Origin of the sequence: Corynebacterium sp. MSK073, from assembly GCF_030232085.1 — a bacterium.
Taxonomy (GTDB): domain Bacteria; phylum Actinomycetota; class Actinomycetes; order Mycobacteriales; family Mycobacteriaceae; genus Corynebacterium.
The window spans coordinates 57,672-108,811 of the sequence record NZ_JASPIY010000002.1 but is presented as its reverse complement, the minus strand read 5'-3'; the positions used below and the strand labels follow the sequence as shown (position 1 = coordinate 108,811).

General features: G+C 59.7%; 41 protein-coding genes and 1 pseudogene (1 of these 42 only partly in view). 18 read left to right on the top strand and 24 right to left on the bottom strand.

The window, feature by feature from the left end; translation table 11 throughout:
* The coding region (locus tag QP970_RS01745; protein ID WP_502870057.1) for a VaFE repeat-containing surface-anchored protein at positions 1 to 1,358 on the bottom strand (1,358 nt) is incomplete at its 3' end.
* A 1,839-nt stretch (positions 1,359 to 3,197) separates the two neighbouring features.
* Here QP970_RS01745 and QP970_RS01740 point away from each other — a divergent pair.
* Positions 3,198 to 3,644 carry a hypothetical protein gene (locus QP970_RS01740; protein ID WP_284869414.1) on the top strand — a complete coding sequence of 149 codons (447 nt, stop codon included), beginning with the start codon at positions 3,198 to 3,200 and terminating at the stop codon, positions 3,642 to 3,644.
* 131 nt (positions 3,645 to 3,775) lie between these two features.
* On the opposite strand, the gene QP970_RS01735 is transcribed toward QP970_RS01740, so the two are convergent.
* Positions 3,776 to 5,068: an adenylosuccinate synthase gene (locus QP970_RS01735; RefSeq protein WP_284869413.1), complete on the bottom strand. Its 1,293-nt coding sequence runs from the start codon at positions 5,066 to 5,068 to the stop codon at positions 3,776 to 3,778.
* 88 nt (positions 5,069 to 5,156) lie between these two features.
* Between QP970_RS01735 and QP970_RS01730 the strand changes: the two genes are divergently transcribed.
* Positions 5,157 to 5,972, top strand: a complete 816-nt coding sequence (locus QP970_RS01730; RefSeq protein ID WP_284869412.1) for a diacylglycerol kinase family protein — start codon at positions 5,157 to 5,159, stop codon at positions 5,970 to 5,972.
* A 92-nt stretch (positions 5,973 to 6,064) separates the two neighbouring features.
* On the opposite strand, the gene QP970_RS01725 is transcribed toward QP970_RS01730, so the two are convergent.
* On the bottom strand, positions 6,065 to 7,279 hold the full coding sequence (locus tag QP970_RS01725) for an FUSC family protein (protein WP_034659557.1): 1,215 nt from the start codon (positions 7,277 to 7,279) through the stop codon (positions 6,065 to 6,067).
* Positions 7,280 to 7,458: 179 nt separating this feature from the next.
* On the opposite strand from QP970_RS01725, the gene QP970_RS01720 reads away from it, so the two are divergent.
* On the top strand, positions 7,459 to 8,517 hold the full coding sequence (locus QP970_RS01720) for an HNH endonuclease signature motif containing protein (RefSeq protein ID WP_284869411.1): 1,059 nt from the start codon (positions 7,459 to 7,461) through the stop codon (positions 8,515 to 8,517).
* A gap of 348 nt (positions 8,518 to 8,865) precedes the next feature.
* Here the strand turns inward: QP970_RS01720 and fbaA are convergent, their stop codons facing one another.
* The 8 genes from fbaA to QP970_RS01680 all read right to left on the bottom strand — a co-directional run bounded on the left by fbaA (position 8,866) and on the right by QP970_RS01680 (position 19,704).
* Positions 8,866 to 9,900 (bottom strand): class II fructose-bisphosphate aldolase, encoded by a 1,035-nt coding sequence (fbaA, locus tag QP970_RS01715; RefSeq protein ID WP_023024081.1) that lies wholly within the window; start codon positions 9,898 to 9,900, stop codon positions 8,866 to 8,868.
* A gap of 184 nt (positions 9,901 to 10,084) precedes the next feature.
* Positions 10,085 to 11,290: a glycoside hydrolase family 76 protein gene (locus QP970_RS01710; RefSeq protein WP_284869410.1), complete on the bottom strand. Its 1,206-nt coding sequence runs from the start codon at positions 11,288 to 11,290 to the stop codon at positions 10,085 to 10,087.
* Positions 11,291 to 11,343: 53 nt separating this feature from the next.
* The gene (locus tag QP970_RS01705; RefSeq protein WP_284869490.1) at positions 11,344 to 12,105 is read right to left on the bottom strand and encodes a TrmH family RNA methyltransferase; all 762 of its coding nucleotides are present in this window, start codon (positions 12,103 to 12,105) and stop codon (positions 11,344 to 11,346) included.
* Positions 12,086 to 12,640 carry an orotate phosphoribosyltransferase gene (gene pyrE / locus QP970_RS01700; RefSeq protein WP_284644211.1) on the bottom strand — a complete coding sequence of 185 codons (555 nt, stop codon included), beginning with the start codon at positions 12,638 to 12,640 and terminating at the stop codon, positions 12,086 to 12,088. Before pyrE ends, QP970_RS01705 begins: the two co-directional genes overlap by 20 nt.
* An 85-nt stretch (positions 12,641 to 12,725) precedes the next feature.
* Positions 12,726 to 14,423, bottom strand: a complete 1,698-nt coding sequence (locus QP970_RS01695; protein WP_284869409.1) for a TtfA family protein — start codon at positions 14,421 to 14,423, stop codon at positions 12,726 to 12,728.
* A gap of 73 nt (positions 14,424 to 14,496) precedes the next feature.
* Entirely contained in the window at positions 14,497 to 15,354 is an 858-nt protein-coding gene (locus QP970_RS01690) for a sulfurtransferase (RefSeq protein WP_284869408.1), read from the bottom strand.
* 44 nt (positions 15,355 to 15,398) lie between these two features.
* Positions 15,399 to 17,954 carry an ATP-dependent chaperone ClpB gene (gene clpB / locus QP970_RS01685; RefSeq protein WP_284869407.1) on the bottom strand — a complete coding sequence of 852 codons (2,556 nt, stop codon included), beginning with the start codon at positions 17,952 to 17,954 and terminating at the stop codon, positions 15,399 to 15,401.
* 373 nt (positions 17,955 to 18,327) lie between these two features.
* Entirely contained in the window at positions 18,328 to 19,704 is a 1,377-nt protein-coding gene (locus QP970_RS01680) for a sodium/glutamate symporter (protein ID WP_239270000.1), read from the bottom strand.
* Positions 19,705 to 19,836: 132 nt separating this feature from the next.
* Between QP970_RS01680 and QP970_RS01675 the strand changes: the two genes are divergently transcribed.
* Both QP970_RS01675 and QP970_RS01670 read left to right on the top strand, forming a co-directional pair.
* Positions 19,837 to 21,087, top strand: coding sequence for an NAD(P)-binding domain-containing protein (locus QP970_RS01675; RefSeq protein WP_284869406.1), 1,251 nt, complete (start codon positions 19,837 to 19,839; stop codon positions 21,085 to 21,087).
* A gap of 57 nt (positions 21,088 to 21,144) precedes the next feature.
* Entirely contained in the window at positions 21,145 to 22,377 is a 1,233-nt protein-coding gene (locus tag QP970_RS01670; protein ID WP_284869405.1) for an FAD-binding oxidoreductase, read from the top strand.
* Here the strand turns inward: QP970_RS01670 and QP970_RS01665 are convergent.
* Positions 22,374 to 23,189 (bottom strand): carbon-nitrogen hydrolase family protein, encoded by an 816-nt coding sequence (locus tag QP970_RS01665; protein ID WP_284869404.1) that lies wholly within the window; start codon positions 23,187 to 23,189, stop codon positions 22,374 to 22,376. The two genes, QP970_RS01670 and QP970_RS01665, sit on opposite strands and share 4 nt — an antisense overlap.
* A 92-nt stretch (positions 23,190 to 23,281) precedes the next feature.
* Here QP970_RS01665 and QP970_RS01660 point away from each other — a divergent pair, with 92 nt between their 5' ends.
* Positions 23,282 to 23,545 (top strand): hypothetical protein, encoded by a 264-nt coding sequence (locus QP970_RS01660; RefSeq protein ID WP_284849529.1) that lies wholly within the window; start codon positions 23,282 to 23,284, stop codon positions 23,543 to 23,545.
* Positions 23,542 to 24,720 (top strand): alpha/beta hydrolase, encoded by a 1,179-nt coding sequence (locus tag QP970_RS01655; RefSeq protein WP_284771671.1) that lies wholly within the window; start codon positions 23,542 to 23,544, stop codon positions 24,718 to 24,720. Before QP970_RS01660 ends, QP970_RS01655 begins: the two co-directional genes overlap by 4 nt.
* A gap of 14 nt (positions 24,721 to 24,734) precedes the next feature.
* On the opposite strand, the gene exaC is transcribed toward QP970_RS01655, so the two are convergent.
* The 5 genes from exaC to dnaK all read right to left on the bottom strand — a co-directional run bounded on the left by exaC (position 24,735) and on the right by dnaK (position 31,035).
* Entirely contained in the window at positions 24,735 to 26,255 is a 1,521-nt protein-coding gene (gene exaC, locus QP970_RS01650; protein WP_284771670.1) for an acetaldehyde dehydrogenase ExaC, read from the bottom strand.
* A 333-nt stretch (positions 26,256 to 26,588) separates the two neighbouring features.
* A complete protein-coding gene (locus QP970_RS01645) occupies positions 26,589 to 27,125 on the bottom strand; it encodes a heat shock protein transcriptional repressor HspR (protein WP_284869403.1) in 537 nt (178 codons plus the stop codon).
* Positions 27,126 to 27,145: 20 nt separating this feature from the next.
* Positions 27,146 to 28,351 (bottom strand): molecular chaperone DnaJ, encoded by a 1,206-nt coding sequence (gene dnaJ / locus QP970_RS01640; RefSeq protein ID WP_284869402.1) that lies wholly within the window; start codon positions 28,349 to 28,351, stop codon positions 27,146 to 27,148.
* A 99-nt stretch (positions 28,352 to 28,450) separates the two neighbouring features.
* Positions 28,451 to 29,173: a nucleotide exchange factor GrpE gene (gene grpE / locus QP970_RS01635; protein WP_284849531.1), complete on the bottom strand. Its 723-nt coding sequence runs from the start codon at positions 29,171 to 29,173 to the stop codon at positions 28,451 to 28,453.
* Positions 29,173 to 31,035, bottom strand: coding sequence for a molecular chaperone DnaK (gene dnaK / locus QP970_RS01630; protein ID WP_284849532.1), 1,863 nt, complete (start codon positions 31,033 to 31,035; stop codon positions 29,173 to 29,175). The genes grpE and dnaK overlap by 1 nt, the downstream gene beginning before the upstream one ends.
* 460 nt (positions 31,036 to 31,495) lie before the next feature.
* On the opposite strand from dnaK, the gene QP970_RS01625 reads away from it, so the two are divergent.
* The 6 genes and pseudogenes from QP970_RS01625 (at position 31,496) to QP970_RS01600 (ending at position 39,623) form a co-directional block, all read left to right on the top strand.
* Positions 31,496 to 31,681 (top strand): hypothetical protein, encoded by a 186-nt coding sequence (locus QP970_RS01625; protein ID WP_023024121.1) that lies wholly within the window; start codon positions 31,496 to 31,498, stop codon positions 31,679 to 31,681.
* Between the two features lie 205 nt (positions 31,682 to 31,886).
* Entirely contained in the window at positions 31,887 to 33,065 is a 1,179-nt protein-coding gene (locus QP970_RS01620; RefSeq protein WP_284771665.1) for a sensor histidine kinase, read from the top strand.
* 91 nt (positions 33,066 to 33,156) lie between these two features.
* The gene (locus QP970_RS01615) at positions 33,157 to 33,312 is read left to right on the top strand and encodes a hypothetical protein (protein WP_284771664.1); all 156 of its coding nucleotides are present in this window, start codon (positions 33,157 to 33,159) and stop codon (positions 33,310 to 33,312) included.
* Positions 33,297 to 33,971, top strand: a complete 675-nt coding sequence (locus tag QP970_RS01610) for a response regulator transcription factor (RefSeq protein WP_284771663.1) — start codon at positions 33,297 to 33,299, stop codon at positions 33,969 to 33,971. Before QP970_RS01615 ends, QP970_RS01610 begins: the two co-directional genes overlap by 16 nt.
* A gap of 607 nt (positions 33,972 to 34,578) precedes the next feature.
* Positions 34,579 to 38,019: pseudogene (locus QP970_RS01605) on the top strand (bifunctional proline dehydrogenase/L-glutamate gamma-semialdehyde dehydrogenase).
* Between the two features lie 143 nt (positions 38,020 to 38,162).
* Positions 38,163 to 39,623, top strand: a complete 1,461-nt coding sequence (locus QP970_RS01600) for an AI-2E family transporter (protein ID WP_284869401.1) — start codon at positions 38,163 to 38,165, stop codon at positions 39,621 to 39,623.
* 67 nt (positions 39,624 to 39,690) lie between these two features.
* Here the strand turns inward: QP970_RS01600 and QP970_RS01595 are convergent, their stop codons facing one another.
* Complete coding sequence (locus QP970_RS01595; RefSeq protein ID WP_284771660.1) at positions 39,691 to 40,281, bottom strand: nucleosidase; 591 nt, start codon at positions 40,279 to 40,281, stop codon at positions 39,691 to 39,693.
* Between the two features lie 216 nt (positions 40,282 to 40,497).
* Between QP970_RS01595 and QP970_RS01590 the strand changes: the two genes are divergently transcribed.
* A complete protein-coding gene (locus tag QP970_RS01590; RefSeq protein ID WP_284869400.1) occupies positions 40,498 to 41,136 on the top strand; it encodes a hypothetical protein in 639 nt (212 codons plus the stop codon).
* Positions 41,137 to 41,342: 206 nt separating this feature from the next.
* Positions 41,343 to 41,972 carry a hypothetical protein gene (locus QP970_RS01585; protein WP_284771658.1) on the top strand — a complete coding sequence of 210 codons (630 nt, stop codon included), beginning with the start codon at positions 41,343 to 41,345 and terminating at the stop codon, positions 41,970 to 41,972.
* Positions 41,973 to 42,112: 140 nt separating this feature from the next.
* Here QP970_RS01585 and QP970_RS01580 read toward each other — a convergent pair whose 3' ends face one another.
* From QP970_RS01580 to QP970_RS01570, 3 genes are read right to left on the bottom strand one after another with little or no spacing between them, the layout of a single operon-like run.
* Entirely contained in the window at positions 42,113 to 43,396 is a 1,284-nt protein-coding gene (locus QP970_RS01580) for a sulfate adenylyltransferase subunit 1 (protein ID WP_284849534.1), read from the bottom strand.
* Positions 43,396 to 44,295, bottom strand: coding sequence for a sulfate adenylyltransferase subunit CysD (gene cysD / locus QP970_RS01575; RefSeq protein ID WP_284771656.1), 900 nt, complete (start codon positions 44,293 to 44,295; stop codon positions 43,396 to 43,398). The genes QP970_RS01580 and cysD overlap by 1 nt, the downstream gene beginning before the upstream one ends.
* Positions 44,295 to 45,080: a phosphoadenylyl-sulfate reductase gene (locus QP970_RS01570; RefSeq protein WP_284771655.1), complete on the bottom strand. Its 786-nt coding sequence runs from the start codon at positions 45,078 to 45,080 to the stop codon at positions 44,295 to 44,297. The genes cysD and QP970_RS01570 overlap by 1 nt, the downstream gene beginning before the upstream one ends.
* A 173-nt stretch (positions 45,081 to 45,253) precedes the next feature.
* Between QP970_RS01570 and QP970_RS01565 the strand changes: the two genes are divergently transcribed.
* The 3 genes from QP970_RS01565 to QP970_RS01555 all read left to right on the top strand — a co-directional run bounded on the left by QP970_RS01565 (position 45,254) and on the right by QP970_RS01555 (position 49,487).
* Positions 45,254 to 45,670 carry a methylenetetrahydrofolate--tRNA-(uracil-5-)-methyltransferase gene (locus tag QP970_RS01565; RefSeq protein ID WP_239269254.1) on the top strand — a complete coding sequence of 139 codons (417 nt, stop codon included), beginning with the start codon at positions 45,254 to 45,256 and terminating at the stop codon, positions 45,668 to 45,670.
* Between the two features lie 110 nt (positions 45,671 to 45,780).
* A complete protein-coding gene (locus QP970_RS01560; protein ID WP_239269255.1) occupies positions 45,781 to 47,523 on the top strand; it encodes an ABC transporter ATP-binding protein in 1,743 nt (580 codons plus the stop codon).
* Positions 47,523 to 49,487, top strand: coding sequence for an ABC transporter ATP-binding protein (locus QP970_RS01555; RefSeq protein WP_239269256.1), 1,965 nt, complete (start codon positions 47,523 to 47,525; stop codon positions 49,485 to 49,487). Before QP970_RS01560 ends, QP970_RS01555 begins: the two co-directional genes overlap by 1 nt.
* 20 nt (positions 49,488 to 49,507) lie before the next feature.
* On the opposite strand, the gene QP970_RS01550 is transcribed toward QP970_RS01555, so the two are convergent.
* The 3 genes from QP970_RS01550 to QP970_RS01540 all read right to left on the bottom strand — a co-directional run.
* Positions 49,508 to 50,035, bottom strand: coding sequence for a hypothetical protein (locus tag QP970_RS01550; protein ID WP_239269257.1), 528 nt, complete (start codon positions 50,033 to 50,035; stop codon positions 49,508 to 49,510).
* A gap of 98 nt (positions 50,036 to 50,133) precedes the next feature.
* Positions 50,134 to 50,901, bottom strand: coding sequence for a DUF6114 domain-containing protein (locus tag QP970_RS01545; protein ID WP_239269258.1), 768 nt, complete (start codon positions 50,899 to 50,901; stop codon positions 50,134 to 50,136).
* A protein-coding gene (locus tag QP970_RS01540) for a DUF6230 family protein (RefSeq protein WP_200288567.1) crosses the window boundary here: on the bottom strand, positions 50,891 to 51,140 show its 3' portion. It continues 329 nt past the right edge of the window; the window shows 250 of its 579 coding nt (coding positions 330–579); its start codon lies off the right edge, out of view; its stop codon occupies positions 50,891 to 50,893. Before QP970_RS01540 ends, QP970_RS01545 begins: the two co-directional genes overlap by 11 nt.

Here is a 51,140-nt window from a genome sequence, read left to right as displayed (position 1 = left end):
TCATCAACAATCTCAGCACCAGCAACAACCTCATGCGAACCCTGAGCAAAATCAGCATCCGTCGAAATCTCCGGCTTTTCAGAAGTATCAGCAGGCTCCTCCGGCTTTTCCGAAGAGGTCGTGCTTGAAGGCTCAGTACTGGTCGTGGTCTTCGAAGAGGAGGTCTCCGAGTCCGATGGCTCGGAGGTCTCAGATTCCGAGCTGTTCTCCGTCGATGGTTCAGAGCTGTTGGACTCCGAGGTGCTTGGCTTCGAGCTACTCGTCGAGGTCTCCGTCGTAGACGTCTCCGAAGGATTGTTGTCCTTCTTAGAGTTTACGGTTTGGTCTTTGTCATTAATGTCCTTGTGCTCAGCAACTTTATTCGGCTTCTCAGCATCCGGAGTGTCCTCACCCTCAGCGTTAACTTCAGTAGAGGTCAACTCCTCAAAGGCAACCGCAGCCTTGACCGGGTTCTTGACGTCACTGTCAACAGTAATTTCCACGTCAACGTTGCCAGCGGACTTCTTCGGAGTAAAGGTCTTTTCACCCTTACCAATTACAGACTCGTCTGCCTTATTAACCAATTCCGCATTCAGGGTGTATTTCTTCCCTGGGACCAAGTCCTTGTACTTAACGGTATCGGTTACCTTAGCGCCGGACTCAACCGTTTCACCCTTGGCAAGCTTGGCCTTGGTGGAAATCTCTGGGTTCCAGACGGAATGTACGGTCTGTGCCTCGTCGCTCAAGTCCTTGTGCTCAGCGATGACATTCTTCTTGTCAGAATCAGAGGTGGACTTTCCTTCCGCATCAACCTCAGTAGAGGTCAAGGTCTCAAAGGCAACTGCCGCGTCAATAGGCTTCTTAAGATCACTGTCAACAGTGATCTCCACGTCCACGTCACCGGAGGACTGCTCTGGAGTAAAGGTCTTCTTGCCCTTGCCGACGACCTGGTTGTCCCCAGCCTTATCCTTTAGCTCCGCCTCAAGGGTGTATTTCTTGTGCGGGACCAGATCCTCATAGTGAACCGTGTCCTTTACCTTTGCGCCAGCAACAACCTGATCAGCATCGTCGGCAAACTCTGCCTTGGTGCCAATCTTTGGCTGCAGCTTCTTCTCAGAAGCACTAGTAGTTGGAGTCGATTCGCTAGGCTCAGTGCTTGGCTGAGTAGTGGATTGCTCCGTCGAAGGTTCCTCAGAGGAAGTGGTCTCCTCAGTCGAGGTCTCCTCATCGGAAGGTTGCTCTTCGGTGGAATTCGGAGTGGACTCTTCCTCCGTAGGCTCGTCTTCCGTGGTTTCTTCCTCAGAAGGTTGCTCGGGAGTCGTAGATTCTTCCGGCTGCTCCTCTTCGGTATCGGGCAGGCCCGGCTGATCCGGCGGCATCAAACGTTGAAACCTACCGGTAGCGCCTAATGAACCTTGCCCTGTTAAGCGCCCGTCAGGTCCCACTACGGTGATATAGGCATCTTCAGGAGCTTTGGGAACATCCACCCCAGACACAGGGACCAAAGGCCAACCCGCTGAATCTTCAACCGTGAAACCGGTGAGCTGGGTAAATTCTTCGAGACTACCATGGTAGAACCCCATGGTCTGTGCAAAAATATCGTTTAACTGTTCGTCAGCGGTTGGGGCAGTCATATACTCGTGCACGCGTTCTTGAACAGACGGATCACCAATTAAGGCACTCAAGTAAACTGAGTAGGTAGCTACCGTTGCCTTATCGCCTTGTTTATAGGCCTGTATCATCTTCGTGGCCACATTAATTGCAGCGTCACGACGCTCTTCGGGGATCTCAACCTTGCCAGCCTGATCAATATCATAAAGTGCCCCATTTGTCCGATGCATCGGATGATATTTACCGATGTCGATACACCACGCCCAACCGGCATTGTTTTTCGGATTAGCCCAATTACGATATTTTCTAGCTTCCTTCGGCGGTTTTCCCGCCCAGACGAGCGAACCCCATTCAGGGTCTCCGCCGTTAATCTTTCCACTAGGGTTACCCAAATCATCATTAGCGGTGATATCAACCTGACCGCCCGATTCTTGAGCATTAGCCCCTGGAACTGTGACCATGGCAGCGATAACCGCAATAACAGCAAGCACTGCGGTTAAAACCGACCACCTTCCACGAGGGAAATCTCTCACTCCGCTCATTTTTCCCCTTTTCGAAAGGACGAATTCTTACAACTTCCGACTGCACAACGGCTTTTTATCCGTGCAGAGTTTTAATATGAATTTGAACACACAGCAAGGAATCTCGGTTTACCAACCATTCAGATTGCCGCCATTTGTGCCTTTTAGAGAGTACCAATCCCTGACATTTAATGAAACAGATCCACACTATTAACGTTGATACATCCACTAATAGTTTTTATCGATCTATGGATGGAACATAAGGAACGCCTGAAGGAAAAACCTTCGAAAAATAAACCTATGTTCGATATTCAATGCAGAGCGATTCGCCGCCCGAAGGAATATACACTGCGTGTTTTAACACATTTACAGTATTTATTAACACTGTTAACACCAATATCCACGTTCAGCCTTTACACTATTAAGATTAAACGTGCAGCTTTTTAAAACCTCCGCCATCAGGGAATTTGTAAATCACATCTTCACACTTCCCAGTCCTCTGAGGTAATAGGAACATACTTCAGACGTCCATACGTTCGATTTTTCTACACTTCAGTCAGCCCGCAGCATAATCCAACCTTTCCCCAAGCACTGATCGAAGAAACTGATTTAAAGTTAAGAAAAATTTCATTTTGTTCAACACATCACACTCAAGGTATACACCCGTTCAATAAAATTGCACTTTATAAAACCACGGTGCAGCGATAAAATGCGCCCAATACGGGTTCTCGAAAACCGCAAAGCAGAGTTATTTTCCAGCGTTCGATAGAAGAGTGGAGGTATCCCGATAGCTTACATTTAGATAATCTTAAGTTAATAAAAGTGAAGGATCTTGACCCAACACCGTCAGTCACGCTAGCTATGTTTCAAATCATCCGATCAAAGATCATTGATGCTTCTCACAGTTTGGTTCAGTTAATGCAGGTCGAATAGGCAGATCTCACTCAGAGATATTCCCCTTTAGTAATTGTGATTAAATTTTCTATTAATGGCATTGTCAACAAGTTGAATTCCATATAGTTACCCACCTTTTACGGTGCTAGTATTTTTATCGGTTTAAAACACTAACCCCAGAAAGGATCGGAAATGTCTATTCCTTCTTTTATTGCTAGCGCCATTGCTGCTGTATTGCCTCTAACCGGCAGCACCGGCCCAGTTGACGCCCAAGACCAGCTTGCTGAGCCAGAAGTAACCCAGACCGCTGACGCTGAGCAGTCCACCGACCAGTCCGATGAGCCCGGCGCTCACGCCGAAAAGGGCCGCATCACCGGTGACAAGGAAGATGTAATCAACGGAAACCAGGACTACTCTGCACCTATCCTGCAGAGCGGTAAGTTGGCTGTGCAGCGCGAACTCGCGCTCGCTACTGACGAGCTGGGCCACGAGTTCATGAACATCGACTTCAAGGACAGCCACAGCGCACACCTGACCTTCCCGGAAACCTATAACCCGGATACTGACCAGGCAGCCGTGGACCGCGTGATGGAAGCACTCAAGATCAATGGCTACGACAACCTGACCGCTGCTTACTAAAGCTGAACGGGCATAGCCTCGGGGAGCTCCGAGGATCCTAAATAAGGGGCGAGGTACCTCACCGGTACCTCGCCCCTTCTTGCTTTTATGAGCTCGTAGCTAGGCCGAGCTCATCAACGCAACTGCGTCCGTTACTGGTCTTCCATGACATCGTGGCGCACGATGGTCTGGTCGCGGCCAGGGCCGACACCGATATAAGAGATGCGGCAGCCAGACAGCTCTTCCAAGCGCAGCACGTAATCCTGTGCCTTCTGCGGCAGCTCATCGAAGGTAGTGCACTCGGAGATGTCCTCGTCCCACGCCGGCATGGTTTCAAAAATCGGTTCGGCGTGATGGAACTCGGACTGGGTAACCGGCATCTCGTCATAGCGCTTGCCGTCAACGTCATAAGCCACGCAGATAGGAATCTCCCCAATGCCGGTGAGCACATCGAGCTTGGTCAAGAAGTAATCTGTAAAGCCATTCACGCGCGTGGCGTAGCGCGCAATCACGGAATCGTACCAACCGCAGCGGCGCGTACGGCCGGTGTTCACGCCGACCTCGCCGCCGGTGGTCTGCAGGTACTCGCCCCACTTATCAAACAGCTCCGTGGGGAACGGGCCGGCGCCAACACGGGTGGTATAGGCCTTGATAATGCCCAGCGAGGTCTTAATCCGCGTCGGTCCAATGCCAGAGCCAACCGATGCCCCACCCGCAGTCGGGTTCGAGGAAGTCACGAACGGGTAGGTGCCGTGGTCAACGTCCAACATGGTGGCCTGGCCGCCCTCCATGAGCACATTTTGGCCATTAGCAAGCGCCTGGTTCAGCTCCAACTCGGCGTCGATGACCATGGGGCGCAGGCGGTCGCGGTAGCTGAGGAAGTACTCCACAATCTGCTCGGCCTCGATGGCCTTGCGGTTGTACATCTTCACCAGCATCTGGTTCTTAATCTCCAGCGCGGACTCGACCTTCTGGCGCAGGATGGATTCGTCGAAAATATCCTGCACGCGGATGCCAATGCGCGCGACCTTATCGGCGTAGGTCGGCCCGATGCCGCGGCCTGTGGTACCGATGGCGCGCTTGCCCAGGAAGCGCTCCTGCACGCGGTCGAGGGTCTGGTGGTACGGCGCCACGAGGTGCGCGTTCGCGGAAATCTTCAGCCGGGAGGCATTCGCCCCGCGCGCTTCCAGGCCATCGATCTCATCAAAGAGCGCCTCGAGGTTAATCACCACGCCATTGCCCAGCACGGGGGTGGCGTTTTCAGAAAGAATCCCGGCGGGCAGGAGCTTCAGCTCGTATTTTTCACCGCCGACCACGACGGTGTGCCCGGCGTTATTGCCGCCGTTCGGCTTGACTACGTAGTCAACTTTCCCGCCGAGGATATCGGTAGCCTTGCCCTTGCCTTCGTCGCCCCATTGGGCGCCGACAATGACGATTGCTGCCATCTTTTAAGTCACTTCCTCATTATTGAAGCCAAAATACGCATTTACCTTACACTTTTCTGGCCGCAATAGCCCACGTAGCATGATGTGCATGCGTTTTTTGTTCCTCCGCTGCGGCGCCCCCGGCGTTGATTTGCCCGCAGAGGCCTATGATCTTTCGGCCGTTCCTTCCCGCAAGGAGCTCGCGCTTATCGATGCCGCCGCCACCGATCTCCTCCCCCACGACCCCACGCCTTCGCTGGACGAGATCGCCGCGCAGCCCGATGTCCGCCACCTCGGCGCCCCTGCCGCCGCCCCGCAGGAGCCTTACCTGGAGGACCGCCTGCGCATCGTCGTCGCCGGCTCGGACTCGGCGCTCAATGCCGTCATCACCCGGCTGATGCGCGCCGATAACCTGTGGGCCGAGGTAGCGTTCATCCCCACGGGCGAGTCGGCCGCCGCCGCCAATTGGGGCCTGCCCGGCGCGCCGCAAGAGGCCCTCGAGCTCGCCCGCACCGCCCCGGTTCGCCCGGTGCCGCTCATCCGCAACGATTCCGGCCAGGCCGTCGCCGGCTCGGCAACCATCTCGGATTGGTCCAATGGCCCGCTTACCGGTGAAATCATCATCGATGATGACACCCTCGCCGCCTCCGGCCGCCGCACTTTCGGCGCGCGGCTGGTCCCCATGACCGACGCCCCGGGCATCCTGGCGGCCCGCGCAACCTCTCCAGTCGAGCCCGAAGGTCGCCTGCGCTCCCTGCTGCGCAAGCCCGGCCGCCTCGACCCGGATTCCGTCCACACCGGCCGCGCGGTCCAGGCGGGCGGCCCCCAGCTGCGCGTGCTTGTCGATGCCATCCCCCACAAACGCCCCCTCACCCGCGTCACCTTCTACCGCCACCTGCGCGACCTCCAAGTCGTGCGCCCCTAATCCACCCTTCACAGCTAACGCCGACTTCCCTTGGCTCTTAGCGCTGCCCCCGCACCGGCGCCCCGCTCGGCGGATATGCGAGCGGGGTCCTGCTAATTCTGCCCCTTCTGCTTATCTTTGCGTTCCCAAACCTCTGGCGGGAACGCCGGGTGCGTAGAGGTAGGAACCAGGTGCGCGACGGCAGACTCGCGCGAGAGTCCGCACACCATCAGCATGTCCACAACAATGGATCTCGTCTGCGCGAGAATCGTATACGCAGAAAGCGTCGCATCTTCTTCGATAAGATCCATACCTGCTTGACCGCCCACGTAGCGCAGCCGCTGCACCAGCTCGGGTATCTCTATCGCCTCATCGTGGTCCCGCTTTTGCCGGCCGTACAGCTCTCCCACCGCGAGGATAATTTCTGATAGTTCCTCCAAGAGCTCTAACTGCTTCTCGGACACGGTATCGCCGTCTTCAGTAAGCACGAGCGCGCGGCGCGATAGCACCCGCACCCCACGCACCGCATTATCTACCGGCAACAAGATGCGCTCTAGGGACCGAATGCTCCTGCGCGAGGTCCACAAAAGCGGCGATACTTCCGATGCCTCCCTCCCCGATTGCGCCGCACTCAACAGCGTATTCACGTCATTTTGCGTGCCGCGCACCGCATCGCGGGCATCGCGAATAATCTCAGGATTGGTATCGCGGATGCCATGCGTGACGTCATTGAGAATGCTGGATGCAATCCGCAGCACCTTCGACACCTCGCGCCGAGCTTCCTTCAACGGCGAATTCGGGATCAGCGCAATCGTGATAAGCCCAATGCCGGAACCAATCATCGCGTCGATGGCCCGGTGCAGGCCACCCGGCCCCTCGGTCGGCGGAAAAATCGTGGCGATAAGGATGGAACCAAAAACAATCTGGTTGGACACCAGCGGCGATTTCGTAATAAAGGACCCCACCACCAGGCCGGCTCCCACGATAAACAGGATCTGGAACGGGCCCTGCCCCACCACTTGGAAGAGCAAATCGCCCACAGCCACGCCGACGATGCCGCCTAGCGACATCTCCAATGCCTTCTTCATCCTGTCCCCGCCCGAAAGCCCCAGAATGATGACGGCCGAGATGGGCGCGAAGAACGGCTGCGGATGCCCAAAGAGAGAGCTAGCCACCCAATACGCCAATGCGGCACCGACGGTGGCCTGGATTATATAAACGAAGCGCGAACGGATGCGTTGCAGACGCGATAATACTGAGCGGTCCACCACCCGCAGCATTTGCCTCGTTGAGACTCTTTGTTTCGCTTCCGACATGTCCTCCAGCATAGAAGACCGCTCTCTACCACCGCCCCCCGAATACCCGCATCCCGGCCCGCGCCAGGTTGTGGATAACCCCGCTATATCTGCGCGACGGCGGCCCCCGCAGCGCAAGAATTCCACAGATTCGCCGTTTCGCCTTACCCATCCATTGCCGCGTACCCGTTCCACTTTTACGGTCAGGAGCCGTGAACACAGAATTTTTGCAACTTTGCCGTCGCGGTGTGGATCTCGTCGCCGAGTTTCAGGGATGCTCCGAACAGCAGCTCATCGAGGCCGGCGCCAGCCAGCTCCTCGCCGCGCAACTCGCCCGCCTGCAACACACCTATTTCGGCCGCACCTCCAATAGCCGCAAGCAGCGCCTCGCCTGCGAGGCAGCTCGTTCACGCGGCCACGACCTCGCTGTGCTTGAAAGCATCGAGTCTTTCGCCCACCGCGTGAAAGACACCAACCGCAGTTGGGATCTTCGCCTAGAGCTCTGCCGCGCAGAAGCCCACCTGATTCCGGCGATCGCGAAAAAGCGCCTAAAGCAGCTCACCCCCGCCAAGCGTCCCTCCCATGGCGTCCGCTATACCCGACGCCCCAATGGCCCCCACACCATCTCCATCACCGCGGACCCCACGGATATCGCAGATATCAAGGGCGTTCTCGCTTCCGTGGATAAGGAAAACCCGCTTGCGGCGGCCAAGCAGGTCATCCTCGAGGGCAATCCCGGCGCGCTCCCCGCGGTCCATACCAATGTGATCATTACCCTCGACCAACTAGATCACATCACTGCTGGCCAGGGCGATGACATCATGCTTCAGCTTTCCAACGGCGCGCGCATGTCCGGCGCCCAGCTCGTTGCCCGCACCCTCGCCCAACGTGGTTACGTCAGCTTGGTTCACCCCGAGCACGGCGCGGTAAACCTGTATCGCACCGAGCGCATGGCCAGCTGGAAGCAGCGCATGCTAGCCCGCGCGGAACATCCTATTTGCGCTTGGCCCGGCTGCTCCACGCCTGCCGATGACGCCCAAGTCCACCACCTCACCGCCTGGGCCGCCGGCGGCCCCACGAACCAAGAAAACCTCGTAACGCTCTGTGCCCATCACAATGCGGTGAACCAAGATGATGATTCCCGCCCCACCGCACGCGGGCGCATGGTTCGCATCAAGGGCCGCATCGCTTGGATCCCGCCGTGGAGCGGTAACCCGCGGTTCATCCCCTCACCCGCCCATTCACCACGACCAACAAGGAGTTACGCCTAATCCTCACCCCACCCAGTCCGTCTGGTCCGTCTAATCCACTCGGGTCGCTGGGCCTGCCGTTCCCGCCTGGCCTTGCCAGCCTATATTTCTGTCCAATCTCGCTGGCATAGCTGGTCGGGCCGGCATAGCTTGTCTGGCTAATCTGGCATACTTGCCTGCTCTGTCTCATGTCCGGCAAGGCCCCGCCGCATCCCCGCGCCCCACAGATGGGACCAGCGTTAGGTCCAGAGATCGGACCAGAAACAGGAAAAGCCGCCTCCCACACAGGGGGAAGCGGCTACTCCGTCGTGCCTACTGCACGGTCGCGCCTTAGGCTTCAGCTCAACATGAAGCTAATTGGGACTCGTCCTACTTGGCCGTGGTCTTACCCACGGAGTGGAGGTCCTGACATGCCTCGATGACGCGCTCGGACATCCCCTGCTCTGCCTTCTTCAGATAGGAGCGTGGGTCGTAGACCTTCTTGTTGCCTACCTCGCCGTCAATTTTGAACACGCCGTCGTAGTTTTCCATCATGTGGCGAGCCACTGGGTTGGTAAACGCGTACTGGGTATCGGTGTCCACGTTCATCTTGATGACGCCGTAGCGCAGCGCCTCTTCGATCTTTTCCTTCTCGGAACCGGAACCGCCGTGGAAGACGAAGTCAAAGGCGTGCTCGCCCTCGCTCAGGCCGAGCTTCTTCTGCGCAACCTTCTGGCCCTCCAGCAGGACCTCAGGGCGCAGCTTCACGTTGCCGGGCTTGTAGACGCCGTGCACGTTGCCGAAGGTTGCGGCCAACAGGTAGCGGCCCTTCTCGCCGGTGCCCAGGGCATCGATGGTCTTTTCAAAGTCTTCCGGAGTCGTGTACAGGTTATCGCCGGCCTTGGCCTCGACACCGTCTTCTTCACCGCCGACAACACCAATCTCTGCCTCGAGAATGATGTGTGCCTTCTTCGCCTTTTCCAGAAGCTCCTGGGCGATGACCAAGTTTTCATCGATCGGAATAGCAGAGCCATCCCACATGTGGGACTGGAAAAGCGGGTTCTCGCCGCGGTCGACGCGCTCCTGGGAGATGGCCATCAGCGGACGAACGTAATCGTCCAGAACTTCCTTCTGGCAGTGGTCGGTGTGCAGGGCGATATTGACGCCGTAGTGCTTCGCTGCCTCGTGCGCGAAAGCGGCTAGGGCCTGAGCACCTTTAACCTTGTTCTTGACCGCGAGGCCAGAGCCGAACTCTGCGCCACCGGTGGAGAATTGGATGATGCCGTCAGACTCTGCCTCGGCAAAGCCCTTCAGTGCTGCGTTGATCGTTTCAGACGAGGTGCAGTTGATGGCTGGAAATGCGAAGCCGTTCTGCTTCGCGGTGTCCAGCATCTGGTTATACGCCTCGGGGGTTGCAATTGGCATGAAATTCCATCCTTAAGTGGGATTGCGGTCAAACACGTTCCAACACCCAATTATGCCCATATTTCCGGAATCCCGCCGCAAAATTGGTGTGACATTTCCTGTGTTTACTACCCAACTCTCAAAAATGACGCGCCCCCACACGACAAACCCCGCGCAAGGTGTTTAACAGCACGGTTAAACGCGGTTAATCGCGACCCGATGTTTTATGCAGGTCACGAGCCACCCGAGCACACGCCTCCAGAAGCATCCAACCAGACAGCTGCACGGATAGGTCGCGCTCATCCACGCGAATGATGCCCATCTTCTCGCTCACGGTTGTGTGCCCGAAGCCGTAGTTGTGCGGAAGGCGGGCATCGGCAGTCCAGTCAGAGCCAAAAATTGGCAAGCCATCAACCTCGAGCCGGTGCTCCCACACGGATTCGGCAGACGCCACAACCATCCGGGTCGCCAGCTTCTTGGTGGCCCGGTTCGCGGGCGAGTCCCCGGGCAACCGCACGGCAACATCGGCAAGATAGCGCATCAGAATGCCCTTAAACAGGCCGCCATCACCATCACCGGTCTCCCAATCTACGACGCCGGAGGGAGTCGCCATCCCGGAAGCAATAGCCTGCACCAGGCCCCGAATCTTAATGATGTAGCTCATCATCTCGGATGCCAGTTCGGCCTCGTAGACGCTGTCGATCTGCTCTAGCTTGCCGATGCTCGACTCCTCCCGCATCGCCAACACAATCTCCAGGCATGCCCCCAACATCACGCCTTGGCAGTACGGGTGGACTTGTTTGACAATTTCGGGGCCGTCCATGCGCATGCGCACGCCGTCCATAATGAAGCCATCTTCATTGACCAAGTTGTCGTAGACCCAGTCAACGATGCGGCGGGCCGCGGTGATATCGCCCATCCGCGCGAGCATGATGGCACCGGGCCCATTGGCCGGCACGTTCATGAAGTTCTCTCCGTCGCGCCACGGCAATATCCCCAGCGAGTCATCGAGGCCTTCGGTGATATTGCCCTGCAAAGACGCCAACGCCTTGGGCGATTTCATCTTCTTTACCTTGCCCACGCGCCCGAAAGCGAGGGCGAGCCAGGCTTTGTCATCGAAGTACTTATTCTTGGTCAGCTGCGCAAGATTCCGCACGCGAATCCCGCGCATGGTGTCAAGGATGCGCTGGCGGCGGGCCTTAGTATTCTTCCGCTCCGCCGCATCGACGAGGCAATCGAGGTAGTGCGCCTGCCACCAGTAGTGCCAGTGCACGAGGAGTTTTTCTTTCGTGGTGGGCGGCCAGCTGACGATGGCGAGGTTGGTTCGCGGCAGGCCCCATACGGAATGCGCATGGCGCTCATCAATGGCGGTTTCCGCGAGTTCGGCGCGGTGGGCCCACTTTTCTTCCACGATTTCTTTATCACTCCAGTAGCAAGGTTTATTACAGTTAGTGTAACGGTCTCTTACCAGGAATTGTGCAGATCGGCGTGCTGCCGGATCCAGGTATGCATGGCGATGCCCGCGGCCACACCAGCGTTGATGGACCGCGTGGAGCCAAATTGCGCGATGGAGCAGGTCATCAGGGCGGCGTCTTGCGCGGCGGCGCTTACTCCGGGGCCTTCTTGCCCGAATAGCAGCAGGCTGCGTTCCGGCAGTTCGGCGGTTTCGAGGGGCACGCAACCGGGGGTATTATCAATGGCCACGACCGTGAGGTCTTCCTCGGCGGCCCAGGCAATGAGCTTATCGACGCTCTCATGATGCCGCAGATGCTGATACCTATCCGTTACCATGGCGCCGCGGCGGTTCCACCGGCGCCGCCCCACAATGTGGACGGTATCGACGGCAAAGGCATTGGCGGTGCGCACGACGGTGCCGATATTGGCGTCATTTTCAAAGTTCTCGATGGCGATATGCAGGCTGTGCCGCCGCTTATCGATGTCCCCCTTAATCGCCTCCCTCCGCCAATACCGATACGCGTCGACGACATTGCGTCGGTCGCCCTCGCGCAGGAGCTCCGGATCGTATTTTTCCGCCTCCGGCCCTTGTGGCCAGGGCCCTTCCCAGGGCCCCACGCCGTGGCGACCCTCATTCCATTCGGTCGGCCCCTTCGCCTCCTCGGGCTGCTCTCGCTGCTCCTGCTGCTCTGGTTGCGCAGAACTCTCGGCCTGCCCAACCGGATCCGCCTGGCGTGCCTGGTCCACCTCGTTACGCGAGCCCAAGGTCATCCAAGCCAAGCAGGGAACGGTATTCAAGGCCCTCGGCCGAGATGACGTCCTCGGCGCCGGTAGCGCGGTCAACGACGGTAGCTACACCGACCACCTCTGCTCCAGCCTCGCGCAATGCGGCGACTGCCGTGAGCGGCGAGTTGCCGGTCGTGGTGGTGTCCTCGACCACCAGCACCTTCTTTCCGGTCACATCCGCGCCCTCGATGCGGCGCTGCATGCCGTGCTTTTTAGCTTCCTTGCGTACGACGAAGGCGTCGATATCGCGACCATCGGCATGCATGATGGAGGTCGCTACCGGATCCGCGCCAAGGGTTAGTCCTCCCACGGCCGCGAAATCCCAATCGGCGGTGAGCTCGCGGAGCAAGGATCCGATGAGGCGGGAGGCTTCGTGGTGCAAGGTCGCACGCCGCAAATCAACGTAGTAATCGGCCTCTTTGCCCGAGGACAGAGTAACCTTGCCATGCACCACGGCAAGCTCCTTGACCAGTTCCGCGAGACGCTTCTTCTTGTCTTCTTGCAGGTGCACTTCAGTCATCGCATTGCTCCTTTTCTAGAGTTTCTTTAGAGTTTTCAGCATATGAGGAAAGTCCTGGCTATGTGGGCCAACGCAACATTCTAGGCTACTCTCCCTGCTGCGACCCGGAATCGTCATGACGGTCTGTATCCTCTTTCTCCCGTGCAGCGGCCGTGCCACTGGCGTCTTGGGAGCTGCCTCGAGAGGAATTTCTGGTTGAGCCGGTGGACGAGTCTTTGGCCGCGTCACCGAGGTCGTCACCAAAAGCATCATCGGAAGCGTCGTCGAAGATGGAAGCCTCCCCGAATTGCTGGCGCGGCAGGCGGGCGGTGCCCGAGTCGGGGGTGGGGCGTTCATTGCCATCGGCAATGGCATCGACCTCGTCCGCCCCAATCGCCGTGTGCTCAACTGGGCCGCGGGTCTCAGAATACGTGCGCGAGGGCATATCCAACGGTTCCTCCGGCCGTTGAATGACCGGCCGGGAAAACTCCGGCTGTCCCGCCGCCGCTGTTCCACCCACCGCGTCGACCACAGGCGCGGCGGGAATCTCCCTGGCCGGGTCCAAGTCCTCAAGGTGGATGGTATGCACGGAGGAGGAACGGGGTGGGAGAACGCGGGAAGCATCGGCAAGTAAAGCCAAGGGCGGGAGCATTGCCTCCCAATCCGCGGTGCGCGAATGCTTGGTGGTTTGTGCCAAAACCCACTCGGTTTCCAACCACAGCGCCGACACCACCTCCGGCATGCGCTGCAACGCAATTCGCACGCGCTCGTCCACCATCCGCTCCGCCACGCCGCGATCGGAGGAATATACATCAAACCCTTCGATGCTCATGGCCATCAACAGGTCCTCGGACATCTCGGCCTCCTGGCTGCCGAAGCGCTGGAAATCAATGACCACATCCGATGCCGCTCCCGTCCGCATCGCCATCACATTGACGCCGTCAATATCCATCAGCAGCATTTCGTGGCCGTACACGTTGCCGGCAACGATATCTTTCGGCGCGGCGCCGGAGGAGGCCACTCCCCTCGTCCATTCATCGACAAGATACTGGTCCGACTTCATGTACTCAAAGCCCCGGGTTTCCGCCCAGTTCTTGCGCTCCCGACGAATGGTGCCAGGGATTAGCGGCCGCGGCCGCCCTACCGGCTTGGACTTAGCGTGCCCTTCCGGTTGTTCTTCAGTCCCCTCTTGGCCCGCCTCTTCGACGACGTCGCCCGCACCCGATTCCGTTTCTGGGTCCAAGTCCGCATCCTGGTTAACGTCAGAATCTGCGCCAATTTCCGACGTCTTTTCAGTGTTGCCTGCAGTGTTGGCGCTGCCTTTTACAACGTCATTGTCAGAAAGAGCCTCAGTCTTGCTGGCGCGGGTTTCGGCTCCGCCTCTATCGGCGTTAGCTTTGTCTTTGCTGATCTTGTCGTCACCGCTGCCCTTGTCGTCATCGCTGCGGTCTGAATCGTCCGCAGTGCGATGGTGACGGCCTGAAGAGGTAGCGGAGGAAGAATCGGATTCAGCATCGGGAGACGGTGAGTACTTCGCCGCGAAACCGGGGTGGGCCTCAGTACCGCCTTCGCTCTCAGGATCTGTCACTGCTTCGGAGTCTGTGGTGTCTTCCGCGCCCTCTTCAGTTTCGGGGCTTGCGTGGGAAGGCGCATCCTGGTCTTCCCGGGTGTCCCAGTCTTTCGGGTCGTGCTGGGATGCGGTGTCTCGCTGGGCATCGGCTGCGCGCTGCGTGCGATCGTAGTACAGCAAAAAGCCACCGGCGATGCCGAGCACGAGTGCGAAAATCAGGAGTAAAGAAGCCATCATCTCCTGATAATAATAGGTACCGGCACCCCACGGTGCCGGTACCAGTCGGAGTCGGAGCGATTAATTGGAATTAATCGTTAACCGAAGTCCTATCCCCGCGTTCTACCGGGTTGGTCGGGTCTGCCGACCACTGCGACCAGCCACCGATGTAGTGGCGCAGGCCGGTAAATCCTGCGCCCTCCATCGCCACGAGCGCCAGCGCGGAGTGGTTGCCCGAACCGGAATAGATGATTGCATCCTTGGTATTTTCTTGAGTCAATCCGGCAGCGGCCAGCACCTCACGGATTTCATCCGGCGACTTCAACGTGCGCACCCCATCGTTGTGGAAGAGGAGCTCGGGAACATTGACCGCACCGGGGATGTGGCCTGCCTTCAAATCCAGGTTCTCGCGGCGGCCGGCGAAGCGGTTACTCGAGCGGGTATCGATGAGCACGCCATCGTGCTCGCGGACGTCTTCAATCGTGGCGGTAGGCAGCTGGCCGGGAGTGACCTCGAACTTCGAGCCGACCGCGATATTGCCCGGACCCGTGATGGTCTGGTAGCCGTTCGCGAGCCAGTTTTCCAGGCCGCCATCGAGGATGCGCACATCAGTTAGGCCGGCCCAGCGCAGCGTCCACCACGCGCGGCCGGCAAAAAGCCCGCGGCCCTCGTCATAGACCACCACGGGGCGGTCTTCCTGCAGGCCCCAAGAACGGATCCAGGCTTGCAGCTTGTCTTCATCGGGAAGCGGGTTGCGGCCATTGCGCGAGCCGGGAAGGCCGACGAAGGCCGCACCGGTATCACCGAAAAGTGCGGTGGGGATGTGCTGGGACGCAAAGTCGATGAAGCTCTGGCCCGTCTTGGGGTGCCAGTGGGTGCCGAGAAGAGTGAAACGATCGCCGTGGTAGATGGATTCTTTGAGTTCCTGCGGGGAAACTAAAATGCTCATGCCTTCCAGTCTAAAGGCATGAGCATTATTTTTCGCCCGGTAATTTAGCGAGCGGAAATGTCCAGCTCCGCGCCGCCATCGGCGACGTCGACGTGGACGGTATCGCCATCGGCAATGTCACCGGCCAAAAGCTTCTTCGCCAGCTTGTCACCGATAGCCTGCTGGATGGTCCGGCGCAGCGGACGGGCGCCGTAGGCGGGGTCATAGCCGCGGTCGGCCAACCAGGACTTGGCGGAATCGGATACCTGCAGCGTCAGGCGTCGGGCCTCCAGGCGCTCGGTAAGACCGCGCAGCTGGATATCCACGATGCCGCGCAGCAGTTCCTCCGACAGCGGCTCGAACATCACCACGTCATCGAGGCGGTTGATGAACTCCGGCTTGAAGGCCCGCTTTACGGCCTCCATCGTCTCGTCCTTCGTACCGCCGGCGCCCAGGTTGGACGTCAGGATGATGACGGTATTGCGGAAGTCGACGGTGCGACCCTGGCCATCGGTAAGCCGCCCCTCATCCAGGACCTGGAGGAGGACGTCGAAGACGTCGGGGTGGGCCTTTTCCACTTCGTCGAAAAGCACGAGCGTATAAGGCCGACGCCGCACGGCCTCGGTGAGCTGGCCGCCGGCTTCGTGGCCGACGTATCCCGGAGGGGCACCGACGAGCCGGGAAACGGAGTGCTTCTCGCCGTACTCGGACATATCGATGCGCACCATGGCGGATTCATCGTCGAAGAGGAAGTCCGCGAGCGCCTTAGCCAGCTCCGTCTTACCCACGCCGGTGGGGCCGAGGAAGAGGAAGGAGCCGGTCGGGCGATTGGGGTCAGCCACGCCCGCGCGGGAGCGACGCACGGCATCAGACACAGCGGTCACGGCCTCGCGCTGGCCGACGACCCTCTTACCCAACACCGATTCCATGTTCAGCAGCTTCTCGGTCTCGCCCTGCAGCATTTTGCCGGCGGGAATGCCGGTCCACGCAGAGACGACCTCCGCGATGGTGTCCGGGCTGACCTCCTCATCCAGCATGGTATTGCGCTGGGCGGCGGCCTTTTCCTCGGCTGCTGCCAGGTCCTTTTCCAGCGGCGGGATCTTGCCGTAGTTGATCTCGGAGGCTAGGGCGAGGTCGCCGTCGCGCTCGGCAATTTCTGCTTGGCGGCGGAGATCATCGAGATCTTCCTTAATATCCTGCACGTCATCGATGGCCTTCTTCTCGTTGGCCCAGCGCGCCTTGAGCTCGCCGAGCTTTTCGCGCTGGTCCGCGAGCTCGCCCTGCAGGGCGGCCAGGCGGTCCTTGGAGGCGGCGTCGGATTCCTTCTTCAGCGCGAGCTCCTCGATCTCCATGCGGCGAACGATGCGCTCGAGCTCATCGATTTCCTGCGGCGAGGAGTCGATTTCCATGCGCAGGCGGGAGCCGGCCTCATCGACTAGGTCGATGGCCTTATCCGGCAGGAAGCGGTTGGTGATGTAGCGGTTCGATAGCTCCGCTGCAGACACCAAGGCGGAGTCCATGATGCGCACGCCGTGGTGGACCTCGTAGCGCTCCTTGAGCCCGCGCAGGATACCGATGGTGTCTTCCACGGACGGCTCTGCAGCATAAACCTGCTGGAAACGGCGCTCGAGGGCGGCGTCCTTTTCGATGTACTTGCGGTATTCATCCAGCGTGGTGGCACCGACGAGGCGCAGCTCGCCGCGGGCCAGCATGGGCTTAATCATGTTGCCGGCATCCATGGAGCCTTCGCCGGTAGCGCCGGCGCCGACGATGGTGTGCAACTCATCGATGAAGGTAATGATTTCGCCCTCAGATTGCTTGATTTCATCCAGCACAGTCTTAAGGCGCTCTTCGAACTCGCCGCGGAACTTGGCGCCGGCGACCATGGAACCGAGATCCAGGCTGATAAGCGTCTTGCCCTTTAGGGACTCAGGGACGTCGCCAGCCACGATGCGGCGGGCCAGGCCCTCAACGATCGCAGTCTTGCCGACGCCCGGTTCACCAATCAACACCGGATTGTTCTTCGTCCTGCGCGAAAGCACCTGGACGACGCGCCGGATTTCCTGATCGCGCCCAATGACCGGGTCGATCTTGCCCTCGCGCGCCCGCGCGGTGAGGTCGGTGGCGTACTTTTCTAGGGCCTGGAATTGGTCTTCCGGGTTCTCCGAGGTCACCTTGGCGGCCCCGCGCACGGAGGGGAAGGCGCCCTTGATGGCGTCGTAGGTTGCGCCGCGGCCGGTCAGCAACTCGGCAGCGTCGGTCTTCGAACCGGCGATGGCGGCGAGGAGGACTTCGGTGGACACAAACTCATCGCCAAGCTCGCCCGCCAATTCCTGCGACTTGGTCAGTACGTTTAAGCCATCCCGGTTGAATTGCGGGTTGGACATATTGGCGCCCTCGGCGCTGGGATAAGAGTTAACCAGCTCGCGTGCTTCTTTCAGCACGGTATCCGGGTCAACGCCGGTGGCCTTGAGCACTGGCGCGGCAATGCCGCCTTCCTGCCCAAGGATGGCCGCCAGCAGGTGCGCCGGGCGGATATCCGGGTTGCCATTCGCGGAAGCGGTCTGCAGGGCTTCCTGCAGAGCCTCTTGTGTTTTGGTGGTGGGGTTAAAAGAACTCATGTGTACGTTTCTCCTTCTAAGATTTATTCGTCCATTTTAAGGATTCACTAGGTATAACGCACATAAAGTTGAGCCTATTCCACTCAACCCAAATTTTTTGAGTCCACCTGGCTCAACTTCCCACGCTATGCTCCTCAGCTCTGCCGCAATGCCGCAACAGCCCTACCCAAGTCCTGTCGGCATAGGAGTGAGCACGCCGCGCTGTCACAACAGCCCTACCGAAGTCCGGCCGGCCTAGGAGTGGGGGTGCACGGTGCAATCGAGGTGGGGGTTAAGGGGGCATCGGCAAGCAAGCGAATTGGCGGCACAACAAAGCCGGGCCGCCACACCAAAAATGTGGGAGCCCGGCTTGCGCAGAGTAGATATGTGAGGGCTAGGTTTCTTGTTTCTGACCCACGTGGCCGATGCCCTCTTTGAAAATCGTGCCGCGCGGCGGGAGCAAGCCCATGAATTTGAACGTCAGGTACACGCCGATGGAAATGGCCAGCGAAACGGCACCGAACGCGCCGGTAAACCCGTACATCACCGCCATTGGTGCAATGATGGTCCACGAAATCTCGAACGGGCCGAAGCCGATGTAGGCCATGCCGTATTCGGACAGCGTGCCGGACTTCAGCTTCGGGTCGACGATCTTGAGCACGGCGATGCCGGTAGCCACGGTGGCCGTCGCCCAGCCCCAGCCGAAGATGCCGCGCTCGATCCAGCGCTCGCCAAAGAACTCGGCGGGGAACCACATCAAGAAGAAGGTACAGAAGATGGTGCCCAGAATGAACAGAACGAGCAGTGCCTGCCAGTAGGAGGCGATAGCGGCAGGAACAATGGCGGCCACACCGAAGGCGATGAGGTAATCGGTAGCGGCACCGGAGATGGAGGATACGGAATCCTTATCCAGGTAGTCCTCGGCGCCGGCGAAGTTCATGATGGCGCGAAAGATGAGGCCGATAACCATGGACATCGCAAAGAGCGGGATGGAAACATTTTCCCAAATGCTGGAGATGCCCTTATTGACGCCGTACGCCGTCATGACCGTGAGAATGATGAAGCCGAAGTGCAGCGCGAGCGGCTCGATGGAAGAAGGGTTGGTGGTCGCGCGGCCGAGGGAGGGGCGATCATCCAGGTTCTTGATGTAGCCGCGGCGAATCTCCTCCGGCAGCTCCTTGGGAACGTAGGACACCTTGCCCTTGCGGATGCCCCAGTTACCAGCGATGACACCGCCGATAATTGCGGCCAGCGTGCCGACGGTCGCGGAGGTAAAGCCCAGAGACGCTGCCGCCTCGGCGCCAACGCCCTCCAGCGCGCCACCCACAGCGGCGGCCGTGCCGAAGCCACCGGTAAATCCAACCGGCAGCATCATGCCGAACCAGTTCGGGGTATCAAAGACCGGGGCGAAGAAGAGCAGGCCCAGCACGATGAAAAGGCCCCACTGGCCGGTAAACATCATGGTGGAATAGCCCCACATATTGCGCGCGCCCTTGCCCATGTTGCCGCCAACCTCCATGGAATACGCCATCGAGGCAAAGACCACGGCGATGAGGATGGAGGTGTAGTCGCCGAGGTTATCGGAGAAGTTGATCCAGCCCAGCACGTTGGGCCCGACCAGCAGGCCAAGCAGGCCGGCGGTAATGGGGGCAGGCAGCAATAAGTCCTGGAAGATAAACTTCACTTGGTGGCGCAAAATATTGCCGATGACCATGAGTAAGGAAATCCAACCCACGTCCAGCATGAGCGTATAAGCGGAAAAATCTTCCATGGGAATCCTTTCTAGCTGTGCAGTTATGGCAGGCTGCTCACGAGTAGCGAGCGCGCAGATAAAAAGTACATTACCTATCATGTAGTGAGCCACAACATACGGCGGATTTTTCACCCCCGTTACAATGGCACGGTGGAGCACTACCTCAGCATCATCATCGGCGGGGGCCAGGCAGGCTTGGCAACGGCCCAGCAGCTCACCTCCCGCGGCCTGATCCCCGCCCAAGACTTTTTGCTTATCGATGCCAACCCCGCCCCCGGCGGCGCCTGGCGTCACCGGTGGGATTCCCTAACGCTGGGAAAGGCCCATAACATCGCGGATCTGCCGGGCATGCCCGCCCCGCTTGCCGATGCCTCCTCCCCCGCCTCCCACGTAGTCGCCGCCTACTACGGCGCCTACGAGGACAAGTTCCAACTTCGGTCCTACCGCCCGGCGCGCGTCCGCAGCGTCCGTGCCCTGCCCGGAGAACCCGGCGCGCGCGGCGCGCGCAATCCCCGCGGCGCACGCGGCGCGTTTCTCGTGACGCTGGAGTCCGGCGAGCAGTTTTCTGCGGACACCATCGTTAACGCCACCGGCACGTGGGATAGGCCGTATATTCCTTATATTCCGGGTATTAGCAGTTTCGGCGGGCGCCAATTGCACACCAAGGACTATTCGTCGGCGGAGGATTTTGCAGGCCAGCGCGTGTTGGTCGTCGGCGGTGGGCTATCCGCGGTGCAGTTTCTATTGGAACTTGAGGGCATCGCCCAGACCACCTGGGCCACGCGGCGGGCGCCGGATTTTACGAATACGGAGTTCGATAAGCAGTGGGGCTTGGATGTGGAAAAGAAGGTCCGCGAGCGGGTCTTTAGCGGCAGCCCGCCGGCCTCGGTGGTCTCGACCACCGGGATTCCGCCCTGGCAGGAATACCTGGATGCGGTCGAGCGCGGCGTTCTGGTCTCGCGCGGCATGTTCAATGCCATTGACGCGACCGGCGTGCGGTTTAGCGGGTCTGCGAGCGGCGGGGCCGCCGCGAGGGGTGACGCTGCGGCGGACCACTCGACGGTGACAGACGGCGAGACGGCGGCCGGCGGCAGAACTGATGTGAGCAGTGAGGTGGCGGGGGCATCGGAAAGCGTGGCGGCATGGCAGCCGTATCCGGCGGGCACGCACTTGGCGGTGGACGTCATCTTTTGGAATACCGGTTTCCGCCCGGTGCTGGACCACCTGGCACCGTTGCGATTGCGCTCACGCAAGGGCGGGATTGTCATGCGCAACGAGGTCTCGCCTGTCGCGAACCCGCGGGTTTTCCTCGCCGGCTATGGGTCGACCGCCTCGACGGTGGGAGCGACGCGGGCGGGTCGCATGGCGGCGCGCGAGGTTATCAAGGTGCTGGACCTATAGCGCGGGGACGAAAATGCGCACGCTAAAAGGCAGGCAAGCACACTAGGATGGGAAAACATGTGGGAATTGGGCGAGCACTTCCGGAAGTATGCAGACGACTACCGCGATGCGGTGCATGAGCAGTTTTTCCTCATGGTGCCGGAAGCGCGGCAGGTCTTTTCCCTTTCTATGCAGGACACCCACCGGTCCATGGTGCACGCATTGGCGTGGGTGATTGAACATGCGGAGCCCAGCAGCGCCGGTGCTGGGGTGGGGGTTGAGGCCACGCTGCCCGAGGCCGTCCGTGAGAAGATCGCGCAGCTCGGCCGCGATCACCGCAGGCACGGCTTCCCGGCCGAGGTGTATGCGCGGTTCGAGGAGGCGCTCATCAAGGGCCTGCGGGTTTTGGCGCTGACGCGGTACCAATACGACTTCGCTTGTGCCGTCATCCACCAGGTTTGCGAGGAAATGGCCAGTGCGGCGCGCGAGGCGGACCTGGCTGGGGAGGCGCCGGCGTATTCGGGGCAGGTGGTTGCGGTGGAGCGGCCGACGCGCGAAACCGCGGTCATTCGCGTCGAGGCGGGAATGCCCGCTGCCTTCGAGCCGGGGCAGTATTTCCCCGTCACCACCCAGTACCTTCCCGGCCAATGGCGCATGCTCACCCCAGCCCAGCCCAGCGATGCCACCGGCCAGCTGGTCTTCCACGTCGCCGCGGTGGGCGAGGCCTCGCGGTCGCTTGCGCATACCAAGCCGGGCGATTGGTGGACTTTGGGCCGGCCCACCGGGTCCATCTGGCAGGACCTGCGCGCGTTGCGCGGGGGCAGGCTGGTCATCGTGGCCTATGGCACGGGCTGGGCGGCGGCGCGGTGCTTGGCGCTGGCGGCGCGCCAGGCCGCGGATGCGGGCGAGGAGGGCCTCGCGAAGAACTTGTCCCTACAGATTTTCGCCGTTGCGGATAGCCCCGGCGCGCACTATGACACGCATTTCCAGCAGAACCTTGCGGCACTCTACCCCGATCTCAGCCTGCGTCGCATCATCCGGCAGGAAAACGACCCGTGGCTGCTGGGCGCACGGCCGCTTGCCGATGCCGCCACCCACACCCTCTCCCCCGACCCGACCGATGTAGTAGTCAACGAGGTCGAGTTATCCACAGGCACGCCCACCTACTTCGCCCTCTTCGGCAGCGCCGAGGAGGTGGCGGAAGCGAGGAAGGGGTTGGAGAAAAGGGGCATCGGCAAGCAGTGGATCTTAAGCCACAGCTGGGGCCGCGACCGGGAGTGGCTGCCGGAGGATTACGCGGCGCAGTCTTAGTCGTTAAGCTCTAGCACCGGTAGGGAGCGGCGCGTCTTCGCTACTTCGTGCGGATCGATATCGGCGTAGAGGATCTCGTCTTCGTAGCCGGCCTCGGCCACGCGCACGCCGTTGGGATCGACGATGGTGGAGTGCCCGATGCCGGTCGGTCCAGAGGGGGATCCAGCCTCCGCGTTGCCGCCTGGCCGGGATTGGCCCGCGGCGAGGATATAGCTGGTGGAATCCAGCGCCCGGGCGGCCGTAAGCAGGCGCCACTGCTCCAGCTTGCCGGGGCCATCCGCCCAGCTGGTGGGCACGACGATGAGCTGCGCGCCCTCGCGCGCCAAGTCCTTGAACTGCTCTGGGAAACGGATATCGTAGCAGACCACGACGCCGACGGTGAGGTCATCGACGTCGAAGGTCACCAAGGATTCCCCGGGCTGCACCGTATCGGATTCGCGGTAGTCAAAGGCATCATAGGTGTGGATTTTCTCGTAGCCGCCCAGCACGCCAGGGCCCGCGACGAGCGCGGTATTGGATACGCGGTTGATGGTCTTGTCCTCGCGCTCGATGGTATCGGCTGGGCAGAACATGCCGACGACGACGGTGACCTCCAACTCCTCCGCCGCTTCCTGAATCGCGGTGGCGAACGGGCCTTCGAGGTTCTGCGCCTGCTCGTCTAGGCGGCCCGAGCGGAAGTTCTGCGAGGCGGCCTCTGGCAGCACGATAAGGCGCGCGCCCGCCGCCGCGGTCTCACGAATTTTATCCAGGGCGAGTTCTTGGTTTTCCTCGATGCTGCCGGTGGAGGTCAATTGCACTGCTGCTACTTTCATAAACCCCAACTTAGTGCAGCGTCACCTAGTTATCCACAGGGTTGGCGATTTTGCCCTCGCGGCTACAGCCCGCAGCGGCCACGCTTAAGGCCATGACTTATGTAGATATTCCTGAACACCTTCCCGCACATGTAGACGCCTTGAGGGCGCGGCCGGCGGCGGCTATGCCGGGGGCACGCTTAGGCGTGGCCTCCCGGACGTCTGCCGCCCTCCAGCGCGCGGTGGCGCAGTGGTCTGAGACGCAGCAGCTTAGCGATGCCACCGTTTCCGAGCGCCTGCGCAGCCTCCACTCCTTCCTGGACCGCAGCGGCGCGCTCGATTCCTCGCTCGCCGCGAGCTTGGGGAGGACGCGATGAATTTATCGACCGCCCTGCGCCACAGCGCCGCGCAGCTCGCCGCGGACCGCGCTGGTCTGCATAATCACTATGTGGACTCGCACCACGATTGGCTGTCTCTATCGCTGGGCGGGCCCGCGGGCGTGGCGGCGCGCTCCGGTTTGGCGGAGGCGACCGAGTGGCTGAGTAGCCCGCTTGGGCAGATGGAGCACGTCATCGAGGTGCTGGACCGGCACGCGGATCTGCAGGCCTGGCGCGAGGGGGTGGAGGCGCGGATCATTTCTTTTCTAGGCAAGGTTGATGAGTTTTCTGGCCCCGCCGCGCTAGCTGGCGGCGTGCTGCTGCGGGAGGTGCGCGCGCTTGGCGATGCCCTCGATTGGCTCTGCTCCCAAGAAATCGACGCCCTCTGCACGCCCGCGGGGGTGGAACCGCCGCAGCGGCTGGAAGATTTTGCCGATCTTCCCCTCGATACCATCCACGAGATTAACCTCGTCCAGGCCAGTGACCGCGTGGCGCAGCTGGCCGCGGATAACCCCGATATGCGCATCGTGGAGACCAGCCCCGGCCGGCTGGTGGCACTGGTGGATCCTGAGGGCTTTCGCACGGAGCCTGCGTCCGTGACCACGTTTGTCGAAGGCGTGCATTCCTCCGACCCCACTACCTGGCAGCGCGCCGTGGACCGTGGCCGCAATATCGCCAAGGCGAGCGGTGGTCCTGCCGCCGTGTGGTTGGGCTACCAGGCCCCGTCGAGTTTGCCGCGCGCCGTGCATGCCGATCCCGCGCGGGCAGCGGGGCAGGAGCTGGTGCGGTTTCAGCGGGGCATCGGCAAGCGGTATCCAGGCGCGAAGCGAACGGTGGTGGGCTATTCCTATGGCTCCGTCGTGACCGGATATGCGGCGCGCGAGGAGGACATCGCCTCCGATATCGTGCTCGTGGGAAGCCCCGGCACCAGCGCCCAGCATGCCCGCGAGCTGCACGGCACCGTGTGGGCGGCGACCAATGACAATGACCCCATCGCTATCGCGACGGGGCCACTCAGTGGAATCCATGGTCCGGATCCCACCACCCAGTCCTTTGGCGCCACTCCCCTGCCCGGCGCGGATGGCCTGCCCGGGGACCACGGATCTTATTGGGAGGATCCGCAGTTCCTGCGCGGTTTGGGCACGGTGGCTTCCGGGGAATCGAGGGCGGATTAAAGCAGGCTGTGGGTTTAGAAGAGTCCTGCGGGGGCGTCGGAGTACGAGACCAGCATGTTCTTGGTTTCCTGGTAGTGGCCGAGCATCATCAAGTGATTCTCGCGGCCCAAGCCGGATTCCTTGTAGCCGCCGAAGGCGCTGTGTGCTGGGTAGTCGTGGTAGTGGTTGACCCACACGCGGCCGGCCTGAATATCGCGCCCGGCGCGGTAGCAGATGTTTTGCTGGCGCGACCACACGCCGGCGCCGAGGCCGAAGTTGGTGGTATTTGCGATCTCGATGGCCTCGTCGTAATCCTTGAAGGTCGCCACAGACAGCACTGGCCCGAAGATTTCCTCCTGGAAGATGCGCATCTCATTGCTGCCCTTAAAGACCGTGGGCTCGATGTAGTAGCCGTTTTCGAGGCCTTCTACCTTGTTCACGTGGCCGCCGGTGAGCGTTTCCGCGCCTTCTTCTGGGCCGATCTTGAGGTATTCGGTAATCTTGTCCATCTGTTCCTGGGAGGCCTGGGCGCCCATCATGGTTTCGGTATCCAACGGGTGGCCGATCTTGATCTTCTTGACGCGTTCGATGGCGAGCTCCAAGAACTTATCGGCAATATCCTCATGGACCAGGGCGCGCGATGGGCAGGTGCAGACTTCGCCCTGGTTGAGTGCAAACATGACGAATCCCTCGACGCACTTTTCCAGGTAGGAGTCATCTTCATCCATGATGTCTTTGAAAAAGATGGACGGCGACTTACCGCCGAGCTCCAGGGTGACCGGGATGACCTTGTCCGCGGCGGCCTTATTGATGAGCTTGCCCACTGGGGTGGAGCCGGTGAACGCGATTTTGGCGATGCGATCCGAACCCGACAATGCCGCACCGGCTTCCTCGCCCACGCCGTTGACGATATTGAGTACGCCATCTGGGAGGAGGTCGCCGATAATATCCATGAGCAAGAGGATGGATGCAGGCGTTTGCTCCGCGGGTTTCAGCACGATGCAGTTACCAGCGGCCAGGGCCGGTGCGATCTTCCAAGAGGCCATGAGCAGCGGGAAGTTCCACGGGATGATTTGGCCAACAACGCCGAGTGGCTCGTGGTAGTGGTAGGCCACGGTGTCTTCGCTGATTTGGGACAGGCGGCCCTCCTGCGCACGGATGGCGCCCGCGAAGTAGCGGAAGTGGTCAACGGCCAGCGGGATATCGGCAGCCAAGGTCTCGCGGACGGCCTTGCCGTTTTCCCAGGTCTCCGCGACGGCGATCTTTTCGAGGTTTTCTTCAATCCGGTCCGCGATGCGGTGCAGCAAGAGTGCGCGCTCTGCCGGCGTGGTCTTGCCAAAGGTTGCAAACGCCTTTTCCGCGGCATCGATGGCTGCGTTGATATCGGCTTCCTTGCCGCGGGCCACCTGACAAAATACCTCGCCGGTCACGGGACTGATGTTGTCCATGTATTCGCCATCGACTGGCGGCACCCACTTTCCACCGATGTAGTTGTCATAGCGGTCGCGGTAGTTGACGATGGCCCCTTCGGTTCCGGGTGCTGCGTACAAAGTCATGATGGTGGTGTCCTCTCGTGCAGAAATCTCGACTGTGGTTCTTGCCAGGTATAGTCCTTGCCGTGTATGGCTCGGACCACTGCAGGCGTTCTACTGTGGTGTACCTCACCTGCTTTCCAGACATAGTAATGCAATTTTTCGCATTCCGCACTAAATAGGGGTGAGAAATTAACATTTCTTCACCGCCCAAAGTCCGGTTGTGCGGGTGTGGCATTTCCGGGGTGAGGGACTTTTAGGCAGAGATAAACCCTCCATTCCTGTGCGGGCGCTACGCCGTAAAAGGTATGGAGGGTTTTAGTTGAGGTTTCTCGTCCGCAGGACGAGTTAGGCGGTTTATCCGGTTTCGCTACCGTTGTTTCGGCGATTGCGTTTGCGATCGCGCGCGGTGCGCGGGCTCCACATCACCACGGAGGTAGACCGCGGAACGTGGACGAGCTCACCGCTGCGTTGAGAACGCACCGGGGTCCGCGAGCCTTGTGGGCCTTGTGCGCCGCGGGCGTGCTGCCCCTGGGCTTGGGGGTGCTGTGCCCCCGGGCGCTGCCCGGCGGCGAGCTGGTCGCGGAGGGTGCGGACCTCATCGGCAAGCGCATCGCGTTCGGCCTCGAGCTGGTCGCGCTCTTCGGTTAACTCGATGATGGATTTGATGCCGGCAAGGTTGACGCCATCGTCTTGCGACAGCGCCTGAATCTTGCGGAGCAATTCAATATCGCGATCCGAATAACGGCGGCCACCGCCGTGAGTGCGGGCCGGGGAGACCAAACCCATGCGGTCATAGGTGCGCAGGGTTTGGGCGTGCATCCCGGAAAGCTCGGCGGCCACGGAAATGACGTAGACCGCAGTGGCGGAGCCTTCTGCCTTTCCAGTACTCATTGTGCAATGCACCTCCTGCCTTAATTGCTCTCCGCGCCGGCCCAGTCTGCGCGGGGATTAAAGCCAGAGTCCTTTTCGGCTTGTGCATAGGTACGCAGGGCGCTGGAGGCCGCGGCATCGAGCTTGGAAGGCACGGTGACCTGCACGCTCACCAAGAGGTCGCCAGCCTTGCCGGCGCGCTTGGCAATGCCGCGCCCACGCACGCGCAGGGTGCGGCCATCCGGGGTGCCAGCCGGGATCTTCACGCGGACCGGGCTATCCAAGGTAGGAACCGTGATGGTGTCACCAAGGGCGAGCTCGGCAAACGAGACGGGGACGGTGATGTGGATATCGTCGCCGTCGCGGGTAAAGACCTTGTCAGGCCTGACGGTGACCGCAACGAAGAGGTCACCGGCCGGGGTGCCATTCGGGCCTGCCTCGCCTTGGCCGGCGATACGGACCTTTTGGCCGTCGATGACGCCGGCGGGGATGCGGACCGTGATGTTCCGGGTGCGGTGCACCGTTCCGGTGTCGTTGCAGTCTGGGCACGGATCTGTGATGCGGCGGCCCGTGCCATCGCAATCCTTGCACGGCGCGGAGAAGCCGAAGGCACCGCGGTTTTCCGAGGTGTATCCGGAGCCATTGCAGGTCCCGCACGTTGAGGTCTTGCCGGAGGAAGAACCCGAGCCATGGCACGTGGTGCACGGCGCGTTACCGCTTAAGGCCAGCGGGATGGTGGTCCCCTTGGCGGCCTCGCGGAAATCGAGGGTTATTTCCGTTTCGACGTCGGCCCCCCGCGACGGTTTAGCTGAGTGGCCAGCACTACCGCTGCGGTTGAAAACGCTACCGAAGATATCCCCAAAACCGCCGCCTTGAGACGATCCTCCAGTGGCACCTCCGAAGAGGTCCGAGAGGTCGAAGTCTTGCGCACCTTGTCCACCCATGTTCGTGGATCGAAACCCGCCGGGAAAGCCGGCGCCTCCGTTCCGTCCGAAGCCACCGCCATTGCGCAGCATGGCCTTGAACTGGTCGTATTCTTTGCGTTCGGAGGCATCGGAAAGCACATCGTATGCTTCCGCAACCCGCTTGAACCGGTCCGCTGCCGCGGGGTCATCGGGGTGGGTATCGGGGTGGTTTTCGCGGGCAAGCTTGCGGTACGCGCGCTTGATCTCGCTTTGGTCTGCGGACGAGGAGACCCCCAGATCCGCATAATAATCTTTGTCTGCCCATTCGGGTTTAGCGCTCACTGGGCATCTCCTCCTTTCAAGAAGAATCGGTTGTAATTAGTAAAAAAGGGCGCCGGGGGAAGTTGAATCAGTCAGTTCCCAAGGCGCCCTTTTCCCGGATTAATCGGCTTGTTCGGTGCCTTCCGAACTGCCGGAATCCTCACCGGGGTCCGCGATGATGACCAGCGCGTTGCGCACCAGCCTCTCGCCTACGCGGTAGCCCTGGCGCAGCACGGTGCCGAGCACCTGCTCATCGCCGGAGGACAAATCCTGCACGGCCTCGTGCATCTCTGGGTCGAAGGGTTCGCCCTCTTCACCAAAGGCGGTGAGGTTGTGCTGCTCTAGGCCCTTGCGGAGCTTATCCGCAACCGCCTTGAGCGGGCCCTCCAGGTCACCGTGCTGCTTGGCCAAATCGAGGTCATCGAGCACCGGCAGCAAGTCACTAATGACCTTTGCCTTCGCGGTTTCGATAACGGATTGGCGGTCACGCTCGGTGCGGCGGCGGTAGTTGGTGTATTCCGCATTCAGACGCTGCAGGTCTTCCGTGCGTTCTGCCAACTGCGCCTCCACATCATTGGTGGCAGCGCCGGTGGAGGTGAGCTCATCGCCCTCCTCCTCGGCCTCGACCTCATCGGCGTTGACATCAGCCAGCGCGTCTTCGAGGTCAGCATCAAGGGTGGGATCCAATTTGGCTTCTTCGGAGGCATCAGCCTGTGCGTCGTTGGCAGCCTGTGCTTCCTCGGCCTTTTCGGCGGCAGCCTCAGCGCGGTCAGCCGAGGTAGCCTCCGGATCCGTGTTTTCCGGGTCGCCTGGGTTTTGCGGCATTCCGCTGTCCTGAGTCATTACTTGTCGCCGTCCTTGTTGTCGTCGGAGTTCTCGTCTTCGTCCACAACTTCAGCGTCGACCACGTTTGGGTCGCCCTGTGCGGCGCCGGCATCGCCAGCACCCTCGGCGCCGCCCTCTGCAGCCTGTGCCTCGTAGATCTGCTTGCCCATCTCCTGGGATTCGGTGGACAGCTTCTCTACTGCGGACTTGATGGCATCGAGATCATCGCCCTTCAGTGCCTCGTCCACGGCGTCAGCAGCCTCGGTGACCTTGGTCTTGGTGTCCTCAGAGACCTTGTCCTCGTTATCCTCCAAGAACTTGCGGGTCTGGTAGGAGGTGGACTCTGCGTTATTGCGCAGCTCCTGCTCCTCGCGACGCTTCTTGTCTTCCTCAGCGTGCTGCTCGGCGTCCTTAACCATGCGGTCGATCTCTTCCTGCGAAAGGCCGGAGCCTTCCTGGATCTTGATGGTGTTTTCCTTGCCGGTGCCCTTGTCCTTGGCGGTCACGTGGACGATGCCGTTGGCGTCGATATCGAAGGTGACCTCAATCTGGGGCACGCCGCGAGGTGCCGGTGCGATGCCGCCGAGCTCGAAGGAACCCAGCAGTTTGTTGGCGGTAGCCATCTCGCGCTCGCCCTGGAAGACCTGAATCTGCACGGAAGGCTGGTTGTCTTCTGCGGTGGTGAAGGTCTCGGACTTCTTGGTCGGGATGGTGGTGTTGCGCTCGATAAGCTTGGTCATCACGCCGCCCTTGGTCTCAATGCCGAGGGAAAGCGGGGTGACATCGAGAAGCAGCACGTCCTTAACCTCGCCGCGCAGCACGCCTGCCTGGAGGGCAGCACCTACTGCAACGACCTCGTCCGGGTTAACGCCCTTGTTCGGTTCCTTGCTGGTCAGCTCCTTGACCAGGTCAGATACGGCCGGCATACGGGTGGAACCGCCGACCAGCACAACGTGGTCGATATCGCCGACGGAAAGGTCAGCATCCTTGATGACCTGGTTGAATGGAGCCTTGGTGCGGTCCAGCAGATCCTGGGTGATCTTCTGGAACTCGGTACGGGTCAGGGTCTCGTCCAAGAACAGTGGGTTCTTGTCGGAGTCAACGGTGATGTAAGGCAGGTTGATGTTGGCCTGCTGGGAGGAGGACAGCTCAATCTTGGCCTTCTCTGCAGCCTCGCGCAGACGCTGCACGGCGCGCTTATCCTTGGTCAGGTCAACGCCCTGGGAGCTCTTGAAGCGGTCCACCAGCCAGTCAACGATGCGCTGGTCCCAGTCATCGCCACCCAAGGTGTTGTCACCTGCAGTAGCCATAACCTCAACGACGCCATCGCCGATTTCCAGCAGGGACACGTCGAAGGTGCCGCCACCCAGGTCAAAGACCAGGATGGTCTGCTCTTGCTCGCCCTTTTCCAGGCCGTATGCAAGTGCAGCCGCGGTGGGCTCGTTGACGATGCGCAGGACGTTCAGGCCGGCAATCTGGCCGGCTTCCTTGGTGGCCTGGCGCTGTGCGTCCTCGAAGTATGCAGGGACGGTAATAACGGCGTCCGTAACATCCTCTCCCAAGTAGGACTCTGCATCGCGCTTCAGCTTCATCAGCGTGCGAGCGGAAATCTCCTGGGAGGTGTAGTCCTTGTCATCAATGTTGACGGTCCAGTCAGTACCAATGTGGCGCTTGACGGAGCGGATGGTGCGGTCCACGTTGGTCACGGCCTGGTTCTTGGCGGACTGACCAACCAGGATTTCGCCGTTCTTAGCAAACGCTACAACGGAAGGCGTGGTGCGGGAGCCTTCGGAGTTAGCGATAACGGTGGACTCGCCACCTTCCAGTACGGAAACGACGGAGTTCGTCGTACCAAGGTCAATACCTACTGCGCGTCCCATGACTCATTCTCCTTTTTATCGAGTGCAGTTAATAAAGTTGATTGTGAGTGACTCAACTTCTCGTTGCGTCCGAGCGCTACTCTAACAGAAGTTGCAAACTCGTTCATAAATTCTTGAGCCTGTGTCACTCAATCTTTATAACCTCCCACACTCAAATCTTATTCCCGCCGGCTCAACCCTCCTCAAAAATTGTTCCATTTTCCCAGCTCTTAGCCTCAAACTCCACTCCCTCCTACTGCTTCAAACAGGAGTGAACTACCTTTTAAAACAAACTCTTCCACACCCAAAAGCTCCCCAAAGGGCCGTAAAAAGGTGGCCAAAAGTTACCTCACAAAGGATCCAAAAGAGGCTTGGCAGGCGTATTTAACTCGCACATACTGGAAACCACAGCAGCCACTGGTTGCTACCCAGAGAGAGATTGATTTGTAGTTTCACTCCGCCAATTCGAAAGGAAACGTCCATGCTCGACACCCTCGTAAACCTCAGCTCCTCCCTCGATTTCGAGGCAATCTTCAAGGCCATCAAGGGCGCTGCTGAGCTGTCCTCCGAGTCCAACTCCGACTCCGTGGACCTGTCCTCCGTAATCGAGGGCCTGTCCTCCAAGGACAACGCTGACGCTGCTACCGAAACCGCAGCTAACGCTTAAGTAAACCTTCGCGTTTACACTCCTTCATGAAGACCGACTAAACCCCCGCACTTTTCCACGCAGGTTTTAAACCTCGCACCGGAAGGTGCGGGGTTTAGTTGTTTTCATTTGCTGGTTTCACGCTTCCAGGCCTTAAGCTAGGTGCGAGACGCCACAAGCTTTTTCACAACTATTCAGCCTGAGCCCCAAAGAGGCGCATTCCACCGTGACTTTCACCCCGCCACTTCCATTTCGCCACCGCCTTCGGGCGGCGATGACCCTACAGCGCACCGCAGCGCTGATCGCCATCATTTGCTTGGCCCTTACCCTTTTCGCCGCATTTCTCACCCCAACTAAACACCAACTTTCAGCGGCAATCGTCGGGTTAATTTTGACGGCCATCACTACATCTGCCTATCGATACCCGAAGACGATGGCAGTGGGGTTTCTGGCAATTTGGATTATTGCCATCCTTACCGTGGGTATCCCCTACGCCAGTTCCGTTTTCTTAGCCCCGGTATTCCTTGCCGTATTCGCTTTTCGCAGCACCAAGTGGCAGTCGATTCTTCTCTGCGTAGTGTTTTGGCTGGTAGGACTGGTAGATCCTAGTACGTTGCGGCCAGTCCTCAATCCAACACCGGCACTGGTCTGGGGAATTTTCTTGGTCATTAGCACCTTCATCGGCAGCTCACTCGCCCATTCCGCACGGCGCTATAAAACCGCCATGGTGGAGTGGAATAACGATGTCAAGCGCCGACAGTCCGACCTAGCTGAAACCCTGCATAACTCAGTAATTTCCAGCCTTACCGTCAATACCATGCAGCTAGAAGCGCTCAGCTTGGAATATGCCAGCACACCGGGGCTCAGCCGCCGCCTCGATGAATTAAGCGATGCAATGCGCTCGTCGATGTCTGAAATACGCACTTTAACCAAAGTCTTGCGTTCCAATATTGACGGCATCAACGACGAATTCAGTTTTAATCAAGCACCACGCCCTACAAGCCTTGCACAGGTACTGGCCTGGGAAGAAGAACAGCTATCAAAGCTCAACCGCACGCCAATCATTAAGGTAAGCGGAGAAGATTTTTGCCCCCAGTTTTCTCCTTCTGTTCTTGACTCGGTCGTAGCCATCACCAGGGAGGCTTGCCTCAACGCCGTCAAGTACTCGCCACCTGGGGCGGAAATTACCGTATCGGCCCAACCACATTTGGGATGGACGATTCTTACTATCCGCAACCCTATTGCCAAGCCAACGAGCACCACGCCGGAGACTTCCTCCGGCATAGGAATTAATTCGATGACGCGCCTTGCGGCAACTATCGATGCTCGGCTGGAGGCAGGTCGTGTCGATGAATACTGGGAGCTCACGCTCGCGCTGCCCCCGTCTGCGCATGAAGAACGTTAGTTCAGCCACCTTCGCTGGCAGCGCCACCATTCCTTTACTACACTTACGTATGTTTCTTATAAATCCGGTTTTTATATAAAGGAGTCGTGCAATGCAGGCTGCCCTCGCTAGCTTTCTCGCGCCCCTCATGCTGTCCGCCTCTCTCTTTGGCGCAGACCTCACCCCCGGCGATCTTCCGCAAAACAATAAGTACGAGTCCTCGGCAGAGCTCGTCTTCGGCTGCCCAGCCCCATGGTGCTTCAAGTAAAAACTTCGCTGCTCCTAGTCGATGATGATCCACTAGTCATCGAGGCACTCGGCCACTATTTCGCTGCGGCCGAAGATATGGAAATCAGCGCCGTCGCAGAAAATGGGAAAGCCGCATTACAGCAGCTAGAACAACACGATGTCGATGCCGTCATCGCGGATATTCATATGCCGGAGATGGACGGCACAGCATTGCTGCGCGAGCTTAATGAGCTGCCTAATCCACCGGTATTCATTGCTATGACCGCAATGGATAATGACGACACCCTAAGGGAAGTCCTGTCCAATAAGGCGGCAGCCTATATCCTAAAAAGCTCGAAGCCGGCCTATATTTTGGACACGGTGCGCGAGGCCGTCCGCGGCGGCACGGTCGTGGCTCCCCAACCTTTAACGCGCTTATTCCAACAAATGCCTGGCTGGAGCGAAAACGATACTCAATCTACGTCTGCGGTTTCCGCCTCTGAGCACCATATTTCGCCTGCTCAAGCTCAGATTCTCGATTTAGTATGCGAGGGAAAATCCAACGAAGAGATCGCAAAAAGCACTCACTATGCTCCGGGAACGGTAAAGAAATATGTTTCTAGCCTGTTAACCGAATTTCACGCCAAGTCTCGTCTCGAACTAGCGGTCAAGGCACTAAAAGCGGGGTACGGCAAATAGCTGTATAGGCGTGAATGGCTCTCACCCCTAATCGTGGCCCCACCCCCCTTAAAACCCCACATGCTGGGGTTTTCTTTTTTACCTTTATACCCCCACTGCCGATTTTGCTACCGAGACTAGCATCACTATATCGACAACCCTATAATTGATTTCACACACAACTACATAGCATTTCCCGCGCATCATTCGGCGTCATTCGGCCGGTGATGCCCTTGCTAGGACCGGTATAGGAAACCACTACTGGGCTTTCATTCCTGCCTCCCCCCCTAGCTCCACATCGCCATAGTGTAGAAAGCAGGTGAGTGTTGAACACCAACTTGGCACGCGTCCGCCGCCATAGCGACAGGCCCCCGGTCCTCACTACCGGTAGCACTATGGCTTGCTGATTCGCTTGGTTTAAACCACCGAGCAGCGGCGCGCGCAACCCGCGTGTTCCACTCATTGCCAGGTATGCGGAGACCTAATCGCCGCATGCTTTCTAACTTTCATAGACTTACCAGCCACTTTCTGCCCCCGGCGCTAAAAGTCACAGAACAAAGGCCACACCGCGGTGTGGGTTGGCCACCAACCTGGAAGTACACGTTTCGAAAAAGAGGTTGAATTTCACATGACTTCTCCCGCATACACCCGCACGCCACTATCTGATGATGTTGAGGCCGTACTGCCTGCCGCCATTTAGCGCGCACAAGGCTGGCTCGATTCGACCGCGGATGAAAAGGACAAGGCCACCGAGCAGCTCGCGGAGCTGTTGCGCGATGACAATGGCGTGAAGTTCACCATGGACTTCGTTGACCGCGTCATGCGCCCAAAGGATGACAAGGTTGCAGCCAAGGCGCTGAAGGACATTTCTTCCCAGTACGATCCTTCCTTCTTGGGCAGCATCAATGGCGCGCTCGTCGGTGCCGGCGGTTTCTTCGGCCCGATCCTGCCTAACCTGGTTATGCCGGTAGCGCGCCTGTACATGCGCAAGATGGTTGGCCACTTGGTGCTGGACGCGGAATCGGATGCACTCAATGACACCCTGGAAAAGGCCGCCGCTTCCGGCGAACAATTGAACCTCAACCTCCTGGGTGAGGCCGTCCTTGGTGAAGAGGAAGCACAGTCCCGCGCGCGCCGCACGCTGGACCTCATCAAAAACCCGCGCGTGACCTACGTATCCGTCAAGGCGTCCTCGATGGTGGCGCAGCTGAACAACTGGGACATCGGCAGTTCCGTAGAGCGATTGAAGGACCGCCTGCGCCCGCTCTACCAGGAGGCCGCACGCCGCAACCCACAGGTCTTTATCAACATGGACATGGAGGAATACCACGACCTCCACCTGACGCTGCGCCTTTTCAAGAGTCTTTTGAGCGAGCCGGAGTTCAAGAACCTGGAATCCGGCATCGTGTTGCAGGCTTACCTGCCCGATACCTTCGATGCCCTCCAGGACATCGCGGAATTTGCCAAGCAGCGCGTGGCAGAGGGCGGCGCCAAGGTCAAGGTGCGCATTGTAAAGGGCGCCAATCTATCTATGGAGACCGCAAAAAGCGAGGTCCACGACTGGCCGTTGGCTACCTACACCAACAAGCTGGACGTAGACGCTAACTACTACCGCCTGCTGGATTACATCCTGCAGGAGGAATTCGCGGACTGCATCCGCATCGGCGTGGCCAGCCACAACCTGTACACCGCCGCCATGGCCTACGAGCTGGGCGTAAAGCGCGGCGTGCTGCACATGCTGGATTCTGAGATGCTGCAGGGCATGTCCCCGGCACAGCAGGCAGCGGTGCGCAAGGTCTACGAGGGCCGCCAGATCCTCTACACCCCCGTGGTGCACGCGGATGATTTCGACGTCGCCGTATCCTACCTGGTGCGCCGCTTGGAGGAAAACTCCGCGCCGCAGAACTTCCTTTACGCCCTCTTCGCCCCGGGCGAGGAGCCACTGGCAAGCCAGGAAGAGACCTTCCGCAAGGCAGTTGCCAAGCGCTGGGATACCTTCGCTGGATCGCGCCGCACCCAGAACCGCCTCGAGGATTCCGGGCGCCAGGCACCGGATTCCGGGCGCTTCAGGAACGAGCCTGATACGGACCCGGCAATTACCCCGAACCGCACCTGGGCCAAGCGTGCGCTTGCAAATGACCCCGGTGAGCACGGCGTCCAAGAGGTCACCGACCCATCGGCTGTTGAAAGCTACGTCGCCCGCGCCAAGGAATTGGGCACCGAATGGGGCAAGCGCCCCGCCGCAGAGCGCGCCGCAGCCCTGGACGCCGTCGCGGATCAGCTGGCAGCCAAGCGCGGGGACTTCATCTCAGTGGCAGCCTACGAGGCAAATAAGACGGTCACCCAGACCGACCCGGAGGTCTCGGAAGCCATTGACTTCTGCACCTACTACGGCCAGTCCGCCCGCTTCTTGGAAGAGGCACACTCCGAGTTCCACCCGCACACCGTCACCGTGGTGACCCCACCGTGGAACTTCCCCATCGCCATTCCTACCGGCGGCATTGCGGCCTCCTTGGCGGCGGGCTCGGCGGTCATCGTCAAGCCTGCTCCCCAGGTGGTCCACTGCGGCAAGATGGTGGTTGAGGCCTTCCGCACCGCACTCGAAGCAGAAGGCCTGGACCCGGATCTGGTGCAGCTGGTGCTTACTGATGAAGGCGATGCCGGCAAGGCCCTGCTCTCCCACGATGACGTGGACAACATCATTTTGACCGGTGCGTCCGATACCGGCGCGCTCTTCCGCTCCTGGAAGCCCAAGATGAACCTGATGGCAGAGACCTCCGGTAAGAACGCGCTGGTCATCACCCCAGCCGCCGACCCGGACCTGGCCATCCAGGACCTGTACAACTCCGCCTTCGGCCACTCCGGCCAGAAGTGTTCGGCCGCCTCGCTGGTGATTTTCGTCGGCGCTGCGGGCAAGTCCAAGCGTCTGCGCGAGCAGCTCCTGGATTCCGTCAAGACCCTGAAGCCTGGCCCGGGCTATGACATCACCACCACGATGAATGGCCTGGCGGAAAAGCCGAGCGAGAAGCTGCTGCGCGGCCTGACCCAGCTGGAGCCGGGCGAGAAGTGGCTGCTGAAGCCGGAAAAGCTCAACGAAGAAGGCACCCTGTGGTCCCCGGGCATTCGCGATAATGTCCAGCCGGGCTCCTGGTACCACAAGAATGAGTGCTTCGGCCCCATCCTCGGCATCATGTACGCCGATACCTTGGAAGAGGCCATCGCTTGGCAAAACAGCACCGGCTATGGCCTGACCGGCGGCATCCACTCCCTGGATGACAAGGAAATCGAGTACTGGATCGACAACGTTGAGGTGGGCAACGCCTACGTCAACCGCGGCATTACCGGCGCGATTGTCCAGCGCCAGTCCTTCGGCGGCTGGAAGAAGTCCGTCATGGGCCCAGGTGCGAAGGCCGGCGGCCCGAACTATGTGGCCCAAATGGGTACTTGGACCGATGGCGAGCTCAAGCCGCGCGACGTGGATATCGCCCCAGCCAGCGTAAAGATTCTGCAGCGCCTGCGCGATGAGCTTTCTGATGAGCTCAGCAAGGACGATCTGGAATGGCTCTGGCGCTCCGCCGAGCTGGACCGGATTGCATGGCTCGAGGAATTCGGCCGCACCCACGACCGCACCGCGCTGGTTTCTGAGGCCAACCGCTTCCGCTACCGCCCGCTGCTCACCAAGCTGCGCATCCGCGTGGGCGAGGACTACAAGCTGCGCGATGTCGCCCGCCAGGTACTTGCCTCCGGCATCACCGGCACCGAGACGGAAATCTCCGCTGCCCCAGAGGTTGCCGCCCAGCTGCAGGAGCTCGGCTTCGATGTGAAGTCCATTTCTGATGGTTCCTTCGCCGCCGCCGTGGCCAATGACGAGTCCTCCCGCGTGCGTGCCCTGGGCACCGTGCCGGATTCCGTCTACGAGGCAGCGGTGCGTTCCAACTCCGTGGTGCTGGACCAGCCCGTGCTTGCCGATGGCCGCCGTGAGCTCATGCCTTACCTCCTCGAGCAGGCAGTCTCCGTGACCATGCACCGCTTCGGCATCATCCGCAACGTGGGCAACCTGCGCGACTAATACGCCGCTTGCCGCCCGTTACGGCACCGAGGGACTAAGCGCCCCACCTTCTCCCCTTTCTGCTGGGAGTTGGGTGGGGCGCTGCCCTTTACTCTGCTTTTCCGGCGCTATCTCTAGGTGGTTTGGTGTGGCATAGTAGATGAATGACTACGCCAGATAACCACTCCCCTAACGGTGCCGGGCAGCACCCGGGCCAGGACGCGGCGCAGCGCGCGCAGTACCCGTCGGCGCTCGAGCAAAACTCCGTCAACCGCAAAGCCGATGCGAAGAACCCCTATGCCGCGCCGCTAGTCTCCCCCGATGAGTCCCAGTTCGGCGCGGAGGTAGCCACCGCCGATCCCGCCAATCGCGATAATAAGTCCGCCGTGCTGGCCAAGGACTTCCGCAGCATGGCCAAGATTTCGGTGTGCTTTATCCTCATCGTCGCAGGATTGGGGCTAGCGGGTTTCCTGCTGCGCTTTATTTGGGTGGGCCTGCTGCCGGTTATCCTCGCCATCTTGGTCTCGACGGTGCTTTATCCGGTCAGCGCCTGGCTGCGCTCCAAGGGCTTTCCCCGCACGCTGGCAGCGGTCACGACGCTTTTGGGCTTGGTGGTTATTTTCGGTGGCATCTTTGCTGCCATGGCGCCCATGGTCACCGCACAGTCCAAGGTGCTTATTAATGAGGCCGAAGCCGGCATTATGCAGCTGACCAAGATGGTCAATGATTCCCCGCTGGATATTGAGGTGGACCAACTGCAATCGGTCCTCGAGGACATCGTGTCCTTTGCCAAGGGCCAGGCCTCCACCATCGCCACCGGCGTGCTTTCCGGTTTCTCCATGGCCAGCTCCATTGCGGTAGCCACCGTTATCATGCTCTTTATCACCTTCTTCATCATTAAAGACGGCGATAGGTTCCTGCCCTGGTTGCGCAAATACACCGGTAACTCCGCCGCCTGGCACATCACGGAACTTACCTCCCGCGTGTGGAAGACGCTGTCTGGCTTCATTCAGGCCCAAGCCCTAGTCGCGCTTGTCGATGCCGTCTTTATCGGCCTCGGCCTCTGGGTTCTCCAGGTCCCACTGGCACTGGCCATCGCCGTCATCACCTTCTTCGCGGGCTTTATCCCCATCATCGGTGCCGTCACCGCTGGCGCCTTAGCCGTCATTATCGCCTTGGTATCCAACGGCCTGACCAATGCGCTGCTCGCACTGGCGCTCATCATCATTGTCCAGCAGGTAGAAAGCAACGTCCTCCAGCCCATCCTGCAATCCAAGGCCATGGGCCTGCACGCGGCCATCGTCTTGCTCTCCATCACCGTGGGCTCCACCCTGGCCGGCATCGTCGGTGCTTTCCTCGCCGTGCCAGTCGCCGCCACCATTACCGTTGTCCTGCGCTACCACGCAGAGATGGCCGCCCTGCGCGCCGGTGAGGTCTCCCCCGATGACATTGACATCGTCACCGGTTCCAAGTCCACGTCCAAAGACGACGAAGCTGAGGACGCGGACAATACAGACCCTGAGACCAAGCGCACCGGCGAAGAAGGCGACAGCGAGAGCCCCCTCGAAGAGTCTCCTCGCAAAAAGGTAAAACAGCTTTTCGCAGCCATGAGCCCGCTGACTTAAAGAATCCGCCCTTCCCCCGCCCTTCCTCCGCCGTGCGAAACGGCGAGGAAGGCAATGGTGGTACCTTTTAGCGCAAGAAGCCTAAATCGGCTGCGGCGGCGGCCAACTGGCGGGCGCTGCGGTCCAAGACGCCAGCCCAGGTGCCCATCGATTCCTCATTAGCGGAATCAGAGACCTGCTTCAATAGCGTGCAAGGCACACCAAAGCGCTGGCAGGTAGCGGCAATAGAATAGCCCTCCATATCGCACAGCTGGGATTTTTTCACCAGCTCATTGCGCATTGCGGTAGTAGAGACAAACATGTCACCGGTGGCCAGCCCGCGTGCCGGAAGCTCGCCGGAGGTCTCCAGCTCAATGAATTCTGGCAGGAGGTAACGGCTGATATCGGTAAGCACTTCTAGCTTGAAATCGTGTTTGGTTACTTTATTGATCTCGAAGACGCCATCCATGCCATCGACAAGCGCGCCTGCTGTACCGATATTGACCACGCGCTCGGGCAATGCATCGTTAGCGCGGGCCTCTGCCAGTACCTCGGTCAGGGAAATCGCGGCTGGAACCGTGCCGATACCTGTAATGAGCAGCGCTTCACCGTCTGGAATGTGCGCAGCTTCGGCGTCCACAGCGGCGACGAATAGTGTTCGTCCAGATAAATTTTCCATGCCTGCGACAATACCTGCACCCCACGTGGTCGATGGACTCGCCTGCACAGATGCTTTTCCTTCCGCACCGTTGGCAGCACTGTTTTCGGCTGCGCCCGAGTTCTAGAATTCGAGCGACAAGCCCCCAATGTCCCAGCTATGGTTTAAGGACAGTCTTTTCCGTACACCCATTCATATCTCTAGCTTGAAGCTGCGCTTTAGTCTAAGGAACCTCTCGTGAGCAAGAACAACCCTTCGCAGCAACCAGAATCATCCCCCGCCGCAAAAGCAGGCTCGTCGCCGGACGCTGGGCCGCGCGCCAAGGCCCAGGAAGGCACCGAAAAAAGTAAAGGCAAGCGAATCGTGATGATCACCATCGCTATCATCGCTGTTATTGCCTTGGTGGCGGGAGTGACCTTTTCCTTTAATAGACCGGCAAGCTCTACCAATGAGGCTGCGGAGCCTGCATTTTCTGATTTACAAGAATCTTCCGCTAAGAATGCGCCCGGTCCGGAGGAAGATGAATCCACCGCCACCGCGGACGACCCAGCGCCTCAAAAGCAGGAAGAGGGGGCTTCCACGAAGGAAGAATCGAAAGAAAAGAACATATCCACGGAAGAAAAATGTGGCAGTTACTACGGGGAAGCAATTGGCCAACTCCATCGGCCCATCCAGTTACATTGCGATGACAGCTGGCTTTATGTGGCCGAATCTGGCACCTCGCATTTCTCGCTCTTCCAGTGGAGTGGCAACGGCTGGGATAGGCTGCGCCCGGATGGCATGATCCATCCAGCGGAAATTGCATGCTATACCCGCAGCACTTTGGAGGAAGAAAATGTGCCAGAAGATCTTATCGAGAAAATCGAGCCATGCTAGTGACAACCTGCCTAGTTACTAGGACACACCCACCGTACAAAAGTCCAACTTCTTAGTTGGCCCTAAGGCACTGAAAATCGCGCTGCACCTCTTCGACCAAGATGAATTCATGCACAGCAGATGGATATAGTATGGCGCGACTTAATTAATTCTCATCAAGTTTTCTACTTCATCCTCCAACCAAAGCATGCAAAGGAGCTCCTTCGTTGGCTAATAATTCTTTGAGTCAGCCGGATCCCTCTCAGCACCAATCGTGGAATTCCTCTTCCCCCACCGGAGATTCGACAGGTAATGCTGGGAAAAGTGGCAAGGCCGCACGCTTGGCGATGATCGTCCTCGCCATCATTGCCATCATCGCAATCACTGCCGGTGTCACGTGGGCGCTCACGAATAACAGCGATTCGGCTGATTCCACTGACCTCGACGCCTTTGTCCCTGTCACCACGTCTCAAGAAGAAAACGAGGATGAGGACGCGGCGGCAGAGAAACCTGGACCTGCGACAAAGACGACAACGGAAACTCAGATCCGCTCCGATCAATCCACTGGGAATGATCAATGCGATGGCCGCTACATCATGATCGTCGAGTCTGCCATCATTCCGTTGGGCGAAGATCCGTCAGCAGAGACGCAACGCGTACAAAACAAATACCCGGGTTCTAAGATTCTTTCCGGTAATGCCTGTAGTTCTCTCCGCGGCCAAGTCGACGGCGGCACAGCATATGCGATCTACTTCGACGCCGGCCACAGCGTGGACAAAGTCTGCGAGCTCAAGGCGACGTACGGCGGCAACGCCCGATCCCTAAATAACAACGCAGACTTCAGCGATCCCTGTTAAAAGGGGCTTCTGCCTTTTCGGCGATGCCTTCATGAAGTGCGCACTACAAATGTCTACAGCTACCGCGTTCTTCTCGGAATCACCCTAGCATCGAGCGAATCGCGGTTGCTGTAGACGTTTGTGCGCTTGGTACACGAGCCTTAGCGCAAACGGTGACCTACGAAGCCGGCGGCCAGGGTATTGCCGGAGGATTGATCAATGAGCAGGAAGTTTCCCACGGCGCCGCGGGCGGCGTAGTCCTCCACGGGCAGTTCGGCCTGGGTCTGGATGGTGGTGTGGGCGATATCGTTCATGGCGACGGACTCGGGATCTTCCACATCGGAAACGCCATCGAGATCCAGGGTGCGGGTGACGGCGGAGACGCGGGCCTTAATCAGGGAAGAGCCGTAGCGCAGCTTAAGCATCTGGCCGGGCTTAATGTCCTTTTCGGTCAGGCCCACAACGATGGCGTCGAATTCGCGGGTGGCCGCGGGGCGTTGGGGTCCGGCGAGGAGATCGCCGCGGGCGAGATCGACATCGTCGGCAAGCAGGAGCGTGACGGAGTCACCGGTAGCGGCGGTGTCGGCGGGGCCATCGGCAGTGTCGATCTGGGTGACGGTGCTGGTGCGGCCTTCGGGCAGGTGCACCGTATCGCCCACGGAGATGGACCCAGCCTTCACGCGGCCGGCGTAGCCGCGGTAATCGGTAGCGTGCTCGCGAATGACGTACTGGATGGGAAAGCGAAAGTCCAGCTCATCGGCGCGGCCGGTGGCGACGGGGATGGTCTCGAGCACCTCAAGGACGGTGGGGCCGGTGTACCAGTCCATGGTGGTAGAGCGCTCGACCACGTTATCGCCCTTGAGCGCGGAAATGGGCACGACGGTGGTATCGGTAATGTCCAGGCGCTGCGCAATCTTATGGAATTCGGCTTCGATATCGCGGAAGACCTGCTCGTCGTAGTCCACGAGGTCGATCTTGTTGACCACGAGGACGACGTGGCGCACGCCCAAGAGCGCGGCCACGTTGAGGTGGCGGCGGGTTTGTTCGACGACGCCGTGCCGGGCATCGATAAGCAGCACCACCACCTGCGAGGTGGACATGCCGGTGACCGTATTGCGGGTGTACTGCACGTGGCCGGGGGTATCGGCGAGGATGAAGGTGCGCTTATCGGTGGCGAAGTAGCGGTAGGCCACGTCGATGGTAATACCTTGCTCGCGCTCGGCACGCAGGCCATCGACAAGCAGGGATAGGTCCATGCCGTCGAAGCCGCGATCGGAGGAGGAACGCTCCATGGACTCGACCTGGTCCGCGAGCACGGACTTGGTGTCATAGAGCAGGCGGCCGACGAAGGTGGATTTGCCGTCATCAACGGAGCCGGCGGTGCATAAGCGCAGGGTATCGCGCTGTTTGAGGGCGCCGACATTCGGCGCGAGGGTCGTGGTCATCAGAAGTAGCCTTCCTTCTTGCGGTCCTCCATGGCGGACTCGGAAAGTTTGTCATCGGCGCGGGTGGCGCCGCGCTCGGAAAGGGTGGAAATGGAGATCTCCGCGAGCACCTCGTCCGGGGTCGATGCGGTAGATTCCACGGCGCCGGTACAGGACATATCGCCCACAGTGCGGTAGCGCACGGTGCGGGTTTCCAGCTCCTCCCCCTCTGCGGGGCCGCCCCATTCACCAGGCGCTAGCCACATGCCATTGCGCTTGAATACCTCGCGCTGGTGGGAATAATAAATGGGAGGCAGCTTTAAATCGCGCGCGCCGATGTATTCCCAAATATCGGATTCGGTCCAGTTGGAGATGGGAAAGACGCGGACGTTTTCGCCGGCCATCTTGCCGCCGTTGTATAGATCCCATAGCTCGGGGCGCTGGCGGCGAGGGTCCCACCCGCCAAAGGAGTCGCGGATGGAAAAGATGCGTTCCTTGGCTCGGGCGCGTTCCTCATCGCGGCGGGCCCCGCCCAGCACGGCGTCGTACTCGCGCTTGGCGATGGTCTCTACCAGCGGCACCGACTGCAGCGGGTTGCGCGTTCCATCGGGCCGTTCCTGCAGCTCGCCGCTATCGATCCAGTCTTGGACGTGAGCGACGTGGAGGCGGGCACCGGATTCCGCGACCAGGTCATCGCGGAATTTGATGACCTCGGGAAAGTTATGGCCGGTATCCACGTGGAGCAATTCAAAAGGCACCGTGGCCGGGGCGAAGGCGCGGCGGGCTAGCTCGAAGACGACGACGGAGTCCTTGCCACCGGAAAAGAGGATGCCTACCTTGTCGAATTGCCCGGCCACCTCGCGCAGGATGTGGATGGATTCATTTTCTAAATCTTGTAGGTGTGGGGAAAGTGTGCTCATTATTCGTGTAACCCGCATTCTGTCTTGCCATCTGCAAATACTCGCCCGGAGCGGGCGTCCTCACCGTCGCCGACTGGGAAGGTCAACGGCGCATCGCCGATGGACCGGTATCCCTGCAGGGTCAGCGGGTGGATGATGAGGTCATTATCTGCGATGTATTTATCGGTATCGTCCAAGTCCCAGGTAATGATCGGCGAAATCTTTAACCGCCCGGTGCGGTCCAGGCTGAGCGCTGGGGCGTGGGCGCGGTGCTCAGAATCGGCCCGGCGCAGGCCCGTGACCCACCCTGCATAAGGATCCATGGCCATGTTCAGTGGCTCGACCTTGCGCATGCGGTTATAGGCGGCGGTATCGCGCGCGTACAGGCGAGGGCCGTACACCTCGTCTTGTTCTTCCGGGCTAAGCAGCGGCAGCACGCGGACTAGGGGGAGATCCGGGTATCGCTTGTCCACCTCTTCGGCCACCTGGAGGGTCTCCGGGAAGTGCCAGCCGGTATCGATAAAAAGCAGGTCAGCAGCGAGCCCGGCACGATGGGAGAGCTCTGCCAGCACGGTATTTTCCATGGACATGGTGACGGCAAGCTGGCCAGGGGCATGCTCGGCGGCCCACTCGGTGATGTTGTCTGCGGATTCGGCGTAGAGCTTGTCCGCCCACGTGTCCACTAGCTGTTCATTGCGCGCGGCCACCTCGGTGGAAAGCGGCGCGGTATCGCGCGTGCCTTCGGGCGAGATATGGGGATCGCGGAAGGAGTGTCCACCATCCAGCAGGTTCGTCGTTGGGTTCATGAGCTCACACACTAGGCAACCCCGGTAGCTCACGCAGCACGTTTTTCTGGAAACGGCGCTGAGCTTGGCAGAAAGGGAGAATAAAATGTTTTATTTCTAGACCAAGCCGACCTAACTTTATAGACAATGTAGTCTATTGCGGGCCGACCAGACTTGCCCGAGGAGGAACTTTTATGCAGCGTGTCGCCATCATTGGAAAAGGTCCTGCCGCCCTATCCACCGTGGAAAGACTCCTAAGCGCCGGCATGTGCGTAGACCTCATCTCAGAAAAAACTGCACCGTTCGGTCTACTTCGCCGCTTCGCGGGGCTTGCCGGCGTGGTCGATGAGGCCGTGCCGCACGAGTGTGCACCGGGTACGACCCCGCGGCTGCGCCTACTGGGAAACGTACGCGTGGGAGTAGACGGCGATATCACCCATAACGAGGTCCACCAGCTGGCCACCCACGGGGACCGCGAGCTCATCGTCATGGAATTAAAGGCCCGCGGCATTCCCGTTACCACGTGGGAGGGGCTGTGCACGCCAATTACGGATTTTGAGGACTGGGCCAGCGTCATCGCCAGGGCACAATTGGCGCACGTCTTGGTCTAGGTTCGGCTACGAGGTCAGGTGCCTAAATATAAATACCGTTCGCCCCATCTGCGCCGACCAGATATGCTTGCAGGTTAATCCCTATTCTCCCTCGAAAGAAGCGCAGGTTTATGGATCTGGTCCGAATCCTCTTTACCCGCTCGGCACCCTATACGCCCTATGTCCTAGCGGTACTTATCCTGCAGGCGCTGTCCACCGCGGCCACCCTGTATCTGCCGTCCTTGAACGCCAAGATCATCGATGAGGGCGTGTCCAAGGGCGATATCGACTATATCTGGGACACCGGCGCAATCATGCTCATCGTAGCCTTTGTCCAGGTCATTACCGCCATCGGCGCGGTGTGGTGCGGCAGCCGCACGGCCATGGGCGTGGGCCGGGACCTGCGCAGCGAGGTCTTCCGCAAGGTCACCACGTTTTCCGCGGAAGATATGAGCGAGTTCGGCACGCCCACCCTTATTACCCGCGGCACCAATGACGTGCAGCAGGTGCAGATGGTCTACATGATGATGCTGAACTTCATGGTCACAGCGCCCATTATGTCCATCGGCGGCATCATCATGGCCATTCGCGAGGACGCCGGACTGTCCTGGTTGGTGTGGGTTTCTGTCGCGGTGCTGCTCGGCACCATCTCCGTCCTCATCGCGCGGCTCATGCCGCTTTTTCGTTCCATGCAGGACAAGCTGGACACCATCAACGGCACCCTGCGCGAGCAAATCACCGGCATCCGCGTCGTGCGCGCCTTTGTGCGCGAGGCCTATGAAACTGAGCGTTTTACCAAGGCCAATAAGGACATTACCCAGCTTTCGCTGAAAATCGGCCAGCTTTTTGTTCTCATGTTCCCGCTTATCACCGTCATCTTGAACGTGGCCACGGGCGCAGTGCTGTGGTTTGGCGGCCAACGCGTGGATGCCGGGCTTGTCGATGTCGGCGGGCTCACCGCCTTCCTGCAATACCTGCTGCAAATCCTCGCCGCCGTCATGATGGGCACGTTTATGGCGATGATGCTCCCGCGCGCCCTTGTGTGTGCCCGCCGCATCACCGGGGTTTTAAGCCACGAGCCGTCCATTACCCCGCCGAAAGATACCGTCACCCCGGAAACCATGTCCGGCACCGTAGAGTTTCGCAATGTCAGCTTCTCCTATGCCGGCGCGGATGCCCCGGTGCTAGAGGATGTTTCCTTTACCGCCACTCCCGGCACCACCACCGCGATCATCGGTTCTACCGGCGCGGGCAAGACCACGCTGCTGTCCCTCATCCCGCGCCTCTACGTCCCGAGCGAGGGCGAGGTGCTTATCGATGCCACCCCTACCACCTCCCTCTCCCGCCCGGACATCGTCAGCCGTGTCTCGCTGGTGCCGCAAAAGGCCTACTTGTTTAGCGGCACGGTGGCCTCCAACCTGCGCTTGGGCCGCCCCGAGGCCACCGACGATCAATTATGGGAGGCGCTGCGCGTGGCGCAGGCGGACTTCGTCGATGACCTGGACATGCCCATTGCACAGGGCGGCACCAATGTATCGGGCGGGCAGCGCCAGCGCCTATCCATTGCCCGCATGCTCGTGGCCCAGCCGCGCATTTACCTCTTTGATGATTCCTTCTCCGCGCTGGATGTGGTCACGGATGCCAATGTGCGCGCCGCCATGCACCAGTCCTTTACTCAGCGCGGCGAGGCCGTCACCACCATCATCGTGGCCCAGCGCGTGGCCTCCATCCAGGATGCCGATCAGATTTTGGTCATCGATAAAGGGCGCATCGTCGCCCGCGGCACCCACACTGAGCTACTGAAATCCTCAGAGGTGTACCAGGAAATCGTTGAATCCCAAGAAACCGCTGGAGTAGCTGGAGGAGAGCACTAATGGCCAAGGACACCACACACAACTCCTCCGCTGAGGACGCCGAGCTCCAGGAGCTTGAGGCCAAGGTCGCCGCCGATGAATGGTCCGGTTCCGCACCGCGTCAGGCCAAGAATTTTTGGCCTTCTGCCAAGCGCTTACTGCTGCTACTCATGCCCTATAAGCGCATGCTAGCGGTAGTGGCGGCGATGGACGTAGTCTGTGTTTTCCTCGCGGTCTTTGCCCCTAAAATCTTGGGCGATGCCATGGACGTCATCTTTTCTGGCGTCATCTCCCGCGAGCTGTCATCTGGCATCTCGGCGCAGCAGGCCATCGACGGTATGCGCGCCCAGGGCCAGGATCAGGTGGCCGATATGGCCTCCGGCATGGATTTCACTCCCGGCGAGGGCATCGACTTTACCCGCTTGGGTACGCTTATCATCGCGGTGATCGCGATGTACATCGTCTCTGCCGCCTTCGAACTCTGGCAGGGGCTCATCTTAAACCGCCTGACCATCGACACGGTCTACGAGCTGCGCAAGCGCGTGGAGGCCAAGGTGCATGCCCTGCCGTTAAATTACTTCGATTCCCACCAGCGCGGCGATATCCTCTCGCGCACCACCAATGACATCGACAATGTGCAACAGGCCCTCCAGCAGGCACTTTCCCAGCTGTTCTATAACATCCTGATGATCCTGGGCATCACCGTGATGATGTTTAGCATCTCTTGGCAACTTGCCCTGGTGGCACTCTTGGCGCTGCCGCTAACCGCGCTGATCATCGGGGTCATTGGCGGGCGCTCGCAGCGCCAATTTAAAACCCAGTGGCGCGCTACCGGCCAGCTCAATGGCCAAGTGGAAGAGTCCTTCTCCGGCCACGATCTGGGCATCGTCTTTGGCCGCACGGAGGATATGACGCGCCAATTTGATGAGCGCAATGACAAGCTCTTCCGCTCCTCTGCACTGGCGCAATTCCTCTCCGGCATCATGATGCCCATCATGCAGTTCGTGTCCTACCTGTCTTATGTGGCCATCGCTGTGCTTGGCGGCCTGCGCGTGGCCAACGGGCAGATGACCCTGGGCCAGGCCACCGCCTTTATCCAGTACTCCCGCGAATTTAACCAGCCGCTGGGCCAATTGGGCGGCATGATGCAACAGGTGCAATCCGGCGTGGCCTCTGCGGAGCGCGTCTTCGAATTCCTCGATGCGGAAGAGCAATCGCTGGAGGCTACCAGCGATGAGCTAGTAGGCCGCGCCCGCGGCCGCGTAGAGTTTCAGGACGTTGGCTTTTCCTATTCGCCGGAGAAGGAACTTATTACCGGGCTCAACCTACGCGTGGAGCCGGGGCAAACCGCGGCGATCGTGGGGCCCACCGGCGCGGGCAAGACCACCATGGTCAACCTGCTCATGCGCTTTTATGACATCGATTCAGGCCGCATTCTTATCGATGGCCACGAAACCGCCCACATGCCCCGCACCGCCCTGCGCTCCCAGGTGGGCATGGTGCTACAAGATGCCGTCCTCTTTGAGGGCACCATCATGGACAATATCCGCTACGGCCGGCTCGATGCCACGGACGATGAGGTTATCGCCGCGGCCAAGGCCACCTACGTCGATCGCTTCGTGCACTCCCTACCGGAGGGCTATGACACCGTTATCGACCAAGATGGCGGCGCCATCTCCGCCGGTGAGCGCCAGTTGATTACCATTGCTCGCGCCTTTTTGGCCCAGCCTGCGCTGCTCATCTTGGATGAGGCGACCTCGTCCGTGGATACCCGCACCGAGGTGCTTGTCCAGGAGGCCATGAATGCCCTGCGCGCCGAGCGCACCTCCTTCGTCATCGCCCACCGCCTATCCACCATCCGGGATGCTGATCTGATCTTGGTGATGGAAAACGGGGGCATCGTCGAGCAAGGTTCGCACGAAGAACTGCTGCGCGCCCAAGGCGCTTATTGGCGCCTGCACCAATCGCAGTTCAACGAGGCTTAAGGGAAGGAGCCGCTGCGTGGTTACTGCACGTTGAGCTGGACCTGCGGGGCGTGCAAATTAGCGCCCTGCAGGTTGACCAGCTCCATGGTGACATCTTGCAGCGAAATGTGCTCCATCAAAACGTTCGGGATAGGAGCATCGGGCACCACGTGCGGGTCAGGAACGCCCAATTGATCAAGCACCGCGTTGAGATCGCCGTTGGATAGATCGACGTTTACCGGAATGGTGGGGTGATCCACCACTGCAGGCGTTGTCTGCAGTCCAGTGGTCAGGACGGTGACCGGCCCGTCCGTGACGGTGGTTTCTACATCACCAGTGGTTAGCTTGCCTTGCCCCATAGCAGCGGGCAGGGTCAACGCGAGGTTACGCGCCGCCAACTTATCACCTACGAGTTTCAGTGCTCGTTGTTCACCTTGTGCGGTAGGCACAGTGATGAGCGAGGCGCTTACGTTTCCAGTCAGGGTGACATTATCAGCAGTCACCGTGCTGAGTTCAGATTGCGCTAAGGCCAAGCCTTCCTGCGCACGGGTTTCCTCAGGTTGGTTCACCGCACACACCGCTGTAAAAGCGCAGAGCACTGCGAGCGCACTACCTTTTACCACACGAGCGGAGCGACGACGCGGTAGCGAGCTCAGCCTGAATAGCTTCATGCTGAAACCGCCAGTTCTTTGGCCTGGGACTTTTTCTTCTTCTTGCGCTTCTTAGGAGACTTCTGGCGATCCTGTGGCTGCCAAGCAAATGCGAGCGCACCACCGATAATGCCCAAAAGGCTGCCTATAACGAAGCCACCCAGGTTGGTGGTGGGAAGCGCGACGATCGCTACCAAGATGGCTAAAACACCCAGGTAAGACGATGTCTCCTGCCTAAACCAAGATCCTAGGCCGAACATGATAAGTGCCGCACCAATAAGGAGCGTCGAAACGCCAGACACCGTGGAAATCATGACCAAAAGATCTGAAATGCGCACAGTAATATAGGCCGGCGCAGCGATGGCGATGCCGGACAAGATAAGCAACAAGCCACCCGCGAACGGACGACGCTTGCGCCAGTGTTTAAACCGCTTCCACCAGCTCTCTTTAGGGGCCACTCTGGTTACGGCTTTGTCATTCTTGTTATTCGCTGCGGAATCCTGCGGTTCATTAGCACCTTTGACCGCATCCGCTACCGACTGCGATGTGTTCTCTCCATCGCTTTCCGCCGTGGCCGTGGCTTCAGCACCAGCATCAGCGGTGTCCTCGGCCTTCGTCTCCGCAGCACTAGCGTGATCGGTGCCAACGGCGGCCTCACCAGCGGTATTTCCGGCCGACTCCTGGGAGGAATCTTGGGCGCTGCGTGCAGCTTCGCCGTTATCGGTATCGGTTTCGGTCACCGCAGGCATGCGCAAAGTCTCATCATCAGAAGACTTAGCAGCCATTGTTGTTGCTTCCCCTCTTCACCGTCACATTCACACCAGAGGCAGCGAGCCTTTCTGCTCCCACCGAGGTCGTACGAATATCATCCGCGCTCAGGGTCACCTTCTGCGCGTACAATCCCCACGAACCTGGATCTGCCTTGTCATTGACCTGGCTGGCGTCGACACCCACGTTGGCGTTCGTCAGATCGAGCTGACCCTTAATGTCGGTAGCACCAACCAAGAGGTTTTCTACCTCCACA

Bases quoted from the DNA above. Each gene is read 5' to 3' on its own strand.
- exaC (WP_284771670.1), bottom strand. From the start codon at position 26,255: ATGACTTTGTACGCAGCACCCGGAACCGAAGGGGCCATCGTCAACTAC.
- dnaK (WP_284849532.1), bottom strand. From the start codon at position 31,035: ATGGGACGCGCAGTAGGTATTGACCTTGGTACGACGAACTCCGTCGTT.
- QP970_RS01560 (WP_239269255.1), top strand. From the start codon at position 45,781: ATGGATCTGGTCCGAATCCTCTTTACCCGCTCGGCACCCTATACGCCC.
- QP970_RS01625 (WP_023024121.1), top strand. From the start codon at position 31,496: ATGCTCGACACCCTCGTAAACCTCAGCTCCTCCCTCGATTTCGAGGCA.
- QP970_RS01740 (WP_284869414.1), top strand. From the start codon at position 3,198: ATGTCTATTCCTTCTTTTATTGCTAGCGCCATTGCTGCTGTATTGCCT.
- QP970_RS01645 (WP_284869403.1), bottom strand. From the start codon at position 27,125: ATGAGTACTGGAAAGGCAGAAGGCTCCGCCACTGCGGTCTACGTCATT.
- QP970_RS01580 (WP_284849534.1), bottom strand. From the start codon at position 43,396: ATGACCACGACCCTCGCGCCGAATGTCGGCGCCCTCAAACAGCGCGAT.
- QP970_RS01545 (WP_239269258.1), bottom strand. From the start codon at position 50,901: ATGGCTGCTAAGTCTTCTGATGATGAGACTTTGCGCATGCCTGCGGTG.
- pyrE (WP_284644211.1), bottom strand. From the start codon at position 12,640: ATGACTGAAGTGCACCTGCAAGAAGACAAGAAGAAGCGTCTCGCGGAA.
- QP970_RS01595 (WP_284771660.1), bottom strand. From the start codon at position 40,281: ATGGAAAATTTATCTGGACGAACACTATTCGTCGCCGCTGTGGACGCC.
- QP970_RS01665 (WP_284869404.1), bottom strand. From the start codon at position 23,189: ATGAAAGTAGCAGCAGTGCAATTGACCTCCACCGGCAGCATCGAGGAA.
- fbaA (WP_023024081.1), bottom strand. From the start codon at position 9,900: ATGCCAATTGCAACCCCCGAGGCGTATAACCAGATGCTGGACACCGCG.
- grpE (WP_284849531.1), bottom strand. From the start codon at position 29,173: ATGACTCAGGACAGCGGAATGCCGCAAAACCCAGGCGACCCGGAAAAC.
- QP970_RS01730 (WP_284869412.1), top strand. From the start codon at position 5,157: ATGCGTTTTTTGTTCCTCCGCTGCGGCGCCCCCGGCGTTGATTTGCCC.
- QP970_RS01705 (WP_284869490.1), bottom strand. From the start codon at position 12,105: ATGACCTTGGGCTCGCGTAACGAGGTGGACCAGGCACGCCAGGCGGAT.
- QP970_RS01555 (WP_239269256.1), top strand. From the start codon at position 47,523: ATGGCCAAGGACACCACACACAACTCCTCCGCTGAGGACGCCGAGCTC.
- QP970_RS01610 (WP_284771663.1), top strand. From the start codon at position 33,297: ATGGTGCTTCAAGTAAAAACTTCGCTGCTCCTAGTCGATGATGATCCA.
- clpB (WP_284869407.1), bottom strand. From the start codon at position 17,954: ATGAGTTCTTTTAACCCCACCACCAAAACACAAGAGGCTCTGCAGGAA.
- QP970_RS01670 (WP_284869405.1), top strand. From the start codon at position 21,145: ATGTGGGAATTGGGCGAGCACTTCCGGAAGTATGCAGACGACTACCGC.
- QP970_RS01690 (WP_284869408.1), bottom strand. From the start codon at position 15,354: ATGAGCATTTTAGTTTCCCCGCAGGAACTCAAAGAATCCATCTACCAC.
- QP970_RS01695 (WP_284869409.1), bottom strand. From the start codon at position 14,423: ATGGCTTCTTTACTCCTGATTTTCGCACTCGTGCTCGGCATCGCCGGT.
- QP970_RS01600 (WP_284869401.1), top strand. From the start codon at position 38,163: ATGACTACGCCAGATAACCACTCCCCTAACGGTGCCGGGCAGCACCCG.
- QP970_RS01735 (WP_284869413.1), bottom strand. From the start codon at position 5,068: ATGGCAGCAATCGTCATTGTCGGCGCCCAATGGGGCGACGAAGGCAAG.
- QP970_RS01615 (WP_284771664.1), top strand. From the start codon at position 33,157: ATGCAGGCTGCCCTCGCTAGCTTTCTCGCGCCCCTCATGCTGTCCGCC.
- QP970_RS01565 (WP_239269254.1), top strand. From the start codon at position 45,254: ATGCAGCGTGTCGCCATCATTGGAAAAGGTCCTGCCGCCCTATCCACC.
- QP970_RS01680 (WP_239270000.1), bottom strand. From the start codon at position 19,704: ATGGAAGATTTTTCCGCTTATACGCTCATGCTGGACGTGGGTTGGATT.
- QP970_RS01660 (WP_284849529.1), top strand. From the start codon at position 23,282: ATGACTTATGTAGATATTCCTGAACACCTTCCCGCACATGTAGACGCC.
- QP970_RS01570 (WP_284771655.1), bottom strand. From the start codon at position 45,080: ATGAACCCAACGACGAACCTGCTGGATGGTGGACACTCCTTCCGCGAT.
- QP970_RS01655 (WP_284771671.1), top strand. From the start codon at position 23,542: ATGAATTTATCGACCGCCCTGCGCCACAGCGCCGCGCAGCTCGCCGCG.
- QP970_RS01725 (WP_034659557.1), bottom strand. From the start codon at position 7,279: ATGCTGGAGGACATGTCGGAAGCGAAACAAAGAGTCTCAACGAGGCAA.
- cysD (WP_284771656.1), bottom strand. From the start codon at position 44,295: ATGAGCACACTTTCCCCACACCTACAAGATTTAGAAAATGAATCCATC.